General features: G+C 63.8%; 57 protein-coding genes and 1 tRNA gene (2 of these 58 cut by a window edge). 39 read left to right on the top strand and 19 right to left on the bottom strand.

Going from position 1 to position 56,079, the window contains the following annotated elements:
- Positions 1–701 carry the 3' portion of a glycerol kinase GlpK gene (gene glpK / locus LB538_RS20315; protein ID WP_224528913.1) on the top strand. The gene continues 793 nt to the left of window position 1, outside the view, so the window shows 701 of its 1,494 coding nt (coding positions 794–1,494); its start codon lies beyond the left edge, outside the window; it ends in the stop codon at positions 699–701.
- Between the two features lie 73 nt (positions 702–774).
- On the opposite strand, the gene LB538_RS20310 is transcribed toward glpK, so the two are convergent.
- Entirely contained in the window at positions 775–1,230 is a 456-nt protein-coding gene (locus tag LB538_RS20310; RefSeq protein ID WP_224528910.1) for a BA14K family protein, read from the bottom strand.
- Between the two features lie 292 nt (positions 1,231–1,522).
- Here LB538_RS20310 and LB538_RS20305 point away from each other — a divergent pair.
- From LB538_RS20305 to LB538_RS20295, 3 genes are all read left to right on the top strand, one after another.
- Positions 1,523–1,598 (top strand) — tRNA-Lys (locus tag LB538_RS20305).
- A gap of 161 nt (positions 1,599–1,759) precedes the next feature.
- Entirely contained in the window at positions 1,760–1,966 is a 207-nt protein-coding gene (locus LB538_RS20300; RefSeq protein ID WP_224528907.1) for a hypothetical protein, read from the top strand.
- A gap of 98 nt (positions 1,967–2,064) precedes the next feature.
- Positions 2,065–3,210, top strand: coding sequence for a hypothetical protein (locus tag LB538_RS20295; RefSeq protein WP_224528904.1), 1,146 nt, complete (start codon positions 2,065–2,067; stop codon positions 3,208–3,210).
- Between the two features lie 32 nt (positions 3,211–3,242).
- Here the strand turns inward: LB538_RS20295 and dprA are convergent, their stop codons facing one another.
- The 4 genes from dprA to LB538_RS20275 form a co-directional block, all read right to left on the bottom strand.
- Positions 3,243–4,370: a DNA-processing protein DprA gene (dprA, locus tag LB538_RS20290; RefSeq protein ID WP_224528899.1), complete on the bottom strand. Its 1,128-nt coding sequence runs from the start codon at positions 4,368–4,370 to the stop codon at positions 3,243–3,245.
- Entirely contained in the window at positions 4,367–4,948 is a 582-nt protein-coding gene (plsY, locus tag LB538_RS20285) for a glycerol-3-phosphate 1-O-acyltransferase PlsY (protein ID WP_140841235.1), read from the bottom strand. The genes dprA and plsY overlap by 4 nt, the downstream gene beginning before the upstream one ends.
- Positions 4,949–5,134: 186 nt before the next feature.
- Positions 5,135–6,421, bottom strand: coding sequence for a dihydroorotase (locus LB538_RS20280; protein WP_224528895.1), 1,287 nt, complete (start codon positions 6,419–6,421; stop codon positions 5,135–5,137).
- Entirely contained in the window at positions 6,418–7,383 is a 966-nt protein-coding gene (locus tag LB538_RS20275; protein ID WP_140696184.1) for an aspartate carbamoyltransferase catalytic subunit, read from the bottom strand. Before LB538_RS20275 ends, LB538_RS20280 begins: the two co-directional genes overlap by 4 nt.
- Before the next feature lie 200 nt (positions 7,384–7,583).
- On the opposite strand from LB538_RS20275, the gene LB538_RS20270 reads away from it, so the two are divergent.
- From LB538_RS20270 to LB538_RS20260, 3 genes are all read left to right on the top strand, one after another.
- A complete protein-coding gene (locus LB538_RS20270; RefSeq protein WP_140545768.1) occupies positions 7,584–9,212 on the top strand; it encodes a DNA alkylation response protein in 1,629 nt (542 codons plus the stop codon).
- 326 nt (positions 9,213–9,538) lie between these two features.
- Positions 9,539–10,093 carry a hypothetical protein gene (locus tag LB538_RS20265; RefSeq protein ID WP_224528986.1) on the top strand — a complete coding sequence of 185 codons (555 nt, stop codon included), beginning with the start codon at positions 9,539–9,541 and terminating at the stop codon, positions 10,091–10,093.
- Positions 10,093–10,434 carry a DUF6105 family protein gene (locus tag LB538_RS20260; protein ID WP_224528892.1) on the top strand — a complete coding sequence of 114 codons (342 nt, stop codon included), beginning with the start codon at positions 10,093–10,095 and terminating at the stop codon, positions 10,432–10,434. Before LB538_RS20265 ends, LB538_RS20260 begins: the two co-directional genes overlap by 1 nt.
- Here LB538_RS20260 and ruvX read toward each other — a convergent pair.
- Positions 10,376–10,858: a Holliday junction resolvase RuvX gene (gene ruvX / locus LB538_RS20255; RefSeq protein WP_224528889.1), complete on the bottom strand. Its 483-nt coding sequence runs from the start codon at positions 10,856–10,858 to the stop codon at positions 10,376–10,378. The genes LB538_RS20260 and ruvX overlap by 59 nt on opposite strands.
- A 116-nt stretch (positions 10,859–10,974) precedes the next feature.
- Between ruvX and LB538_RS20250 the strand changes: the two genes are divergently transcribed.
- The 5 genes from LB538_RS20250 to LB538_RS20230 all read left to right on the top strand — a co-directional run bounded on the left by LB538_RS20250 (position 10,975) and on the right by LB538_RS20230 (position 15,041).
- The gene (locus tag LB538_RS20250) at positions 10,975–11,682 is read left to right on the top strand and encodes a metal-dependent hydrolase (protein ID WP_224528848.1); all 708 of its coding nucleotides are present in this window, start codon (positions 10,975–10,977) and stop codon (positions 11,680–11,682) included.
- A gap of 216 nt (positions 11,683–11,898) precedes the next feature.
- Positions 11,899–12,186 carry an Asp-tRNA(Asn)/Glu-tRNA(Gln) amidotransferase subunit GatC gene (gene gatC, locus LB538_RS20245; RefSeq protein WP_095765337.1) on the top strand — a complete coding sequence of 96 codons (288 nt, stop codon included), beginning with the start codon at positions 11,899–11,901 and terminating at the stop codon, positions 12,184–12,186.
- Positions 12,187–12,189: 3 nt separating this feature from the next.
- A complete protein-coding gene (locus tag LB538_RS20240; protein ID WP_224528845.1) occupies positions 12,190–12,648 on the top strand; it encodes a GNAT family N-acetyltransferase in 459 nt (152 codons plus the stop codon).
- Positions 12,648–14,213 carry an amidase gene (locus tag LB538_RS20235; protein ID WP_224528842.1) on the top strand — a complete coding sequence of 522 codons (1,566 nt, stop codon included), beginning with the start codon at positions 12,648–12,650 and terminating at the stop codon, positions 14,211–14,213. Before LB538_RS20240 ends, LB538_RS20235 begins: the two co-directional genes overlap by 1 nt.
- Positions 14,214–14,243: 30 nt before the next feature.
- Positions 14,244–15,041 carry a YdcF family protein gene (locus LB538_RS20230; RefSeq protein ID WP_224528839.1) on the top strand — a complete coding sequence of 266 codons (798 nt, stop codon included), beginning with the start codon at positions 14,244–14,246 and terminating at the stop codon, positions 15,039–15,041.
- Here LB538_RS20230 and LB538_RS20225 read toward each other — a convergent pair.
- Complete coding sequence (locus LB538_RS20225; RefSeq protein ID WP_140841255.1) at positions 15,014–15,733, bottom strand: DUF599 domain-containing protein; 720 nt, start codon at positions 15,731–15,733, stop codon at positions 15,014–15,016. The genes LB538_RS20230 and LB538_RS20225 overlap by 28 nt on opposite strands.
- Before the next feature lie 168 nt (positions 15,734–15,901).
- Between LB538_RS20225 and LB538_RS20220 the strand changes: the two genes are divergently transcribed.
- The 3 genes from LB538_RS20220 to LB538_RS20210 all read left to right on the top strand — a co-directional run bounded on the left by LB538_RS20220 (position 15,902) and on the right by LB538_RS20210 (position 18,649).
- Positions 15,902–17,305 carry an L-serine ammonia-lyase gene (locus LB538_RS20220; protein WP_224528813.1) on the top strand — a complete coding sequence of 468 codons (1,404 nt, stop codon included), beginning with the start codon at positions 15,902–15,904 and terminating at the stop codon, positions 17,303–17,305.
- An 84-nt stretch (positions 17,306–17,389) separates the two neighbouring features.
- Positions 17,390–17,827 (top strand): DUF1489 family protein, encoded by a 438-nt coding sequence (locus tag LB538_RS20215; RefSeq protein WP_095765343.1) that lies wholly within the window; start codon positions 17,390–17,392, stop codon positions 17,825–17,827.
- Positions 17,828–17,950: 123 nt separating this feature from the next.
- Entirely contained in the window at positions 17,951–18,649 is a 699-nt protein-coding gene (locus LB538_RS20210) for a molecular chaperone DnaJ (RefSeq protein ID WP_095765344.1), read from the top strand.
- 43 nt (positions 18,650–18,692) lie between these two features.
- Here the strand turns inward: LB538_RS20210 and LB538_RS20205 are convergent, their stop codons facing one another.
- Entirely contained in the window at positions 18,693–20,117 is a 1,425-nt protein-coding gene (locus LB538_RS20205; RefSeq protein ID WP_224528810.1) for an SPOR domain-containing protein, read from the bottom strand.
- A 288-nt stretch (positions 20,118–20,405) separates the two neighbouring features.
- Here LB538_RS20205 and LB538_RS20200 point away from each other — a divergent pair, with 288 nt between their 5' ends.
- The 3 genes from LB538_RS20200 to clpA all read left to right on the top strand — a co-directional run bounded on the left by LB538_RS20200 (position 20,406) and on the right by clpA (position 23,811).
- Complete coding sequence (locus LB538_RS20200; protein WP_095765346.1) at positions 20,406–20,735, top strand: phasin family protein; 330 nt, start codon at positions 20,406–20,408, stop codon at positions 20,733–20,735.
- 277 nt (positions 20,736–21,012) lie between these two features.
- Positions 21,013–21,339 (top strand): ATP-dependent Clp protease adapter ClpS, encoded by a 327-nt coding sequence (gene clpS / locus LB538_RS20195; RefSeq protein ID WP_036258315.1) that lies wholly within the window; start codon positions 21,013–21,015, stop codon positions 21,337–21,339.
- A gap of 6 nt (positions 21,340–21,345) precedes the next feature.
- Positions 21,346–23,811 carry an ATP-dependent Clp protease ATP-binding subunit ClpA gene (gene clpA / locus LB538_RS20190; RefSeq protein ID WP_140841263.1) on the top strand — a complete coding sequence of 822 codons (2,466 nt, stop codon included), beginning with the start codon at positions 21,346–21,348 and terminating at the stop codon, positions 23,809–23,811.
- Positions 23,812–23,901: 90 nt separating this feature from the next.
- Here the strand turns inward: clpA and LB538_RS20185 are convergent, their stop codons facing one another.
- From LB538_RS20185 to LB538_RS20170, 4 genes are all read right to left on the bottom strand, one after another.
- A complete protein-coding gene (locus LB538_RS20185; protein ID WP_095765348.1) occupies positions 23,902–24,330 on the bottom strand; it encodes an HIT family protein in 429 nt (142 codons plus the stop codon).
- A 172-nt stretch (positions 24,331–24,502) separates the two neighbouring features.
- Positions 24,503–25,717, bottom strand: a complete 1,215-nt coding sequence (locus tag LB538_RS20180; RefSeq protein ID WP_224528808.1) for a GNAT family N-acetyltransferase — start codon at positions 25,715–25,717, stop codon at positions 24,503–24,505.
- Positions 25,718–25,772: 55 nt separating this feature from the next.
- The gene (locus LB538_RS20175) at positions 25,773–26,501 is read right to left on the bottom strand and encodes a glycerophosphodiester phosphodiesterase (protein ID WP_224528806.1); all 729 of its coding nucleotides are present in this window, start codon (positions 26,499–26,501) and stop codon (positions 25,773–25,775) included.
- Between the two features lie 8 nt (positions 26,502–26,509).
- Complete coding sequence (locus LB538_RS20170) at positions 26,510–26,974, bottom strand: RidA family protein (RefSeq protein WP_224528804.1); 465 nt, start codon at positions 26,972–26,974, stop codon at positions 26,510–26,512.
- Positions 26,975–27,113: 139 nt separating this feature from the next.
- On the opposite strand from LB538_RS20170, the gene LB538_RS20165 reads away from it, so the two are divergent.
- From LB538_RS20165 to tsf, 5 genes are all read left to right on the top strand, one after another.
- Positions 27,114–27,944, top strand: a complete 831-nt coding sequence (locus LB538_RS20165; RefSeq protein WP_224528784.1) for a cell envelope integrity EipB family protein — start codon at positions 27,114–27,116, stop codon at positions 27,942–27,944.
- Positions 27,945–28,026: 82 nt separating this feature from the next.
- Entirely contained in the window at positions 28,027–28,305 is a 279-nt protein-coding gene (locus LB538_RS20160; RefSeq protein ID WP_140841277.1) for a DUF4031 domain-containing protein, read from the top strand.
- Positions 28,302–28,913, top strand: a complete 612-nt coding sequence (locus LB538_RS20155; protein ID WP_224528766.1) for a LysE family translocator — start codon at positions 28,302–28,304, stop codon at positions 28,911–28,913. Before LB538_RS20160 ends, LB538_RS20155 begins: the two co-directional genes overlap by 4 nt.
- A gap of 175 nt (positions 28,914–29,088) precedes the next feature.
- Positions 29,089–29,868 carry a 30S ribosomal protein S2 gene (gene rpsB, locus LB538_RS20150; protein WP_095765354.1) on the top strand — a complete coding sequence of 260 codons (780 nt, stop codon included), beginning with the start codon at positions 29,089–29,091 and terminating at the stop codon, positions 29,866–29,868.
- Positions 29,869–29,989: 121 nt separating this feature from the next.
- A complete protein-coding gene (tsf, locus tag LB538_RS20145) occupies positions 29,990–30,910 on the top strand; it encodes a translation elongation factor Ts (protein ID WP_224528763.1) in 921 nt (306 codons plus the stop codon).
- 53 nt (positions 30,911–30,963) lie between these two features.
- Here tsf and LB538_RS20140 read toward each other — a convergent pair whose 3' ends face one another.
- Positions 30,964–31,890, bottom strand: coding sequence for a LysR family transcriptional regulator (locus tag LB538_RS20140; RefSeq protein WP_224528760.1), 927 nt, complete (start codon positions 31,888–31,890; stop codon positions 30,964–30,966).
- A gap of 114 nt (positions 31,891–32,004) precedes the next feature.
- Here LB538_RS20140 and LB538_RS20135 point away from each other — a divergent pair, with 114 nt between their 5' ends.
- From LB538_RS20135 to lpxB, 13 genes are all read left to right on the top strand, one after another.
- Positions 32,005–32,532: a nuclear transport factor 2 family protein gene (locus tag LB538_RS20135; RefSeq protein WP_224528757.1), complete on the top strand. Its 528-nt coding sequence runs from the start codon at positions 32,005–32,007 to the stop codon at positions 32,530–32,532.
- Positions 32,533–32,570: 38 nt separating this feature from the next.
- Positions 32,571–33,680, top strand: a complete 1,110-nt coding sequence (locus LB538_RS20130) for an aldo/keto reductase (RefSeq protein WP_224528754.1) — start codon at positions 32,571–32,573, stop codon at positions 33,678–33,680.
- Positions 33,681–33,848: 168 nt separating this feature from the next.
- Positions 33,849–34,571, top strand: a complete 723-nt coding sequence (gene pyrH, locus LB538_RS20125) for a UMP kinase (RefSeq protein ID WP_095765617.1) — start codon at positions 33,849–33,851, stop codon at positions 34,569–34,571.
- Positions 34,572–34,655: 84 nt separating this feature from the next.
- Positions 34,656–35,210, top strand: coding sequence for a ribosome recycling factor (gene frr, locus LB538_RS20120; RefSeq protein WP_095765618.1), 555 nt, complete (start codon positions 34,656–34,658; stop codon positions 35,208–35,210).
- 31 nt (positions 35,211–35,241) lie between these two features.
- Positions 35,242–35,961 carry an isoprenyl transferase gene (locus LB538_RS20115; RefSeq protein WP_140545922.1) on the top strand — a complete coding sequence of 240 codons (720 nt, stop codon included), beginning with the start codon at positions 35,242–35,244 and terminating at the stop codon, positions 35,959–35,961.
- A gap of 12 nt (positions 35,962–35,973) precedes the next feature.
- On the top strand, positions 35,974–36,789 hold the full coding sequence (locus LB538_RS20110; RefSeq protein WP_224528740.1) for a phosphatidate cytidylyltransferase: 816 nt from the start codon (positions 35,974–35,976) through the stop codon (positions 36,787–36,789).
- Between the two features lie 104 nt (positions 36,790–36,893).
- Positions 36,894–38,036 (top strand): RIP metalloprotease RseP, encoded by a 1,143-nt coding sequence (gene rseP, locus LB538_RS20105; RefSeq protein WP_224528736.1) that lies wholly within the window; start codon positions 36,894–36,896, stop codon positions 38,034–38,036.
- Between the two features lie 218 nt (positions 38,037–38,254).
- Positions 38,255–40,618, top strand: a complete 2,364-nt coding sequence (bamA, locus tag LB538_RS20100) for an outer membrane protein assembly factor BamA (protein ID WP_224528734.1) — start codon at positions 38,255–38,257, stop codon at positions 40,616–40,618.
- 78 nt (positions 40,619–40,696) lie between these two features.
- Positions 40,697–41,752, top strand: a complete 1,056-nt coding sequence (lpxD, locus tag LB538_RS20095) for a UDP-3-O-(3-hydroxymyristoyl)glucosamine N-acyltransferase (RefSeq protein ID WP_224528731.1) — start codon at positions 40,697–40,699, stop codon at positions 41,750–41,752.
- On the top strand, positions 41,745–42,206 hold the full coding sequence (gene fabZ / locus LB538_RS20090; protein ID WP_095765364.1) for a 3-hydroxyacyl-ACP dehydratase FabZ: 462 nt from the start codon (positions 41,745–41,747) through the stop codon (positions 42,204–42,206). The genes lpxD and fabZ overlap by 8 nt, the downstream gene beginning before the upstream one ends.
- Before the next feature lie 15 nt (positions 42,207–42,221).
- Positions 42,222–43,058, top strand: a complete 837-nt coding sequence (lpxA, locus tag LB538_RS20085; protein ID WP_224528728.1) for an acyl-ACP--UDP-N-acetylglucosamine O-acyltransferase — start codon at positions 42,222–42,224, stop codon at positions 43,056–43,058.
- Positions 43,045–43,962, top strand: coding sequence for an LpxI family protein (locus LB538_RS20080; RefSeq protein WP_224528725.1), 918 nt, complete (start codon positions 43,045–43,047; stop codon positions 43,960–43,962). The genes lpxA and LB538_RS20080 overlap by 14 nt, the downstream gene beginning before the upstream one ends.
- Positions 43,952–45,133: a lipid-A-disaccharide synthase gene (gene lpxB / locus LB538_RS20075; RefSeq protein ID WP_224528716.1), complete on the top strand. Its 1,182-nt coding sequence runs from the start codon at positions 43,952–43,954 to the stop codon at positions 45,131–45,133. Before LB538_RS20080 ends, lpxB begins: the two co-directional genes overlap by 11 nt.
- A 74-nt stretch (positions 45,134–45,207) precedes the next feature.
- On the opposite strand, the gene gltA is transcribed toward lpxB, so the two are convergent.
- Positions 45,208–46,536, bottom strand: a complete 1,329-nt coding sequence (gene gltA / locus LB538_RS20070; protein ID WP_224528714.1) for a citrate synthase — start codon at positions 46,534–46,536, stop codon at positions 45,208–45,210.
- A gap of 178 nt (positions 46,537–46,714) precedes the next feature.
- Positions 46,715–48,139 (bottom strand): glutamate--tRNA ligase, encoded by a 1,425-nt coding sequence (gene gltX, locus LB538_RS20065; protein WP_224528713.1) that lies wholly within the window; start codon positions 48,137–48,139, stop codon positions 46,715–46,717.
- 102 nt (positions 48,140–48,241) lie between these two features.
- Between gltX and LB538_RS20060 the strand changes: the two genes are divergently transcribed.
- Complete coding sequence (locus LB538_RS20060) at positions 48,242–50,707, top strand: ComEC/Rec2 family competence protein (protein WP_224528710.1); 2,466 nt, start codon at positions 48,242–48,244, stop codon at positions 50,705–50,707.
- A 35-nt stretch (positions 50,708–50,742) separates the two neighbouring features.
- On the opposite strand, the gene lexA is transcribed toward LB538_RS20060, so the two are convergent.
- Positions 50,743–51,477, bottom strand: a complete 735-nt coding sequence (lexA, locus tag LB538_RS20055; RefSeq protein ID WP_140721410.1) for a transcriptional repressor LexA — start codon at positions 51,475–51,477, stop codon at positions 50,743–50,745.
- Between the two features lie 433 nt (positions 51,478–51,910).
- Between lexA and kynU the strand changes: the two genes are divergently transcribed.
- Positions 51,911–53,158, top strand: coding sequence for a kynureninase (gene kynU / locus LB538_RS20050; RefSeq protein ID WP_224528706.1), 1,248 nt, complete (start codon positions 51,911–51,913; stop codon positions 53,156–53,158).
- A gap of 47 nt (positions 53,159–53,205) precedes the next feature.
- The gene (locus tag LB538_RS20045) at positions 53,206–54,036 is read left to right on the top strand and encodes an alpha/beta hydrolase (RefSeq protein WP_224528696.1); all 831 of its coding nucleotides are present in this window, start codon (positions 53,206–53,208) and stop codon (positions 54,034–54,036) included.
- Positions 54,037–54,084: 48 nt separating this feature from the next.
- On the opposite strand, the gene glp is transcribed toward LB538_RS20045, so the two are convergent.
- The 3 genes in view from glp to trpC are tightly spaced (at most 2 nt apart) and all read right to left on the bottom strand, a layout consistent with a single transcriptional unit that may run on beyond the window.
- Positions 54,085–55,290, bottom strand: a complete 1,206-nt coding sequence (gene glp, locus LB538_RS20040; protein WP_224528692.1) for a gephyrin-like molybdotransferase Glp — start codon at positions 55,288–55,290, stop codon at positions 54,085–54,087.
- Positions 55,290–55,769 (bottom strand): cyclic pyranopterin monophosphate synthase MoaC, encoded by a 480-nt coding sequence (moaC, locus tag LB538_RS20035; RefSeq protein ID WP_095765374.1) that lies wholly within the window; start codon positions 55,767–55,769, stop codon positions 55,290–55,292. The genes glp and moaC overlap by 1 nt, the downstream gene beginning before the upstream one ends.
- A 2-nt stretch (positions 55,770–55,771) precedes the next feature.
- Positions 55,772–56,079 carry the 3' end of an indole-3-glycerol phosphate synthase TrpC gene (gene trpC / locus LB538_RS20030; RefSeq protein WP_224528685.1) on the bottom strand. Its footprint extends 505 nt past the window's final position, so 308 of the gene's 813 nt are visible here — the last part of the coding sequence; its start codon lies beyond the right edge, outside the window — the gene reads right to left on this strand; its stop codon occupies positions 55,772–55,774.

Genomic DNA, 56,079 nt, shown 5'->3' with positions numbered 1-56,079 from the left:
CCGGCTGCTTCGCGCTGCTCAACACCGGCGCCGATCTGGTGCGTTCGAAGAACCGGCTTTTGACCACCATCGCCTATCGGCTCAACGGCAAGACAACCTACGCGCTGGAAGGCTCGATCTTCATCGCGGGCGCAGCCGTGCAGTGGCTGCGCGACGGCATCAAGGTGATCGGCAAGGCCGAGCAGAGCGGAGTATTGGCTGCGGCCGCTGACCCTGCGCAGCAGGTCTATCTGGTGCCGGCCTTCGTCGGCCTCGGCGCACCGCATTGGGACGCGGATGCGCGCGGCGCGATCTTCGGGTTGACGCGCAATTCGGGCCCGGCCGAGTTCGCGCGCGCGGCACTCGAATCGGTCGCCTTCCAGACGCGCGACCTGCTCGACGCCATGCGCAAGGACTGGAAAGGCGCTTCGGCCAAGACGGTGCTTCGCGTCGACGGCGGCATGGTGGCATCCGACTGGACCATGCAGCGGCTCGCCGACATTCTCGACGCACCGGTCGACCGTCCGACGATACTGGAGACGACGGCGCTGGGCGCGGCCTGGCTTGCCGGGTCAAAGGCCGGCGTGTGGCCGAAAGCGAAAGAATTCGCCAAGAGCTGGGCGCTGGAGCGGTGCTTCGAGCCGCAGATGGACGCCACAACGCGCGGTGCCAAACTGGTCGGATGGCGCGACGCGGTGCGCAGGACGCTGAGCTCCCGCTAACGTTGGAACGAGAGAGCCCGTGCCTATCGAGGCACGGGCTCAGTCAACGACCCTGGGTACTGACTGGAGGCCGTCAGTAGGGCGAAACGCACTGCTGACGCGGGCCGTTGTTAGGCTGGAAGGTGTTGTCCGAGGCGCGATAGGAGCGGTAGCGGTCGTAGCACCACTGCACGTGCGAGTTGCCGCGATAGACGCGGTTGTTCTCGCTGTTGACGATCGCGCCGGTGATCAGCGCGCCGGTGGCGAAAGCTGCCAGCGGAAACCAATAGTCGCCATGCCGGCGATAGCCGCGGCGATACTCGCGATAGCCGCGATGGCCGTTCCAGTAGACGGCGTCACCACGACGCGAGAAATCCCGGTTGAAGCTGCGGTGCCTTCTCCAGTCCCGATACTGCACGGTCTGAAGATCTGACGACAGGCCCTGGGGTTGCGGTACATAAGCTGGCTGAGCGTTGACCGGCAACATCTCCGCCGCGAGGAACGACGCCGAGAGAGCGGTTGCCAACAGGCCGGATGCGATCTTGTTCATTGATCTTCTCCTCGATGGTTGATGGGGACGTCCTGTTTTGCGAAACGGGCCCGAATTGCAATGGTTCCCGTTCCAGCATCAGCCCATTGTGTCAGCCCATTGTTATTGTAGGGCTTTCTGAAGCAGCCCCAGGCCGGGCCATTGGCGCAGGCATCGAAAGCCGTTCACCCGCGGCGTCCCTTCGAATCCGTTCAAGAAATCCGCCTTGGAAGCCCGTCTTTTTCCGGTTGACCGGCCGCGGCACTCTCCCTATGTTCCGCGCAATTTCGAGGGCGGCGTTCCGAGCCCACGGGAGCGCGTAGCTCAGCCGGTAGAGCAACTGACTTTTAATCAGTAGGTCATGGGTTCGAATCCCATCGCGCTCACCAAAATTTTTAACACCCAAATAGATGCGAGATCCGACCCACGGGCGCTTCCATGTCCGGGGCGATCGAAGCAGCACATTTGTCTGCGTCTCCGGCAATCGGAACAAAAGCTTGCGCGCGGCTGTTTCCCTGTTGAAGGGACCGCAATCTGGGATGCGGATACAGTGGACGTACTGAACTTGGAACTGGCCAGGGCCAGGCTGCGCGTCAAGCGCGCAGAAACTTCGCTCAATCATGCAAAAGAAATGCTGGATGAAGAATGTGGCGTCGGGATCAATCTCGCGCTGTGCGACCGCATAAGGTCGGAGAAGAAGCGAGTGGCGGAGGCCAGAAAGCGGCTGATGAAGATCGCTTCGAACGCCTCAGCGTAACGGGGTGACTTGCCCGAAGGCAAGAGAGATCCTGCCGCGTTGCCTTGTCCCTGGATGGGGTCGTGGTTAAACTCGGCGCCTCCGAGGGAGGCTCCAGGATGGCACTTGACCTTTCGGTAGATTCACAGGCGCCCAAGGCGGCGACGCCGCCGGGCAGATATCTTTTCGGCCCGGTCGCCGATTTCCTGATGCTCGGCGGCAGCGCGTTTCTGATCCTGCCACTGCTGTTCCTGGTGCCGCGCGAGTATGAAGGCTCATTGGCCGCGACGATGGTCGTCGTGGCCTATTTGGTGAACTATCCGCACTTCGCCCACTCCTACCAGATTTTCTACCGCAATTTCGGCCGCAAGGCGCGTGGCGAGGGCTACGACAGAAGCCTGCAGCTCCGCTACATTTTCGCCGGCGTCATCGTGCCAGTGGTCATGGCCCTGTTCTTTGCCTATGGCGCGGCGACGTCGAACACGCGGCTGCTCGGCTTCGCGGCCAACGCGATGTTCTTCTTCGTCGGCTGGCACTACGTCAAGCAAGGCTACGGCATGCTGATGGTCGACGCCGTCCTGAAGCGCAAATTCTTCGACGACCGGGACAAGAAGGTGCTGCTCGTCAACAGCTATGCGGTGTGGATCCTGGCCTGGCTGCAGACGAATACGGCCGTGACGCAGGGGCAATATTACGGCCTTCAATATTACACCTTCGCGGCGCCGTCATGGATCACCGACATTGCCGTGCTGGCGGCCGTCGGATCGACGGCGGCCACGCTTTTCATGCTGGTCAACCGCTGGCGAAGGAATGCCGGCGGACTGCCTTACAACGGCATCGTGGCCTATGTCGCCTCGCTCTATCTCTGGATCCTGATCGCCAGGATTAACCCGCTCTGGCTGCTCGTGGTGCCGGCGCTGCACTCGCTGCAATATCTGGCCGTGGTGTGGCGCTATCAAACCAATGTCGAGCGTGACGTCTCGGATGCCGCGCGGGATCCGGAGCCGAAGATATTATCCGTGCTCGGGCCCCGCTACAGGCTGCGGGTGCTGGGATTCATCATTGGGGGCGGCGCGCTTGGCTATCTCGGCTTCTGGCTGATCCCCTTCGTGCTGACCGCCCTGGTTCCCTACGACAAGCAGGTGCTCGGTTCGTCGCTGTTCTTCTTCATCGTGCTGATCTTCATCAACGTGCACCACTATTTCCTCGACAATGTGATGTGGCGCCGCGGCAATCCCGAAGTGTCGAAATATTTGTTCCGGTAGGAGGATCCAAACCCGGAACTGAAGGCCGCAGGTCACGCGATCAGCGACACATTCCCGCCGGCGTGACGCTCAAGTCGTCCCGCAAGGTCGAGTTCAAGCAGCACCATCGATATCTGCGCTGCACTCATGCCGGTGTGGCGGATAATGTCGTCCACCGCGATCGGCGTAGGCCCGAGCGCTTCCAGCACATCGGCGCGGTCGTTTTCGCCTGGCGGCGGCATGGCTGATATGTCGGGCGCCTCGGCAAGTGGGGCGGTTCTTGGAAGCCGGGCGCCGGCAAGCGGCGCCAGCGCGCTAAGGATATCGGCGGCTTCAGTGACCAGCGTGACGCCGTCCTTGAGCAGCGCGTTGCAGCCGGCAGCGCGCGGATCGAGCGGCGAGCCCGGCACGGCGAAGACCAGCCGGCCCATTTCGTTGGCAAGGCGCGCGCTGATCAGTGAGCCGGAGCGCTGCGCCGCCTCAACCACCACCAGTCCAAGCGCCATCCCTGCGACCAGGCGGTTGCGGCGTGGGAAATCCTGGGAGCGCGGCTGCCACCCGAAGGGCATCTCGGAAACAATGGCGCCGCCGCGATCGGCGATCTCATCGCAAAGGCCGGCATTCTCGGGCGGGTAGGGGACATCGAGCCCGCCGGCCAGCACGCCGACTGTGCCGGTCGAAACGCTGCCTTTGTGCGCGGCCGTGTCGATGCCGCGCGCCAGGCCGGAAACGATGGCGTAGCCGTCTCGGCCGAGATCGGCCGCCAGCATGCGCGCCATCTTGATGCCGGCCAGCGAGGCATTGCGAGCGCCGACAATCGCCACCGCCGGCAAGCGGAAGACCGCGCCTTCGCCTTTTACCGCCAGCAACGGCGGCGGGTTGTCGAGAGTCTTCAGCAGGGGCGGATAATCGGCCTCGCCGACGCCGACGAAGCGGGCGCCGGCGCGCCGCGCGGCCTCCAGCTCGGCTTCGGCCTCGGCGATGGAGGGGATGCGGACGATGCGATTGGCGCCGCCGGAGATCATCAATTCGGGCAGCATTTCAAGCGCGGCTTCGGCCGAGCCGAAGCGGTTGATCAGCTCGCGAAACGAGGCCGGGCCGACATTGGGCGTGCGGATCAGGCGAAGCCAGGCAAGCCGCTGCCGATCGCTGAGACGCGGGCCGGCAGCCAGGGCGCTCATCCCTTCGCCCCGATCTTGCCCTCGGTGCCGGCGAGCAGCCGCGAGATGTTTGCTCGATGCTTGACGATGACGATCAGGCTCATCAGCGCGAACAGGCCCGCGATCTGCGGCGTGCTTGTGACATAGAGCGCGATCGGCACGACCACCGCGGCCGCCAATGCCGCCAACGAGGAATAGCGGAACAGGAAGGCCATTGCGAGCCAGACGACGGCGAAGACAAGCATGCCTTGCCAGGCAAGGCCAAGCAGCACGCCGAGATAGGTGGCGACACCCTTGCCGCCCTTGAAGCCGAGCCAGACCGGGAAGAGGTGGCCGAGAAAGGCACCGAAACCGGCCAACAGTCCGAAGTCCGGCGAAAAATGCCTGGCGATCAGCACCGCGGCAGTGCCTTTCAGCGCATCGAGCAGCAGTGTTGCGGCAGCAAGGCCCTTGTTACCCGTCCTCAGCACATTGGTCGCGCCGATGTTGCCGGAGCCGATCTGGCGGACATCGCCGAGCCCGGCCGCACGGGTGATCAGAAGCCCGAACGGGATCGAGCCGAGCAGATAGCCGAAGACGAGCGCGATCACGTAACCCATTGTTTCCCCCATATTTCCTGCCGCCCGGTTGATCGCCCTATGATTGATGCACTGTGCGCGATGCAACCATAGTTTGCAAGTGCTGGCCCTGCTTGGGCGTGAATTTATCATAATGGTAGAGTCGGGAGGGTTCGCCAAGCAAGTCTATGCCGGGCAGGCTGAGCAGGGCTTAAGCGATGCGGTGGCTTATGCGGAAAACACCGTGCGGCCCGCCACCACCGTTTGCAGGACCGTGCCCTGCAGGCGTGCGCCCTCGAAACAGGTGTTCTTGGAGCGTGAGCGCAGACCGCTCTCGCTGACGATCCACGACTCGTCCAGATCGACGACCGCGAGATCGGCCGGCGCCCCCGGCTTCAGCGTGCCGCCCGGCAGGCCGAACAGTCTGGCCGGCGCCGTGGACAGCGTCTCGATCAGCCTCAACAGCGGCACGTCGCCATTGTGGTAAAGCCGAAGCGCCGCGCCCAGCAGCGTCTCCAGTCCGATGGCGCCGGCGGCGGCGTCGGCGAAGGGCAGGCGCTTGGTGTCGACGTCCTGCGGGTCATGCGAGGAGACGATGATGTCGATCGTGCCGTCCTTGATCGCCTCGATCATCGCCAGCCGGTCGTCCTCGGCGCGCAAGGGCGGCGTCAGCCGGAAGAAGGTGCGGTATTCGCCGACGTCGTTCTCGTTGAGCGACAGATTGTGGATCGCGACGCCGGCCGTGACGTTGGCGCCATCGGTCTTTGCCCGATTCACCGCGCCGGCCGCCATCGCCGACGAGATTTTTGCCGCGTGATAAGCGCCGCCGGTCAGCCGGGCCAGCGCCAGGTCGCGTTCCAGCGGGATCAGCTCCGCCTCGCGCGGAATGCCGGACAGGCCGAGCCAGCTCGCATAGAGCCCTTCGTTCATCACGCCGGACGAGGCGAGATTGGCATCTTGCGTTTCGTGCGCGATGACGCCGCCGAAATCGCGGGCATAGGTCAGCGCCCGGCGCATCACCAGCGCATTGGCGATCGTGTGGCGGCCGTCGGTGTAGGCGACGGCGCCGGCCTCGCGCAGCAGGCCGAACTCGGTCATCTCGCGGCCTTCGAGGCCCTTGGTGATCGCTGCCGACGGGAAGATGTTGACGCTAGCGGTGTCGCGTGCCGTGCGCAGCACGAATTCGACCAGCGCGACATTGTCGATCACCGGATCGGTGTCCGGCATCATGACGATGGAGGTGACGCCGCCCGCCGCCGCGGCGACGCTTGCCGAAGCGATGGTCTCGCGATGCTCGCCGCCTGGCTCGCCGATGAAGACGCGCGCGTCGACAAGGCCTGGAATGATCGTCTTGCCGGCGCAGTCGACGACGGTGGCGCCTTCCGGCACGCCCTGGTTCAACGCGGCTTTCCCGGCAGCGACGATTCTGCGGCCGTCGACGATGACGCTGCCGATCTCGTCCACGCCGCGCGAGGGGTCGACAATGTGCGCCTTGCTGAAGATGGTCACGCTCATGCGCCGCGCCCCTCATGGTTGCGGCGCGGATCAAGCAGCGCTTCCATCACCGCCATGCGCACGGCGACCCCCATCTCCACCTGTTCCTGGATGACGCTTTGCGGTCCGTCGGCGATCTCGGAGGCGATCTCGACGCCGCGGTTCATCGGGCCGGGATGCATGACCAGCGCATCGTCCTTGGCAGCTTTCAGCTTCTCGGCATCAAGGCCGAAATAGCGGAAATATTCGCGGATCGACGGCACGAAAGCGCCTTCCATGCGCTCGCGCTGCAGGCGCAGCATCATGACCACGTCGGCGTCCTTAAGGCCTTCGGCCATCGAGCGCGACACGATCACGCCCATCCTGTCGATGCCAGACGGCAGCAATGTCGAGGGCGCGACGACGCGCACCTGCGCGCCAAGCGCGTTCAGAAGCATGATGTTGGAGCGGGCGACGCGCGAATGCAGGATGTCGCCGCAGATCGCCACGATCAGCTTCGACAGCGGCCCCTTGGCGCGGCGGATGGTCAGCGCGTCGAGCAGCGCCTGCGTCGGGTGCTCGTGCGCGCCGTCGCCGGCATTGACCACCGAGCAGCCGACCTTCTGGGCGAGCAGGGCAGCCGCGCCCGCCGATTGGTGGCGGATGATCAGGATGTCGGGGCGCATGGCGTTGAGGGTCATGGCCGTATCGATCAGCGTCTCGCCCTTCTTCACCGAGGAGCTCGCCACCGACATGTTCATGACGTCGGCTCCGAGACGCTTGCCGGCGAGCTCGAAGGACGACTGCGTGCGAGTCGATGCCTCGTAGAACAGGTTGATTTGGGTGCGGCCGCGCAGCGTCGAGGTCTTCTTTTCCGATTGCCGCGAGATCGCCACGGCCTGGTCCGCCCGATCGAGCAGCAGCTCGATATCGGCGGGGGAAAGATCGCGGATGCCCAGAAGATGGCGGTGGGGGAAGAGCGGCAGGGACGAAGCGTCGGTCATCTCAAGGCGCTGCTATAGGGTGCGGTCCGGCCTGCCGCAAGCGCCAGCTTTGGATTGCGGGCGTTCTCCCCGGTATTTTCGTCGCACGCCTTCCATGGCTTGGGCTATAAGGCCCAGTGGCTTCGGATTCGCGACCGCGGGCTTGGAAATGGTAAGAACCTCTCGGCCAACTGAAGGATTGGGCAACTGAAGGATTGGGCGTGACCGACGAGGTGATCAACCAGCCGCCGCCATTGGCAGGCGGCAATGCATGGCGGGGCGATCCGTTGCTCATCCAGCTAGCCGAGCGTTTTTCCGACCCCGTGCGCAAGGATCTTGACGGGCTTGGCCGGTTCGTGATGACGCAGGAAGCGCAGGAGCTTGCCCGCCTCGCCAACACCGACACGCCGAAATTGCGCACCCATGATCGCCAGGGCCGTCGCCTCGATCTTGTCGAATATCATCCGGCCTATCATGCCTTGATGCGCCGCGCGATCGCCGGCGGCCTGCATTCTTCGGTATGGGAAAACGGCGATGCCGAGATCGGCCGCCGCCATCAGGTGAGGGCGGCACGCTTCTACCTGACCGCTGAGCTCGAGACGGGGCATCTTTGCCCCATTACCATGACCAGCGCTTCGCTGGCGGCCTTGATGGCAAGCCCGAAGCTTTTCCGCGAATGGGCGCCGCGCGTGACGACGCGCAAATACGACCAGGCGCAGAAGCCTCCGGTGCAGAAGACCGGGCTGACGCTCGGCATGGGCATGACCGAGAAGCAGGGCGGCACCGATGTGCGCGCCAACACCACCAGGGCGGAGCGCACCGGTAGTGGTTTTTACCGGTTGACCGGTCACAAATGGTTCATGTCGGCGCCGATGTCGGATGCCTTCCTGGTGCTCGGACAGGTTCCGGAGGGGCTGTCCTGTTTCCTCGTGCCGCGCATCCTGGGCGACGGTTCCGGCAACGGCTTCCGCTTCCAGCGGCTGAAGGACAAGCTCGGCAACCGCTCGAACGCCTCGTCGGAGGTGGAGTTTGTCAACGCGATCGGCGAGATGGTCGGTGACCCGGGCGCAGGCGTGAAGACGATCATGGACATGGTGACGCTGACCAGGCTCGACTGCGCGGTCGCTTCGTCGGCGCTGATGCGGGCGGGCCTCGCTGAGGCTGTTCATCACACGCGTCATCGCCAGGTGTTCGGCTCCAACCTGATCGACCAGCCGCTGATGCAGCGGGTTCTGGCCGACATGGCGCTCGACGTCGCCGCGGCCACGGCGCTGTCGTTCCGGCTGGCGCGCTCTTTCGACGAGGCGGCAAGCGACCGCGGCGAGGCGGCCTTTGCCCGTGCCATGACGCCTGTCGTCAAATACTGGGTCTGCAAGATCGCGCCGCAGCTGCTTTACGAGGCGATGGAATGCCTTGGCGGCAACGGCTATGTCGAGGAAGCGCCGCTTGCCCGCTACTACCGGGAGGCGCCGGTCAATGCGATCTGGGAGGGCTCTGGCAATGTCATGGCGCTCGACGTGCTGCGCGTGCTCGGCCGCGCGCCCGGTCTGTTCGAGGAGGTGCTGACCGGCATCGACCGCGATCTCGGCACCGGCGGGCGCGGCACCATCGGCGTGCTGAAGGCCGCCATGCAGGTCGCCGCGACCGACCAGGGCTCGGCGCGCCTGCTCACCGAACAGCTGGCGCTTTCGGCCGCCGCGGCGGAGCTGCGCAGGCTGGGGGCAGGGCGGATCGCCGACGCTTTCGTCGAAACGCGGCTCGGCGGCCAGTGGCGCACCACCTACGGCATGCTCGATTCGCGCCACGACGCGCGCATGATCATCGACACGCTCTATCCACCGGTGACCTGATCCGCCTCTAAATCTCTAAATCAAGAGATTGAGCATCACGTCATCCGAAAACCGCTTCACGCTTTTTCGGCATCATACCATAGAGCGCATCGCGCCGAAACGGATTCGGGCGACGCGCTTTAAGTCATTGTTGTGATGCATGTCGCCCAGAGCCGCTGCGCACTTTTGGGCGACATGCATTAAAGGCAGATTGCTGATCTGTGGACAGCTGTTAACCTTAACAAATGGTTTCCGTTGCAGCGAGCCGATGCAAAGCCCACTCTCCACTTTGCTGGAGTAGGGAAGGGTTAACCATGACCTCCCCGAACTCCGCCAACGGGAAACGTATGCGGCACGTGTTGAGCTCAGTTCTGGCCTTGCATTGGGCGGTGGTTTTCGCCCTGCTTGCCTATATCTGCATGGACGGCAGCCGCGGCATAGCGACGGCGCTTGGCGTGCTTGGCCTCTCAGTCCAGGCCAACGGGCTTCCCGGGCTTGAAAATGTTGCCGTGCTGGCGCCGCTTTCGATCGCGTTGTTGATCGTCGCGGTGTTGTTCTGTTGGGCCTTCGTCGAAACGCTGCTGAACGCGGCGGCAAGGCCGGACGCGGGCGAGAGCGTGGCCCGGATCGCCTTCATCTCGGCATCTTTCCTGCTTTCGCTGATCCTCATCGGCGGCGTGGTTCAAGGCATTAACGGCCTGTTCATGATCGTCGCCATCCAGATGACGGCGCTGCTTGCCTCTTACATCGCCGTGCTGGCTGAACGCCGCTCCACCTTTGCAGCAATGCACTTGCCCGAGGGTGATATCCGCGCCGCCTCGCGCATGGCGATAGGAGCCGCGCACAGCTCGCTTCTTTCCCGCATATCCGGCCGCCCTGAAAACCCTGGAGGCAGGCGCTGATGCGCACGATATTCACGCTCTGGGCTGCTCCGATGGCAATTTTTTGGGGATGGTTCTTCCTGTCGGCCAACGACATGAATTTCGGCTATGCGATGCTGAGCCGACAGGTGCACGATTTCGCTTTCCAGCTCTACGGCCAGATGCTCGGCGTCGATCCGGCGATCATTCCGGGCATGGTGGCGCGGACCTGCGTTTTCGACTTTTTCCTGCTCATGGGGCTTTGGGCCTTCCGCCGCCGGCGCAACATCGCCGAATGGATCAGGCAGCGCCGGCACGGCGGTATCAGCCCCGATCGGCTCGGCCAAGCGACTGAAGCCGGTCCAACGCTCCCTGCAGAATAAAGGCGGCGGCCGCCGAATCGATCTTGCCGGCGCGCTTCTTGCGCGAGAAATCCATCTCGATCAGCGTCCGTTCGGCCGCAACCGTCGATAGCCGCTCGTCCCACAGCACGAAGGGCAGGTCGGAAAGCGGCGCCATGTTGCGGACGAAGGCGCGGGATTTTTGTGCTCGGGGCCCTTCCGAGCCGTCCATGTTGACCGGGAGGCCGAGTACGACGGCGCCGACATTGTCCTTCTGGAGCTGAGCGAGAAGCTGGGCGGCATCCAGCGAAAATTTCTTGCGCAGGATGACCGGGCGCGGATGGGCGAAGGAAAGCCCGCGATCGGAAACCGCCACGCCGATCGTCTTGTCGCCGAGATCGAGCCCGGCGAGCGTCTTGCCGCCGGCAAGCCGCGCCGGCAATTCCTCGATTGAAATAATGCCCAACGACTTCCTCTGATATCCAGGCGTCACATCCTTTTGACGTGTAGGAGGAGGGCGCCACTTTCAATTTGCGACTAGCGTTCTATCTTCCGGCAACGGAGAAATCGAGGAAAGCGCTCATGAAACTTACCTGGTACGGGCATTCGGCATTTCGCGTCGAGACCAAGGACGCCACCATTCTCATCGACCCCTATCTGGTCGGCAATCCATCGTGGACGGGCGGCTGGGAAGGGCCGGCGGAAGGCGTGACCCATGTTCTCCTGACTCATGGCCACAACGACCATGTCAGCGGCGCGGTCGAAGTGCTGAAGAAAAGCGGCGCCATGCTGGTCGCCAATTTCGAGATCTGCATGTACCTCGTCGGCCAGGGCGTCAGCGGCGACAAGATCAATCCGGGCAATATTGGCGGCACCGTCGATTGCGGCCCTTTCACCACGACCTTCGTCCAGGCGCTGCACTCGTCCTCCTTCGGCGGCGAAGGCGGCACGAACACCTATCTCGGCAATCCGGGCGGGCTTGTCCTGCATTTTCCCGAGGACAAGACGCTCTACCATATGGGCGACACCGATATCTTCTCCGACATGGGGCTGATCAACGAATTGCACGAACCGAAGATCGGCATCGTCCCGATCGGCGACCGCTTCACCATGGGCGGCGCCGTGGCGGCCCTTGCCTGCCGCCGCTTCTTCGGCTTCGATACGGTCGTTCCCTGCCATTTCGGCACCTTCTCGATGATCGACCAGACCGCCGACAAGTTCGTCGCCGGCATGGAAGGCTCGGGCGTAAAGGTGGCGCTGCCGGACATCGGCAAGGCGATCACGATCTAGATTTCTCTGCGTCGCAAGAGCTCTGCTCCCGAGCCAGGAAAAGATACACTGCAGACAGGCCGGCAAACCGTGGCAGCCACTATCACTGCGAGGGCGTGGCATTGCCGCGTAAGCGCCCGGGGAACGACCGCGTGGCGATCGAACCGGCATGATCCGTGTTGCACGCTGAGCGCCGCGCCGCTATAGCCCGAACTGGTTTTCCCGAGGCGATAGAACATGTCCGTTGATCTTCAGACCGTGAAGCGCGTCGCGCACCTTGCCCGCATAGCGGTGAGCGAGGAGGACGCCGAGCGCATGACCGGCGAACTGAACGCCATTCTCGGCTTCGTCGAGCAGTTGAACGAGGTCGATGTTTCGGGCGTCGAGCCGATGACCTCGGTCACGCCGATGGAGATGAAGAAGCGCCAGGATGCCGTCACCGACGGCAACAAGGCCGCCGACATCGTCGCCAACGCGCCGGCGACGGACGAGAACTTCTTCCTCGTTCCGAAGGTGGTGGAGTAGAGCGTGGCTGTCGAGATCGCCGTCGAGACGCCTTTGCAGGACGACGTGCGCGCGCTGGTCGCCGAACTCAACGCCGCGCTGCTCGAACTGACGCCGCCCGAGCACTGCTATCATCTCACCGTCGAGCAGATGGCCGACGAGGATACGACGGTGTTCATCGCTCGCGACAACGGCCTTGCTGTCGGCTGCGGCGCGCTCAAGCGCCATGACGATGCGGTCGGCGAGGTCAAGCGTATGTACACGCGGCCTTCGCATCGCGGCCGCAAGATCGGCGCCGAGATCGTCGCACGTGTCGAGGCGCTTGCCCGGCAGGAAGGGCTGAGGCGCTTGGTCCTTGAAACCGGCGATCGGCACCCCGCCGCCTGGACCGTCTATGAGCGCGCCGGATTCTCGCGTTGCGGACCGGTGCTGGATTATCCCGACTCCGAGTGGTCGGTGTTTTACGAAAAGAGCCTTGCCTGATGAGCGATCTCACACATCTCACCATTTCCGAGGCCCGCGCCAAGCTGCGCGGCAAGGAGATCACCGCGGCCGAGATCACCGAGGCCTATCTCGCGGCGATCGAGCGCGCCAATCCCGTGCTCAATGCCTATGTGACTGTGACCGCCGACAAGGCGCGCGACATGGCCAAGGCTTCCGATGCCAAGTTGGCCACGGGCGAGGGCGGCGCGCTGGAAGGCATTCCGCTCGGCATCAAGGACCTGTTCGCCACCGAAGGCATCCACACCCAGGCCTGCAGTCACGTGCTGGACGGCTTCAAGCCGCGCTACGAGTCGACCGTGACCAGCAATCTGTGGGCCGACGGCGCCGTCATGCTCGGCAAGCTCAACATGGATGAGTTCGCCATGGGCTCGTCCAACGAGACCTCCTATTACGGCCCGGTGATCAATCCGTGGCGACGCTCGCGTGTCGATAGGGTCGTCATGCCGACGACGCATCAGGGCGATGGCGGCTTTGTGTCCGCCGGCGGCACGAAGACGGCGCGGACCTTGGACAACGCCCAGCTGGTACCGGGCGGCTCGTCGGGTGGGTCGGCTTCGTCGGTGGCCGCCTTCCTTTGCGCCGGCGCCACCGCCACCGATACCGGCGGCTCGATCCGCCAGCCAGCCGCCTTGACCGGCACGGTCGGCATCAAGCCGACTTACGGGCGCTGCTCGCGCTGGGGCATCGTCGCCTTCGCTTCCTCGCTCGACCAGGCCGGGCCGATCGCGCGCGATGTGCGCGACGCCGCGATCCTGCTGAAGTCGATGGCCTCCGTCGACCCGAAGGACACGACCTCGGTCGACCGTCCGGTGCCGGACTATGAGGCGGCGATCGGCAAGCCAATCAAGGGCATGAAGGTCGGCATTCCGAAGGAGTATCGTGTCGACGGCATGCCGGAAGACATCGAGGCGCTCTGGCAGAAAGGCATTGCCTGGCTGAAGGACGCCGGCGCCGAGATCGTCGACATCTCCCTGCCGCATACCAAATATGCCTTGCCCGCCTACTATATCGTGGCGCCCGCCGAAGCTTCGTCGAACCTCGCCCGCTATGACGGCGTGCGCTACGGCCTGCGCGTGCCCGGCAAGGATATCGTCGACATGTATGAGAAGACCCGCGCCGCCGGTTTCGGCCGCGAGGTCAAGCGGCGCATCATGATCGGCACCTATGTGCTGTCGGCGGGCTATTACGACGCCTACTATCTGCAGGCGCAGAAGGTGCGCACGCTGATCAAGCGCGACTTCGAGAACGTCTTTGCCGCCGGCGTCGATGTGATCCTGACGCCAGCGACGCCGTCGGCCGCCTTCGGCATCGCCGACGAGGACATGGCCTCCGATCCGGTCAAGATGTATCTCAATGACATCTTCACCGTGACGGTGAACATGGCCGGCCTTCCCGGCATTTCGGTGCCGGCCGGCCTCGACGGCAAGGGCCTGCCGCTCGGCCTGCAGCTGATCGGCCGCCCGTTCGACGAGGAAACGCTGTTCCAGACGGCCAACGTCATCGAGCAGGCCGCGGGCAGGTTCCAGCCGGAGAAGTGGTGGTAGCGTCGCCCCTCATCTGACAAGGGGCGATGCATGTTCTACTATCTTTCCAAGATTCTCTGGTTCTTCATCCAACCGATCAACCTGGCGATCTTCCTGTTGCTTGCCGGCCTGCTGGCAGCGCTGTTTGGGCGCCGGCGGCTGGCGGCCGCAGGCAGTGTGCTCGGCATCGCGATCCTGGTCCTTTCGGCCTGGACGTCGGTCGGCGCGATGATGCTCAATCCGCTCGAAGAACGCTTCCCCAAGCCGCCATTGCCCGAGAAGGTCGACGGCATCGTCGTGCTTGGCGGCGGCTTCGAGGGCGCCATCAATCTGGCGCGCGGCGGTTACGAGCTGAACAGCAGCGGCGACCGCATGGTGGAGACAGCGATCCTTGCGAGGCGCTTTCCGCAAGCGAAGGTCGTCGTATCGGGCGGCAACGGCTCGCTTTTTCTCGACGGCGAGGGCGACGCCGACACGGCGCCGCGGCTGCTCAGCGCCTTAGGCGTTTCCGCCGATCGCCTGATCCTAGAGGATAAATCCCGCAACACTTACGAGAATGCGGTGTTCTCGCGAAAACTGGTCGAGCCGAAGCCGGGCGAGACGTGGCTGTTGGTAACCTCGGCTTTCCACATGCCGCGCGCCAAGGCGCTGTTCGACAAGGCGGGTTTTACGACCGTTCCGTGGCCGGTCGACTATCGCACCTCGGGCAGGGAAGGCGTCGGCTTCTACCGCGACAATCCGGTCGATTCGGTGCAGGCGACTACCATCGCAGTGCGCGAATGGATCGGGCTTTTCGCCTACAGGCTGTCCGGCAAGATCGATCAGTTCTTTCCCGGGCCGGGCGGCTGACCGAGCACGGCTTGCCGGGCCGCCGAGAAGAACTGGCGCCGCACTAGCACCGCCAGAAGCACCAGCGTCGATATCACGAAGACGACCGGGTCGACGAACCAGCCGAGATAGCCGATCGAGAAGAAGACGGCGCGCAGTCCGGAGTTGAAGTGCTTGCCGGCAAGCACATTCATGCGCGTCGCCCGCCACACCGCCGTTTCGCTGACCGGGTTGCGCGAAGCCGGGCCATGCGGGGTCGGCACCGCGCCGATCAGGATCGAGCAATAGTTGAACAGGCGGTAGGCCCAGCCGAATTTGAAGAAGGCGAAGGCCAGGACAAGCACCAGGCCGAACACCTTGGTCTGGAAGGCTTCGCGCGACGAGGCCGCGCCGAAGGGCAGGTCGGCCAGAACCTCAAGCACGCGGTCAGAGGCGCCGAGCAGGGCAAAGCAGCCGCCGAGCGCGATCAGAGAAGAAGAAGCGAAGAAGGCGGTGCCTTGCTGCAGGCCGCCCATGATGGCGGTGTCAACGATGCGGATTTCACGCTCGGCCATATTGCGCATCCAGGCCTCGCGCTGGGCATTCATCGCCGTGGTCAGCGACATGCGACGGACCAGCTTGCCGTCCGAGGCGAGCGTGTGCGCAACCCAGACGACCAGGAAGAAAGCCAGCGCCGCCAGATCGGCCGCCGAAAGATGAAGTGAATCGCCCATCCATTGCTTTTAACACAAGGGGTGCCGGCACTTCGACAGGCGGCAAGCGATGTCGCTGGCGGACCAAACAAGGTCGGCAGCCGCCGCGCCGCGCCATGCAAAACAGCGGAAACATCCCGGGAATTCCTATATGTAAGCCTTGAGCGGTCCTCAGGAGACGACGCCCCAGTGTTCCTTTCGGTTTTCGACCTGTTCAAGATCGGCATCGGCCCATCGAGCTCGCACACGATGGGGCCGATGACGGCCGCGCGCCGCTTCCTCGACGAGATCCTGGCCGGCGACTGGCCCCGGCCCGCCGGCGTCAAGGTTGACCGCATCGGCGCCAGCCTGCACGGCTCGCTTGCCTATACCGGCATCGGCCACGGCTCGGACCGCGCCGTCATCCTGGGCCTGGCAGGCCAGACGCCGCAGACGGTCGATCCGGACGAGGCCGACGCCATCGTCGCCCGTATCGGCGCGGAAAAGCGAGTTTCGCCGCCCGGGCATCCGACATATCGCTTCGATCCCGCCAAGGACCTCGTGCTCGACCGCAAGACGCCGCTGGCCGGCCACGCCAACGGCATGGCCTTCTATGCCTATGATGCTTCCGACCGGCTGCTGCTCAAACGCATCTATTATTCGATCGGCGGCGGTTTCGTCGTCTCCGAGGAAGAGCTGCAGCGCATGAAGGCAAAGGGCTCGGTGACGACCGAAGGCAAGAACGTGCCGTACCCCTTCAAGAACGCCGCCGAAATGCTGGCTATGGCGGCCAAGAGCGGGCTTTCGATCGCCGAGATGAAGCGCGCCAACGAGGAAAAGCATATGTCGCGCGAGGAGCTCGACGAAGGTCTCGACGCGATCTGGGGCGCGATGAAGGGCTGCATCGATCGCGGCTTGTCGCAGGACGGCATAATGCCGGGCGGGTTGAAGGTGCGCCGCCGCGCGCGGCAGCTGCACGACAAATTGCAGGAACAGTGGCAGCAGAACAGGCCAAATCCGTTGCTCGCCAATGATTGGCTGTCGATCTACGCCATGGCAGTCAACGAGGAGAACGCCGCGGGCGGTCGCGTGGTTACGGCGCCGACCAATGGCGCTGCCGGCACGCTGCCGGCAGTGCTGCGCTACTGGCTGCATTTCCATCCCGAAGCCGACCAGCCGAGCATCCGCGACTTCCTGCTGACGGCCGCCGCCGTCGGCGGCATCATCAAGTCCAACGCCTCGATCTCGGGCGCCGAGGTCGGTTGCCAGGGCGAGGTGGGTTCCGCTTCGGCGATGGCCGCCGCCGGGCTTTGCGCCGTCATGGGCGGCACGCCCGAGCAGGTGGAGAACGCCGCCGAGATCGCGCTCGAGCATCATCTCGGTATGACATGCGATCCTGTCGGAGGCCTGGTGCAGGTGCCCTGCATCGAGCGCAACGCGCTTGGCGCGGTGAAGGCAGTGACGGCGGCCTCCTTGGCCATCAAGGGCGACGGCACGCATTTCGTGCCGCTCGACGCCGCGATCGAGACCATGCGCCAGACCGGCCTCGACATGAACGAGAAATACAAGGAAACCAGCCTCGGCGGTCTCGCGGTCAATGTGGTGGAGTGCTGAGGTCTTATCGAGACCCCAGGCTGGCCCTGTGGAGAAGTCGCTCAAGGCGTTGACGCGTCAACCCTCGCGGCTAAATCTTGGGGCATGTCACTCAATCTCATCAAACTGTGCGTCGGTTGCGACAGCGTCGAGGACCTCGAAGAGTGGATCGCCTTCCGCCTCGACGAGCGGCGCCGTGCGGGCGAGCCGGCCGAGCACTGGCACACCACCCGCATGGTGCCGACGCGCGGCGATGAGATCACCGACGGCGGCTCGCTCTATTGGGTGATCAAGGGCAGCGTGCAGTGCCGGCAACTGATCACCGAGATCCGGCCCTTCGTCGACGGCGAGGGCATCGGCCGTTGTCATCTGGTGCTCGATCCTGAGGTGGTGCGCACCGACTGGCAGCCGCGCCGCGCCTTCCAGGGCTGGCGTTATCTGAAGCCCGCCGACGCACCGGCCGATCTCGGCAAGGGCAGGGCGGCACTCGCCGAAATGCCGCCGAAGCTCAGGCTCGAACTCGCCGAACTCGGCCTGCTGTAGCGCCGCGCCGGCCGGCAAACCCACCGCTGGCCCTTCGGCTCGTCCGATGTGGGACTTGCAAGCGCCGGACCTTGGTCCCATCCTATTTGTTATGCTCGGTCATCCGTATGGCGGTGCTAATCAATGGGTGTGATCCTCGCCTTGGCAGCGGTGCTTGTGGTGCTTTTCGGCGCCGCCATGCTCTTTGTGCGCGCTGATCCCGCAAGGATGGCCGATAGTCTGAGATCGCTTGGACCGGCTTTTCTGGGACTGGTCGGGGCGCCCATGCTGATCTTCGGCCGCAGCCTTATCGGCGGACTGCTTTTGCTCGCGGCGCTGGCCTGGGTCGGCTGGATACGCACGAGGCGGCCTCCGGCGCGCGCCGCCGCTTCCAAACATTCGACGGTGCGCACTGCCGCGCTCGAAATGGACCTCGACCACGACAGCGGCAAGCTCGAGGGGCTCGTCCTGGCCGGGCGTTATGAAGGCAAGATGCTGGGCGCAATGGGGCTGACGGACCTGCGCCAGCTTCATGGCGAGCTCAGCCCGGATATGGAGAGCCGCCAGCTCCTAGAGACGTATCTTGACGGCCGTTTTCCCGTCTGGCGCAAGGACGCGCAGCCGCACGGTGGCGAAGGGCTGGGTGTTGCGCCAGGTGCGGGCTCCATGACTAAGGAGGAGGCCTACAAGGTCCTTGGTCTTGAAGCGGGGGCTGCCGCGGCGGATATCCGCAAGGCGCACCGCCGCCTGATGCAGCGCCTGAACGCCGATGTCGGCGGCACGTCTGTCCTGGCGGCGCGGATCAATGAAGCCAAGGACGTCCTGCTCTCCAATCACGATTAGTCTCCTTCGACGCGGGTACTTTCCCGGAGATTTCAACAGCCGCCTATTGCTCGACGGCGTAGCACGAGATTTTCTTGCGCTTCAGGGCGTCGCAGGCCTTCCAGGCGGCGTCCTTCGAGCCGAAGCCGCCGAAACGGGCGCGGTAGTAGGTGGTGCCGTCCTTGTCGAAAGCGACCGTGAAGCCCGATGCGTCCGCCAGGACCCTCGGCGCCTGCTTGCTCGTCCTTTCGAGCAGCGCCTGGGCTCCGGTTTTCGTCGGCGACGATGCAACCTGAACGACCCAGCCGGAGGGCACCGACGATGTCTTGACCGGATCGATCGCCGGTGCTGCGGGCGCTGGGTCGGCATAAGCGGTGACGACCTGGGCCGAGGCTTCCTCGGTTTTGGCGGGCGGCGCCATCGCGGCCACGGCAACCGTCTTCACCTTCTTGATCTGGATCACCGGTTTCGTCTCTTCGGCGACCTGCTGGTTGTCATCCTGGGCGTCATCGTCGGCTGAGGCGACGACAGCGTCATCCGTAACCGGCTTGGCGTCCGGAGTCGGCGCGTCATGCTTGGGCAAAAAGACCTTGGCCAAGGTCTTGATCGGATTGTCGTTGCCCTTGGCGATGAGATCGCCGCCGCCGCGCGTCGAGGCGCGCGGCAGATAGGTGTTGATCAGCGCGGCCATCTGGTTGTCGCGGCTGCGGCCGGAAGCGCCACCCATCACCACCGCGACGAGGCGGCGGTCGCCATCGGCAACGGAGGAGACGAGGTTGTAGCCTGACGCGCGGGTGTACCCGGTCTTGATGCCGTCGACGCCCTTGATGCGGCCGAGCAGACGGTTATGGCCGTTGATGCGCTGACGGCCATATAGAAACGAGCGCTGCGAGAAATAACCGTAATATTGCGGATAATGCTCGCGGAGCGCGATGCCCAGCATCGCCATGTCGCGAGCCGTGGTGAACTGGCCGGGGTCGGGTAGGCCGTTGGCGTTGCGGAAGACGGTGCCGTTCATGCCTAGCTGGCGCGCCTTGGCCGTCATCATGCGGGCGAAATTGTCTTCGCTGCCGCCAAGCATCTCGCCAAGCGCGGTCGCCGAGTCGTTGGCTGATTTCGTCACGATCGACAGGATCGCGGTCTCGACCGGAACCGAGCCGCCGGCGCGCACTCCGAGCTTGGTCGGCGCCTCGGCGGCGGCATGAGCGGAAAACGGAACCGGGGTGTTCTTGCTGATCCTGCCCTTCGCCAGCGCTTCGAAGGTGAGGTAGAGCGTCATCATCTTGGTAAGCGAGGCGGGATAGCGCCGGCCATTGGCGTCAGCGGAGTAGAGCACCTTGCCGGTCTTGGCGTCCACGACGATGGCCGAGGCTCTTGCTGCCATTGCTGACGCTACGTCGGCGACGACAACCGTCATCGCGAGCGCGGCGATCATAATTGCCCTGAGGGAGAAAGATTTGGAGACTAGCCCCGACAACGCCTGACGCACCGTTACTTACCCTGAATTTTCGTTGCCCCGGAGGCGGCAAAGGGAGTGCCGGCCTCACTTCCAGCCAAGCTATCGCGCCCAGCGTTACCAATCCGTTTATGGTAACCGCCGCGTTCACCATTTTTCGGCAAATCGAGCTTCTCTTTAATCGAATTTTACCGGCTGCCGGCGCTGGACCCCCTGCATATCAAGGGATTCTTGACTTTTGTGCATCGCACAATATATTGAGGTGCATTGCACAAGGGCGCCCGGGGCAAAAAGGGCGTTTCAACCAAAGGGAAGTATGAAATGACCCAGACCTATGAGGACTTCACGAAATACGGCAAGGAATTTGCCGACACCGGGCTGAAGAGCTTCGCCTCGCTCACCAAGGGCGCGCAGGCGATCGCCACCGAAGCCGGCGAATACACCAAGAAGAGCTTCGAAGCCGGCACCGCCGCCTTCGAGAAGCTGTTCGCGGCCAAGTCGATCGAGAAGGCCGTCGAGATCCAGACCGATTACGCCAAGCAGAGCTATGAGAGCTTCGTGGCCGAGGCCAGCAAGATCGGCAATCTCTATGCCGAGCTCGCCAAGGAAGCGTACAAGCCCTTCGAATCGGTGGTCGCCAAGGCGAAGTAATTTCGCCCGATCACACCGGACACGGCCAGCGGGCCAATCAAAAGGACCCGGTCGCGAAAACGCGGCCGGGTTTTTTCATGCGAGATCGCAACCTGACGCACCTTGCCGCATTCACGATTGAGAAATTCGCTGCGGTTTGCCCACCTAGCCATATTGTCAGCTAAACAGAAGGGCTTAAAATCGTCCATCGAGAACCTACATGTTGAACTCGCATGAGGATTCGAAAAGGCTGGACTACGTGACGATCGGTTTGACTGCCACGGCAGGCGTGGTGCGAATGCAAAGTGACGGAGACCGCAACGATCCCGGTCGCGGCACCGCTGTCATCACGCGCACCAAAACCAAGACCAAGAAGCCCAGTCTCTACCGGGTCCTCATTCTGAACGACGACTACACCCCGATGGAGTTCGTCGTTCACGTCCTGGAACGATTTTTCCAAAAGGACCGCGAAGCCGCCACACGCATCATGCTTCATGTTCACAATCATGGAGTGGGCGAGTGCGGCATCTACACATTCGAGGTGGCCGAGACCAAAGTGTCCCAGGTCATGGATTTCGCCCGACAGAATCAGCATCCGCTGCAATGCGTGATGGAGAAGAAGTGAGGTAACATGCCGGCTTTCTCCCAAGGCCTGGAAAAGGCGCTACATCAGGCGCTGACATTCGCCAACGAGCGGCATCATGAGTATGCAACGCTCGAACATTTGCTGCTCGCCCTGATCGACGACACCGAGGCGGCCGCCGTCATGCGCGCCTGCAACGTCGATCTCGACGAGCTCAAGCATACGGTTCTCACCTATATCGACACCGAGCTCGACAACCTCGTCACCGGTTATGACGAGGATTCGAAGCCGACGGCAGGTTTCCAGCGCGTCATCCAGCGCGCCGTGATCCATGTGCAGTCGTCCGGCCGCGAGGAAGTGTCCGGCGCCAACGTGCTCGTCGCCATCTTCGCCGAGCGCGAGAGCCACGCCGCCTATTTCCTGCAGGAACAGCAGATGACCCGCTACGACGCGGTCAATTACATCTCGCATGGAATTGCCAAGCGACCGGGCGCTTCGGAATCGCGCACGCCGCGCGGCGCCGAGGACGAGCAGGGCGGCCAGAACGGCGCCGAGCCGCAGGAAGAGGGCGGCAAGAAGAAGCAGCAGGACGCGCTGACGGCCTACTGCGTCAATCTCAACAACAAGGCGCGCGCCGGCAAGATCGATCCGCTGATCGGCCGCGACAGCGAGATCAACCGCACCATCCAGGTGCTGTGCCGCCGTTCCAAGAACAACCCGCTCTATGTCGGCGATCCGGGGGTCGGCAAGACGGCGATCGCCGAAGGTCTCGCCAAGCGCATCGTCGAAGGCGATGTGCCGGAAGTGCTGCAGGACGCCACCATCTTCGCGCTCGACATGGGCACGCTGTTGGCCGGCACCCGCTATCGCGGCGACTTCGAGGAGCGGCTGAAGCAGGTCGTCAAGGAGCTCGAGGACTATCCGGGCGCGGTGCTGTTCATCGACGAGATCCACACGGTGATCGGGGCCGGCGCCACCTCGGGCGGCGCCATGGATGCATCGAACCTTCTGAAGCCGGCGCTGTCGTCCGGCGCCATCCGCTGCATCGGCTCGACCACCTACAAGGAGTTCCGCCAGTTCTTCGAGAAGGACCGCGCGCTGGTGCGGCGCTTCCAGAAGATCGATGTCAACGAGCCGACCATCGAGGACGCCATCGAGATCATGAAGGGCCTGAAGCCCTATTTCGAGGAGTTCCACAAGGTCCGCTACACGAGCGAAGCGATCAAGGCCTCGGTCGAGCTGTCGGCGCGCTACATCAACGACCGCAAGCTGCCGGACAAGGCGATTGACGTGATCGACGAAACCGGCGCCTCGCAGATGCTGGTGCCGGAAGCCAAGCGCAAGAAGACGATCGGCATCAAGGAGATCGAGGCGACGATCGCCACTATGGCGCGCATCCCGCCGAAGACGGTCTCGGCGGATGATGAGAAGGTGCTGCAGGGGCTCGATATCGAGCTGAAGCGCGTCGTCTACGGCCAGGATACGGCCATCACCGCGCTGACCTCGGCGATCAAGCTGGCGCGCGCCGGCCTGCGCGAACCGGAGAAGCCGATCGGCTCCTACCTGTTCTCAGGCCCGACCGGCGTCGGCAAGACGGAAGTCGCGAAGCAGCTTGCCGCCTCGCTCGGCGTCGAGCTGATCCGTTTCGACATGTCGGAATACATGGAACGCCACACCGTCTCGCGGCTGATCGGCGCGCCTCCCGGCTATGTCGGCTTCGACCAGGGCGGCCTGCTCACCGACGGCGTCGACCAGCACCCGCATTGCGTGCTGCTGCTCGATGAGGTCGAGAAGGCGCATCCGGACCTGTTCAACATCCTGTTGCAGGTGATGGACCACGGCAAGCTGACCGACCACAACGGCAAGCAGATCGACTTCCGCAACGTGATCCTGATCATGACCACCAATGCTGGCGCCTCGGACGCGCAGCGCGCGGCAATCGGCTTCGGCTCGACCAAGCGCGAGGGCGACGACGTCGAGGCGATCAACCGGCTGTTCACGCCGGAGTTCCGCAACCGCCTGGACGCGATCATCCCGTTCGGTTCGCTGCCGGTGCCGGTCATCCATCAGGTGGTGCAGAAGTTCGTCATGCAGCTTGAGGCCCAGCTCTCCGAGCGGGGCGTCACCTTCGACCTGTCGCCGGACGCGATCGCCTGGCTGGCCGACAAGGGCTATGACGAGCGCATGGGCGCGCGTCCGCTCGGCCGCGTCATCCAGGAGCACATCAAGAAGCCCCTGGCCGACGAGGTGCTGTTCGGCAAGCTCAAGAAGGGCGGCACGGTTCGCGTCACTGTCGAGAAGAAGGAAACCGGCGAGTCCGGCCTGAAGCTCGAATCGCTCGCCGACGAGTCGCCCGTGCAGCCGAAGAAGGAAGAGCCGGAAGACGCGCCGAAGCCGAAGAAGGCGGTGGCCAAGAAGCCGGCGCCCAAGAAGGCCGTGGCGCAGAAGCCGGAGCCGAAGGGCAAGGACGGCAACAAACGCAGCCTTGTGCCGCAACTGCCGCGCAAGGGCTGATCGGCCTTCATTTGAAATGCAAAAGAGCCCCGGCAATGGGGCTCTTTTCTTTTGAGCGGTCAGCGCGCAGTCACCGGGTCGAAGGCTGGGTCAGCTTCCCAGCGCCGCGCGGATCTTGCCGGCGTGCTCGGCCAGCACTTCGGGTTTCTCCATCTGGCCGGAATGCGGCTTCAACGGCACGCCTTCGAAGCGTGGCACGACGTGGACATGGAGATGATAGACGGTCTGCCCGGAGGCCGGTTCGTTGAACTGCATGAGGGTGACGCCGTCGGCGTCAAAGGCCTTTTTCACTGCCACGGCCACCTTCTGGACGACCGCGAACAGCGGACCGAGCGTTGCCGGATCGGCGTCGAGCATGTTGCGCGACGGCGCCTTGGGCATCACCAGCGTGTGGCCCATGCCTTGCGGCATCACATCCATGAAGGCGACGACCGCATCGTCCTCGTAGACGCGGTGCGACGGAATCTCGCCGCGCAGGATTTTCGCAAAGATATTGCCGGGATCATAGGCTTCGGCCATGGGGTGACACTCCCAATTGTATTCACCGTCCGGTGTAGCGAAGCCGCCGACGGGCGGCAAGGCGCTCGGGCGAGATCGCTAAAGCGCGTCGTAAGGAATGGATTCGGGCGACGCGCTTTAAGTCTCTGTTTTCATGTTTTCATCGCAGCGGCATGGCGCGCGGTGAGGCCGGCTATTCCCCAAGATCCTTGCGGAAGGGCGTGTGCTCTTCGAGATATTCGCCCATGCGCTCGACCTCGCGGCGCTCGCGCCTGAGGTAGTCGGCGACGGCGTTGCGCAAGCCGGGATGCGAGAAGTAGTGCGCCGAATGCATGGTCACCGGCCGGTAGCCGCGCGCCAGCTTGTGCTCGCCCTGCGCGCCTGCCTCCACCACCTTGAGCTTGCGCTCGATGGCGAAATCGATCGCCTGATGGTAGCAGACCTCGAAATGCAGGAAGGGGTGATCCTCGATGCAGCCCCAGTTGCGTCCGTAGAGCGCGTCGGAACCGACGAAGTTGATGGCGCCGGCAATGTAGCGGCCGTTCCGCTTTGCCATCACCAGGAGGATGTCGTCGGCCATGCGCTCCCCGATCAGCGAGAAGAACTGTCGGTTGAGGTAGGGCCGGCCCCATTTCCTCCCGCCGGTATCCATGTAGAAGGCGAAGAAATCGTCCCAGGCGCTTTCGGTGATGTCCTTGCCGGTCAGCCAGTCGATCGAGATGCCGTCGGCAAGCGCTTCCCGGCGCTCCTTCTTCATTGCCTTGCGCTTGCGCGAGGCAAGCGTGGCGAGGAAGTCGTCATAGGTCGAAAAGCCTTCGTTGAAGAAATGGAACTGCTGGTCGGTGCGATGCAGGAAGCCCGCCGCCTCCAGGCTCGCCACATCCGGCTCGGTTGCGAAAGTGACATGCGCGGACGAGACGCCGAGCTTGTCGGTCACCAGCTTCAGGCCTTCCGCCAGTCCTGCCTTCACCGCACTTTCATTCTCGCCTTTGCCGACCAGCAGGCGAGGGCCGGTGACTGGTGAAAACGGCACCGAGCATTGCAACTTGGGATAATAGCGGCCGCCGGCGCGCTCGAAGGCGTCCGACCAGCCGTGGTCGAAGACATATTCGCCCTGGCTGTGCGATTTGAGGTAACAAGGGACGGCGCCGAGAAGCCTGCCTTGCGCGGTTTCCAGCCGCAAGTGATGACCCTGCCAGCCAGTGCGCCGGACAGCGCAGCCGGAATCTTCCAGCGCACTTAGAAAAGCGAATGAAACCAGAGGGTTGTAGCCGTTTTCTTGGTCGCCGCGTGTGGTTCCGGCAAAGCCGTTCCATTCCTCGCAGGTGAAGGCGCCGATGCCCGCCGCGATGCGGATCGCATAATCCGCGTTCGCTGCCCGTCCATCGTCTTCGTCGCCCTGATCCATGGGGCTTATTTAAGCTTCGCAGGGGCAGCTACAAGTCACGTTTGAGGCACTCGGCTCAGCCAACTCTCACCAGGCCGGGCTCGAAACCCTCGAAAGTCATCTGGTCGGCATATTTGAAGGTGAGGTCGACAGCCGGCTGGTCATGCACGGTCCAGGTGATGACCGGCATCTTCAGCTTTTCGCGCACGAAGCTGACGAAGGGGTTGGGCAGATCGCCGGCAGCGTAGGAGGTGAAGGCGAGATCGTGCGCGAGCATGGCGAAATGCGCCTCGATCAACTGGTTGTCCCTGCCATAGGCGGTCAGCCCGCCGGGGATGCCGGGGGCGTCCTTGGCGAAGTCGCGGATCAGCCAGTGATCGAACGACATGATCGCCACCTTGCCGTTGTAGCGCTTGAGCAACCGGCCGACGCTGGCCACCAGCCCCGCATCGTGGCCGGGAACGCCTTTCAGCTCGACCACCAGCGGCACACGGCCGTCGATCAGGTCGAGCGCCTCCTCGAGCGTCGGCACGTGGTCCTTGGTGCCGCCGATCTTGAGCGTCGCCAGTTCGGCCGCGGTGCGTTGCCAGACGAAGCCATCCTGGCCGGTCAGCCGTTTCAGATCGCCGTCATGGATGATGACCGGGACGCCGTCGGACGAGAGATGCACGTCGCATTCGATGGCATAGCCGCGCTCGGCCGCCGCGGCGAAAGCCGACAGCGTGTTTTCCCAGCGCGTCTTGTTCATGTCGTGGAAGCCGCGATGCGCGACGGGCTGCGCAATCAGCCAGGACAGATCGGTCATGTTGAGCCTCACTCGACTTCGAAGATCGCTTCGATCTCGACCGCGGCGTTGAGCGGCAGCGAGGCGGTGCCGACGGCGGAGCGGGCATGCTTGCCGCGCTCGCCGAGTGCGGCGACCAGGAAGTCGGAGGCGCCGTTGGCGACAAGATGCTGCTCGACGAAATCCGGCGCGGAGGCGACGAAGACGGTGATCTTGACCAGGCGCCGGACCTTTTCGAGATCGCCCAGCGCGGCCTTGGCCTGCGCCAGGAGGTTGATGGCGCAGAATTTCGCGCCTTCCTTGCCTGTAGCGGTGTCGATGTCGCGGCCGAGCAACCCGCTTGCCTGCAGCTTGCCGTCCTTCAGCGGCAACTGGCCGGCGGTGAACAGCGTGTTGCCGGTGCGGCAATAGGGCACGTAGTTGGCGGCGGGAGCGGCGGCGGCCGGGAGGGTGACGCCAAGATCGCTTAGCCGCTTTTCGATTGTTTCGCTCATTGGTTTTCCCTATTGCTGGAAGACGCCGCGTTGGCCGGGCCGAAATTGCTATTTTTGCCTCGCTTCCGCCACGACTTTTTTTAAGCTGGACCATCTTTCCCTGCGGTCTGCCTCGCAGCCGCGACGATCGGAGCAACGCATGCGCGCAACGCGCCTTTTTCTCGCCGCCGCCTGTTTCTCGGCGATGCTCCCGATGGCGCCGGCCCTTGCGGTGCCCGCGCTGCAGGCGCATCGCGCCGTCTACGATCTCACGCTCAACAAGGCCTCCGATCGCTCAGGCATTACCGGCATCACCGGCCGCATGGTCTATGAGTTCAATGGTTCCGCCTGCGAAGGCTATACGGTGAAATTTCGCTTCGTCACCCAGATTGCCACCGCCGACGGCACGAAGCTGACGGACCAGCAGACGACCACGTTCGAGGATGCCGAAGGCAAAACTTTTTCGTTCGTGACGAAATCCTTCACCGACCAGAACCTCGACAAGGAAGTGAAAGGCACCGCGACCCGGGAGCAGAAGGGCCTGAAAGTCGAGATCGACAAGCCTGTGAAGAACAGCCTCGAGCTTGCAGCGACGCAGTTCCCGACCCAGCATCTGGTCGAGCTGATCGGCAAGGCCGAAAAGGGCGAGAATTTCTACCAGACCAATCTGTTCGACGGCTCTGAGGACGCCAACAAGGTGATGACCACCACCGTCATCGTCGGCAAGAAGACCGATGTCCAGAAATCCGACCCGGAGGCGCCGGCGCTGGCCAAGCTCGCGACCGACAAATACTGGCCGGTCGACATCGCCTATTTCGACGATACCGACAACAAAGGCGAAGAGGTGCCGGAATACCGGATCAGCTTCAAGCTGCACGAGAACGGCATCACCCGCGACCTCGTCATGGACTATGGCGAATTCTCGATGACCGGCAAGCTGGTGAACCTGTCGCTGTTCGATCAGACCAAGCCTTGCCCGGCGTCGAAATAGCAATTGCTGACGGCAGCCGGCCCGGATTGCAGGCTTGGCCTCCGAATACCATGCGTGAGGCTCACCGAATGCGGTGGGCCTGATGGCAGTCTATGTCGATGCGGCGATCTGGAAATGGGCCGGCCACCGCTGGTGCCATCTGCTCGCCGATAACACCGACGAACTCCATCGCTTTGCAGCCGAGCTGGGCCTTAAGCGTTCGTCCTATCAGGGGCCACCCAAGACATCGGCGCCGCATTACGATATCACTGGCTTCGAGCGTGATCGCGCGGTCAGGCTTGGGGCGATCGAATGCAGCCGCGAGGACATCGTGGCGATCTTCCGCCGCGTCCGGGTTCCGAATGGGAAGGTAAGACGATGACGATGACGGCGTTCCTGGCTTATTGCGTCGCGATCTCGTTGGCCGCCGCCACGCCTGGACCGGCGATGTTCGCGGTCATCACCAATGGTCTGTCGCGTGGGTTCTCGCGGGCTTTCATAGCCGGCATGGGGGTCGCCGCGGGCGACGCCGTCCTGGTCACCCTGGCGTTGCTCGGGTTGGTGGCGTTGGCCCAGACCTTCGAGTGGATTTTTCTTTTGCTGAAATACGCCGGCGCCGCTTACCTGGTCTTTCTCGGCATCAGGATGTGGCGGGCGGCCGCCCAGAAACCAGACGACTCTCGTCAGACACAGGCGCGGCTGTCGCGGTCCTTCTTTCTCGGCGCGTCCATTGCGCTCGGCAATCCGAAGGCGATTCTGTTCCACGCCTCCATCATGCCGCTGATCCTCAACCTTGACACCATGACCTTCGCCGATGGCCTGCTCGTGGTCCTTGTCGTGGTCAGCGTCAATATCGTCACCATGGGTCTCTATGCCGCGATGACGGGGCGGGCAGCCGGATGGTTCAAGACCCCGAAGCGCATGCGCCTCATAAACAGGCTCGCTGGCGGCGCGATGATCGGTACCGGTGCGCTGATTGCCGCACGTTGATGCGCGAAGTGATACCCAGCTTGCGTTTGTGACGCTTCCCCTCTATATGCGCGCTCATTCCACACACGGACTTTGGTGTCTGCCCGGGAGAAATCCGGCTGAGACCTCCGGTGGCATCAGGACATAAGTCCGAAATGCCTGTGTCCGTGGAGGCCAACCGGAAAGGAACTAAAGAATGGCTCTGCCAGATTTCAGCATGCGCCAGCTTTTGGAAGCTGGTGTTCACTTCGGCCACCAGACCCACCGCTGGAACCCGAAGATGGCGCCCTACATCTACGGCGCCCGCAACAACATCCACATCATCGACCTGTCGCAGACGGTGCCGCTGCTGCACCAGGCCCTGAAGCAGGTGTCCGACACCGTCGCCAAGGGCGGCCGCGTGCTGTTCGTCGGCACCAAGCGCCAGGCGTCCGACATCGTCGCCGACGCGGCGCAGCGTTCGGCCCAGTACTATGTCAATTCGCGTTGGCTGGGCGGCATGCTCACCAACTGGAAGACGATCTCGAACTCGATCCAGCGCCTGCGCAAGCTCGACGAGACGCTCTCCGGCGAGGCCCAGGGCCTCACCAAGAAGGAGCGCCTGAACCTCGACCGCGAGCGCGAGAAGCTCAACAAGGCTCTCGGCGGCATCAAGGACATGGGCTCGACGCCGGACCTGATGTTCGTCATCGACACCAACAAGGAAGCGATCGCCATCCTCGAGGCCAAGCGCCTCGGCATTCCGGTCGTGGCCATCATCGATTCGAACTGCGACCCGGACAAGATCGACTTCCCGATCCCCGGCAATGACGACGCGGCCCGCGCGATCCAGCTCTATTGCGACCTGATCGCCAAGGCCGCCATCGACGGCATCGCCCGTCAGCAGGGCGCGCTCGGCGTCGACATCGGCGCTTCGGCGGAGGCTCCGGTCGAGCCGGCGCTCGACGCTCCGGCCGCAGAAGCTCCGGAAGCTTGATAAGGAAGGCCGGATCCCGGCCTTCATCTTTCCAATAAGTTGGCGCGCTAAAGCGCTTTTGCCGAGCGCATCACCCGAGTCCCGGTTGGTGCGTCGGCGCATTTGAGACAAAGAGGCGACAATGAGCATTTCGGCTGCACAGGTCAAAGAACTCCGCGACTTGACCGGCGCGGGCATGATGGACTGCAAGGCGGCGTTGAACGAGACCAACGGCGACATGGAAGCGGCCGTCGACTGGCTGCGCAAGAAGGGTATCTCCAAGGCCGACAAGAAGGCCGGGCGCACTGCCGCCGAGGGCCTGATCGGCGTCGACGCCGGCGTGCGTGAGGCGGCCATCGTCGAGGTCAATTCCGAGACCGACTTCGTCGCCCGCAACGAGCAGTTCCAGCAACTGGTCCGCAATGTCGCGAAGGTCGCGCTCGCCTATGGCGCAACCGAAGCGGTTGCCGCCGCCAAGTATCCGGGCTCCGACAAGACGGTCACCGAGACCGTCAAGGACGCGGTCGGCACCATCGGCGAGAACATCAATTTCCGCCGTTCGGCCAAGCTCACCGTGCCGCAGGGCGTGGTGGCGACCTATGTCCACAATGCGGTTGCCGATGGGCTGGGCAAGCTCGGCGTGCTGGTTGCGATCGAGACCACCGGCAACGAGCATGCCGCGAACGCCTTTGCCCGCCAGGTTGCCATGCACGTCGCCGCCACCAACCCGGTGGCGCTGACGGCCGAAGAGGTCGACCCGGCGCTGATCGAGCGCGAGAAGGCGATCTTCTCCGACCAGGCGCGCCAGTCGGGCAAGCCGGAAGCCATCATCGAGAAGATGGTCGAGGGCCGGCTGCGCAAGTTCTACGAAGAGGTGGTGCTTTTGAAGCAGGCCTTCGTGCTCAATCCCGACATCACCGTCGAGAAGGCGCTGAAGGATGCCGAGAAGGAGATCGGCGCTCCGGCGAAGATCACCTCCTATCTGCGCTTCGCGCTGGGCGAAGGCATCGAGAAGGAAACGACCGATTTCGCGGCGGAAGTCGCGGCCGCGGTCAAGAAATAGCTCCGATCCGAGAGGAGCGCGCGGCGTTTCCTTAAGGTGACGAGCTCACGAGCTCAGGCGACTCGGCCGGGTGTCCGCATGGACGCCCGGCCGATTTCTTGTGCGGTATCGATAAAGGCCCTGAGCTTCGGCGCCATCGACGCGCGGCGCGGGAAATAAAGGAAAAGGCCAGGCTCCTCGATCGCCGTCTGCGGCAGGATCTGGACGAGGCGCCCGGCGGCAAGGTCGGCGCGCACCAGCGGCTCGAAGACGTAGGCGAGCCCGACGCCGGCCAGCGCCAGATCGACGGCGCCAAGCGAATCCGTGACGACGGTCGTGCCGCGCGTCTCGACAACGACATCCTTGCCGTTGTCGTTCAGGTCCCAGCGGTAAAGCGCGCCTGACCGAACCAGCCGGTAGCCGATGCAGTTGTGATTGGCGAGATCGGCCACGTCGCGCGGACGCCCGCGCTTTGCGACATAGGCGGGAGAAGCAACAATCACGGCTTTGAACGGTGGCGTCATCCTGACGGTGACCATGTCCTGCGCGATCATTTCACCCAGCCGGATGCCGGCGTCAAACCCTTCCCCGACGATATCGATAAGTCCCTGATCGGCAACGATCTCGACCGTCACGTCGGGATAGCGTTCCCCCATCGCCGCGACCACCGGCGTCACCGCCAGGGGGATCGCTATGTTGGAGGCGTTGATCCTGAGCAGGCCGGCGGGCCTTCCCTTCACGCCTCGAATGCGGTCCATCCGCTCGGCGATGTCTTGCAGGGCAGGGCCCGCAGTCTCCACCAGCGCTTTGCCTGCCTCGGTCAGCGAGACGCTGCGCGTCGTGCGCGCAAAGAGCGGCTGGCCGATGCGCTCCTCCACCAGCCGCACCGCATGGCTGACGGCAGACGGGCTCATGCCCAGCTCAGCCGCGGCAAGCGCGAAGCCGCCGCGTCGGGCCACGGCGACAATGACCGGAAGGTGTGTGAGCAGATCGCGATCCATTCATGAATGATATCGCACAGTCTTTGCGAACAATGCAATCTTATCGATGCCCCTGAGCCGGCTCATATTGGCTTCAACACATCGGCGGCGGGCTGATGGCCAAGGAGAGACCAAATGAACGCGTTGAGACATGTAACTTTTGCCGCAGGAATGGTGCTGGCGCCGGTCGATGCCGGCGGTGCCGAACCGGCCGGCTGGCAGGCCCTTGCCGACGAGCGTGCCGTCATCCGCATCGCCGACGCCATCGACCGCGCGGTGGATGCGCAGGACTGGAAGCTGGCGCGCAGCTATTTCGCCGAGCGTGTCACCGCCGATTTCAGCAGCCTGTCCGGCCAGCCCGCGGCCAACATCGCGTCCGACGACCTGATCGGCGCCTGGGCGGGCAACCTCAAGGGCAGCAAGACCAGCCTGCATCTGCGCACCAACCATGAGGTCGTGCTCGAAGCCGATGCCGCGACTGTCCGCTCCAATGGCTATGCCTGGAACCGGATGGAAGGCAATGGCGATCCGCTCTGGGAAGTCTGGGGCATCTACGAGCACCACCTGACGCGCTCGGCTTCCGGCTGGAAGGTCGACGGCTTCACCTTCCGCATGACGCATGAGCGCGGGAATCCCTGGGTCAAGGCCACCCCCGGCCAGTGACCGGCAGGAAATCAGTTCAGAATCGGGAGACCACCACCATGACCATGACCTATTACACGCTTGGCAACAGCGGCCTGCGCGTCAGCCGGCTGGCGCTCGGTACCATGACCTTCGGCACCGAATGGGGCTGGGGCGCGGACAGGGACACAGCCCGCGCGATATTCGACGCCTATGCCGAAGCGGGCGGCAATTTCTTCGACACGGCCGACCTCTATACTGGCGGTACCGCCGAGACCTGGCTCGGCGAGTTCGTCGCCGAGCGCGGCCTGCGCGATAAGGCGGTGATCGCCACAAAATTCACCATGAATTCCGAGGCCGGCAATCCGAATGCCGGCGGCAACGGCCGCAAGAACATTATGCGGGCCGTGGACGCCTCGCTGAAACGGCTCGGCACTGACTATATCGACCTTTATCTTCTGCATGTCTGGGACAGGATTACCCCGGCTGAGGAGGTGCTGCGCACGCTGGACGACCTCGTTCGCGCCGGCAAGGTGCGCCATATCGGCCTCTCCGACGTGCCGGCCTGGTATGCCGGCCGCGCCCAGGCGATCGCCGAACTGCGCGGCTACGAGCCGGTCTCGGCGCTGCAGCTCGAATATTCGCTCGCCGAGCGCGCCATCGAACATGAATATGTGCCTTTCGGCACCCGTCATGGCGCCGGCATCATGGTGTGGAGCCCGCTGGCCAGCGGGCTGCTCAGCGGCAAATACAAGCCGACGCAAGCCGGAAGGGCCGGGCGGCTCGACGGTTTCCGCAACACCACGCATCCCGGCTTCCAGAAGTTCAGCGACCGCAACTGGGCGATCGTGGCGGAACTCGAGAAGGTGGCGGCCGAGCTCGGCCGCAGCATGGCCCAGGTTGCGCTCAACTGGGTGGCGACGCAGCCAGGCATCGCTTCCGTCATCCTTGGAGCGACGAAGCTCACTCAGCTGCAGGACAATCTCGGCGCGCTCGATTTTTCGATTCCCGCCGAGCTTCGGGCGCGGCTGGAAAAGGTCAGCGCCATGCCGGCGCCGTTCCCGCATTCCTATTTCGGCTCCGAGATCCAGGTCCGGGTGACCGGCGGCGCCGTGACCGGCGACAAGCCGGCCGGTTATTCGCCCGCGGTCATGATCGAAGGCGAGGCGGTCAGCGTCTCCAGCCGTTGATCAAAGAGGCGGCAACTGACCGAAAAAGCCTGGAATTTTGCACGAGGGCGCGGCGTGACATCGCCGCGCCCTTCGTGTATCGGGTCAACCCGTCATGACAGCATCGCCGGATGAAGCGGGGGCGGTTTTGCCTCCAAAATTGTCGCGCCGAGATATTCGAGGAATGAGATGACGGTGAAGCCCCTCTATCGACGTGTCGTGCTGAAGGCTTCCGGCGAAGCGTTGATGGGCGAGCAGCATTTCGGCATCGATGTCTCCGTTGTCGACCGCATCGCCGCCGACATTGCCGAGGCGCGCGCGCTGGGCGTCGAAGTGGGTGTCGTCATCGGCGGCGGCAACATTTTTCGGGGCGTGGCTGTGGCCTCGAAAGGCGGCGACCGGGTCACCGGCGATCACATGGGCATGCTCGCCACCGTCATCAACTCGCTGGCGCTGCGCACCTCGCTCAACAAGATCGGCGTCGATGCCGTTGTGCTTTCGGCGATCGCAATGCCGGAACTTTGCGAGAGCTTTTCCCAACGCCAGGCGACAGCCTATATGAACCAGGGCAAGGTGGTCATTTTCGCCGGCGGCACCGGCAATCCGTTCTTCACCACCGATTCGGCCGCGGCCCTGCGCGCCGCCGAGATCGGCGCCGATGCGCTGTTCAAAGGCACGCAAGTCGACGGGGTCTATTCGGCCGACCCCAAGAAGGACCCGAACGCGGTCCGTTTCGACCGCATCAGCCACGCCGAAGTCATCAAACGCGGGCTTGCGATCATGGACACAGCCGCGATTGCACTTGCGCGTGAAAACAACATTCCGATAATCGTCTATTCGATCCACGAAAAAGGTGGTTTCGGCGATATTCTAAGGGGCGGCGGCCATTGCACGGTCGTCGCGGACAAATAAGCGAGGCCGGCATCCGTTGAACGGTACCGCGGACGGCACGACGGCATAAGCAGTGAACCCGGCGAACGGGTCGAGGAGATGATCATGAGTGGCGAGTTCGAAGACCTGAAGCGACGCATGGACGGGGCGATCGCCGCCTTCAAGCACGACCTGGCGTCGCTGCGCACCGGCCGAGCCTCCAGCAACCTGCTCGACGCCGTCCAGGTCCAGGCCTACGGCACGACGATGCCGATCAACCAGGTGGCCAACGTGACGGTGCCGGAGCCGCGCATGATTTCGGTCTCGGTCTGGGACAAGTCGATGGTCAGCGCGGTCGACCGCGCTATCCGCGAAGCCAATCTGGGCTTCAATCCGATCGTCGACGGCACCAATCTCAGGATCCCGCTGCCGGAACTCAACGAGCAGCGCCGCAAGGAACTGGTCAAGATCTCGCATGGCTATGCCGAGAACGCACGCGTCGCGGTGCGCCATGTCCGCCGCGACGGCATGGATTTCCTCAAGAAGGCTGAGAAGGACGGCACCATCAGCGAGGACGATCAGCGCAAGCGGTCCGACCAGGTCCAGAAGCTGACCGACGAGATGATCAGCACCATCGATCACCTGCTTTCCGATAAGGAAGCTGAAATCATGCAGGTTTAGGGTCGGGACTTTCCGGCTCGAAAGCGAGACTATGGCAACGCCCGCGCATGTCGCGATCATCATGGATGGAAACGGACGCTGGGCCAAGGCGCGCGGCTTGCCGCGCCTTGCGGGACACCGCGCCGGCGTTGAGGCCCTGCGCAAGACGGTCCGCGCCGCACCCGAGCTCGGCATCTCCTATCTGACGGTCTACGCATTTTCATCGGAGAACTGGTCGCGGCCGAAATCCGAGGTCAGCGACCTCATGGGGCTTTTGAAGCTGTTCATCCGCCGCGATCTTGCCGAACTGCATCAGAACGGTGTGCGGGTGAGGGTGATCGGCGACAAAGAGGGGCTGCAGCCCGATATCCGGGGGCTGCTGCAGGAGGCCGAATCGCTGACCGCCGGCAATGAGGCGCTGACACTGGTCATCGCCTTCAATTACGGCGGCCGCGACGAGATCGTGCGCACAGCGCGCAAGCTGGCGGAGGCCGTCGCGCGCGGCGACATGGCGAGCGAGGCGATCACGGCCGAAAGTTTTGCCGCATCGCTCGACACAAAGGGCATTCCCGATCCCGAGCTGGTGATCAGGACCAGCGGCGAGCTCAGGCTGTCGAACTTCCTTCTCTGGCAGGCTGCCTATAGCGAGCTCGTTTTCCTGCCTTGCTATTGGCCGGACTTCAGCCGCGAGCACCTGGCCGACGCCTTGCGCGACTTTGCCGGCCGCGAACGACGCTTTGGCGGGCTCGCCGCCCGCGATGTCGCGCTTTAGGCGCCGCCACGCATGAGCAACCTCCAGCAGCGCGTCATCTCGGCAATCGTGATGGCGGCTCTGACGCTTGGGCTCACCTGGCTCGGCGGATTGCCGTTCCGGCTGTTCTGCGCCGCAATAGCGGCGCTGATCTTCTATGAATGGACGCGCATGGCGCGCGCCGGGAACGGCGCGGCGCTCGGCTTCCTGCCCGAAGCACTGATTCTGATCTTCGTCGGCGCCCTGATCGCCGGCCTGCCGGCCTTGTGGCTGCTGCTCCTCGTCGCGATCCTGGTGGCGGTCGCGGCCATTGTCGCTCGGACCAAGGGGGCCGCGCCGTGGGAAGCCTCGGGGGTGGCCTACGCAGCACTATCCGGCTTTTCGCTCGCCTATCTCCGTGACGACAATCATTCCGGGCTGATTGCGATTCTCTTCCTGTTCGCCGTGGTCTGGGCAACCGACATAGCTGCCTATTTCGTCGGCCGCGCGGTCGGCGGCCCGAAGCTCGCGCCGTCAATCTCGCCCGGCAAGACGCAGAGCGGCGCGCTGGGCGGCGCCGTCGGCGGCGTTATCGCCGGAGTTTTGCTCTCAATCGCAGCCGGCGCCGGCAATCTCGTTCAGCTTGGCCTGGTGGCGCTTGCTCTGTCGATCGTTTCGCAAGCCGGCGACCTGTTCGAATCATGGGTCAAGCGCCGGCACGGCGCCAAGGATTCGAGCAATCTCATTCCCGGCCATGGCGGGGTCATGGACAGGGTGGACGGGCTTGTCGCGGCCGCGTTCGCACTGTACGTCATGGGCTGGGTCGCGGCGGGCGCCGAGCATCCGGCATTGGGGCTTTTTCTAAACTGAACGACACAGCAGTAAGGCGAAAAATGGCGCGCGCCACCGATTCGCCCGGATTGATGCCACAGTCGCGGTGGAATGTCGTGTGCGGGCGAATTTGAGGGCATGACTTGAACGACATCTTTCACGCGGTTTTCAGCACGCAAGGCTTCGTCCTTGGCACGCTCGTGCCGTTTTTGTTCGTGCTGACCGTCGTCGTGTTCGTCCACGAGATGGGCCACTATCTGATCGGCCGCTGGTGCGGCATCGGCGTGAAGGCTTTTTCCGTCGGCTTCGGCCCCGAGCTCTTCGGCTTTTACGACCGCCGCGGCACGCGCTGGAAGCTTTGCGCCATTCCGCTTGGCGGCTACGTCAAATTCGTCGGCGACATGAATGCGACGTCGAGCCAGCCGAGCACGGAGGAGATCGAATCGCTGACGGATGCCGAGCGCGAGGTCGCCTTCCACACGCAACCGATCTGGAAGCGCGCCGCTACCGTCGTTGCGGGGCCGCTGTTCAATTTCCTGCTGACGATCGCCGTATTCGCGGTGCTGTTTTCCCTCTATGGCCGTCCGGTCCTGGAGCCGATGGTGGCCGAGGTGACCGCCGGCAGCCCGGCGGAAAAAGCCGGAATCCGGCCGGGCGACCGATTCGTCAAAGTCGATGGCAGCAAGGTAGAGACCTTCGCCGACGTGCAGCGGCTGGTTTCAGGCCGGGCTGGCGACGCCATCACCTTCACCATGCTGCGCGACGGCAAGGAAATCGACGTTACGGCCGCGCCGGAGCCCATGGAGCAGCAGGATGCACTGGGCAACAAGGTCAAAGTCGCGGTCATCGGCGTCGTCAACAACGCCGAACTCGGCCAGCCGCGCCTGATCTCCTACACGCCGGCCGGCGCCGTGGTGGCGGCGGTCGAGGAAACCGGGCACGTGATCGAGCGCACCGGCCAGTTCCTGCAACGCTTTGCGCTTGGACGCGAGGACAAATGCCAGTTGGGCGGTCCGATCAAGATCGCGAAGATGTCGGGCCAGGCAGCCAAGCTCGGCTTCGAGTGGCTGGTGCAGCTTGTTGCATTTCTGTCAGTCGGAATAGGATTTCTCAATCTGCTGCCGATTCCCCCCCTCGACGGCGGCCACCTGTTGTTCTACGGCGTGGAGGCCGTCATCAGGCGGCCCGTTTCGGAGCGAACGATGGAGATGGCCTACCGGACCGGGTTGTTCCTGGTGCTCGGATTCATGGGCTTCGTATTTTGGAACGATCTGTTTGGATGCTGAAATCATGAAGAAATTTGGCTTCAGCTTCGGTCATATTGAGATGCCGTTTACCATGCGTGGGGATATGCGTGACGCGAAAGCCACGCGGTACGGTTAAGTAAATACAAATTAACCGGGAGCCTTGCGTGTAGGGAAAATCCGGTTAATACGGTAAGGGAAAATACCGCACGTCCGGTTTTCTCGCCGTGGGGACTACGAGAAAAAGGTACAAAAGCCCGATGAAGGCAGCATCCAAGTTTCTGAGCGCCGCTTCCGCGGCGGCTTTGTCCGCCGCTCTGGTCGTGCCAGGCGCGCTCGCAGTGCAGTTCGCCGCCACGTCGGTGGCCGAGGCCGCGGTCATTTCGCGTGTCGAGGTCAGCGGCAACCAGCGCGTCGATGCGGAAACCATCCGCAATTACATTTCGATCAAGCCGGGCAAGCCTTTCTCCAGCTCCGATATCGACGACGCCGTCAAGGCGCTGTTCGGCACAGGTCTGTTCTCGGACGTTCAGATCAACCAGGTCGGTTCGAGCCTGGTCGTCAAGGTTTCCGAATACAAGGTCGTCAACCAGGTCCTGTTCCAGGGCAACAAGAAGATCAAGGACAACGCGCTTCAGATGGGTATCCAGCTGAAGCCGCGTGCAACCTTCTCGCAGCAGGCGCTGGACGCCGATGTCGAGGCGATCAAGACGGCTTACAAGCGCATTGGCCGCGACGACGCCGCGGTGACCACGCAGGTCATGGATCTCGGCGACAATCGCGTGAACGTTGTCTTCAACATCAACGAAGGCGGCCGCACCCAGATCGCGGCGATCAACTTCGTCGGCAACCACGCTTATTCCAGCCGCCGCCTGTCGGACGTCATCAACACCAAGCGCTCGTCCTGGCTGTCCTTCGTGCTGCGCGACGACGTCTATGACGAGGACAAGCTGCGCGCCGACCAGGAGCTGCTGCGCCGCTTCTACTACAATCACGGCTATGCCGACTTCCAGGTCGTCTCGGCCGTCGGCGAGCTTGACGACGCCACCAACAAATACACGGTCACCATCACCGTGCAGGAAGGCGATCGCTATACGTTCGGCGACGTCAGCGTGGAAAGCACTATCCCGGAAGTCGATTCGAAGTCGCTGGAATCGGCGGTCGAAACCCACAAGGGCGACGTCTACAATGCCAAGGACGTCGAGGATTCGATCGTCGCGTTGACCGAGAAGGTCGCGGGTTCGGGCTACGCCTTCGCCCAGGTGACGCCGCGCGGCGACCGCAATTTCGAGAACCACACCATTTCGGTTGTCTACACCATCGACCAGGGCACCAAGGCCTATGTCGAGCGCATCGAAATCCGCGGCAACGACCGCACGCGCGACTATGTCATCCGTCGCGAATTCGACGTCAGTGAAGGCGATGCCTTCAACCAGGTTCTCATCCAGCGCGCGAAGAAGCGGCTGGAAGCCCTTGATTATTTCCAGTCTGTCGACATTTCGACCGTCCCCGGCTCGGCGCCGGACCAGGTCGTGCTGGTGGTCACCGTGGTCGAGAAGTCGACCGGCGAATTCTCGATCGGCGCTGGTTATTCGACTGGCGGCGACACGCCCGGCCCGTCGATCGAAGGCTCGATCACCGAGCGTAACTTCCTCGGGCGCGGCCAGTACATCAAGCTGTCGGCCGGCGGCGGCAGGCATTCGCGCGACTATGCCATTTCGTTCACCGAGCCTTACTTCCTCGGCCGGCGTATTGCGGCGGGCTTCGATATTTACAAGTCCACCCGCGAATACGATCACTACGACACAGACACAACCGGCGCGACGATCCGCTTCGGCCTGCCGATCACCGACAACGTTTCGACGCAGCTGGCGTACAATATCTCGCAAGAGAAGTATTCGATTGCTGATAACTGTCTGACAGGCGGCGTGTATGTTCCTGGCAGCCCATGCACGATCTCTCCGGCCATTATTGAGGGTGTCGGCGAGAGCCCTTGGCTAAAGTCATCGGTCAGTTTGGGCTTGGTCTACAACACCATCGATGACATGAAGAACCCGCATGAGGGTCTCTACGTCACTGGTGTAACCGAAGTTGCTGGTCTCGGCGGCGATGCTAAGTGGGTCAAAGTGACCGGGCGTGCAAGCGTGTATCAGACGTTGTCGGAGCAGCTCGACCTTGTCGGCCTCGTTTCTGGCGGCGCAGGCTACATTGCGGGCTATGGCGACAACGGTCTGCGTATCTTCGACCAGTTCCAAAGCAACGATCGCATGATCCGCGGCTTTGAGTATGGCGGCATCGGCCCTGTGGATCCGCTCACGGGCGATCATCTCGGCGGCACGACCTATTTCAATGCGTCGGCCGAAGCGCAGTTCCCGCTGCCTGTCATTCCAGAAAGCTTCGGCTTGCGTGGTGCCGTGTTTGCCGATGCGGCAACGCTTTACGGAACCAAGATTACTTCGGTTGCGCAGGAATCGACGGACATGAAGCTACGCGCCTCGGTCGGTGTCGGCCTGATGTGGGCGTCGCCGTTCGGCCCGATCCGCATCGACTATGCGATCCCGGTCAAGAAAGAGTCGACCGACGACGTGCAGGAATTCAACTTCGGTATCGCGACCCGCTTCTAACTTTGTGGTTGCGATGGTTCCGGGCCGGATGACGGCCCGGAGTGGACCGATCCAACCCAGCTGGATATTACTTCTGGAATGACCGATCCGGTGTTCTTCGCGCCTTCACGCCGGTACACGGCTGGCGAGGTCGCGAATCTGACCGGCGCCAGCCTGTTCGATTCCGATCAGGCCGAAATTGCCATCGAGGCGCTGGCTCCCGCCAACGAGGGTGGCAACGGCGCGCTCGTCTTTGTCGACGGCAAGCGCAATTTCGCCTTGATGCCGTCGCTCAGGGCGGCCGCGGTGCTATGCCCCGCCGATTTCGCTAGCAAGGCGCCGCCGGGCATCGCGGTGCTGATGCATCCGCGCCCGCAACAAGCTTTCGCGATGGTCGGGCGCCTGTTGTTTCCGCAGGCTGCGACTCCGGGGCCATTGACCGGAGAAACCGGCATATCGCCCCATGCGTTTATCGATCCATCCGCGCATATCGAGGACGGGGCGATCGTAGAGGCAGGCGCCGTGATCGGTGCCGGCGTATCCATCGGCAGCGGCACGGTCGTTGCGCCCCACGCCGTTGTCGGCCGTTCCTGCCAGATCGGCCGCGACGGCTTCATCGGCCCCGGCGTCAGCATTCAATATGCGCTTATCGGCAACCGCGTCATCATCCATGGCGGCGCCAGGATCGGCCAGGATGGTTTCGGCTTTGTCGGCGGCGCCAAAGGGCCTGAACGCGTCCCGCAGATCGGCCGCGTCATCATCCAGGACGATGTCGAGATCGGCTCCAATTCGACTGTCGACCGCGGCGCGATGTCCGACACCGTCATCGGCCAGGGCACCAAGATCGACAATCTGGTGCAGATCGCCCACAATGTTCGCATCGGCCGCAATTGCATTATAGCTGGGCTTTCGGGTATTTCCGGTTCCGTCGTCGTCGGCGACAATGTCACCATGGGCGGCGGTGTCGGCCTCGCCGATCATCTGACCATCGGGCCAGGAGCCAAGCTTGCTGCGAGAAGTGGATTCATGAACAACGTGCCGGCAGGCGAGGTCTGGGGAGGTTACCCGGCGCAACCCATGGCGGAAGCCATGCGCGAGATAGCGATGCTGCGCAGGATGGCCAGGACGCGCAAGCAAGGCGACGGAAATGGCTGATACGGTGGCAACTTCACTCGACGCGGTCGACATCATGGGGCTTATGAAGCTCCTGCCGCACCGCTATCCGTTCCTGCTGATCGATCGCATCGTCGACATAGACGGCGACGAGTCCGCAGTCGGCATCAAGAACGTGACCATCAACGAGCCGCATTTCCAGGGCCACTTTCCCCAGCAGCCAGTCATGCCCGGCGTGCTCATCATCGAGGCGATGGCCCAGACCGCAGGCGCGATCTGCATTCGCAGCCTCAACACCGAGAAGCCGTCGCTGGTTTATTTCATGACCATCGACAACGCGAAATTCCGCAAGCCGGTCGTTCCAGGCGATCAGCTCAGGATCCACGTCAAGAAGATCAAAAAACGCGGCAACCTGCTGAAATTCGCCTGCGAGGCGATGGTTGACGGCGCGAAAGCCGCCGAAGCCGAGGTTTCGGCCATGATGGTTACCGGCTGACGGTTCGAAATGCTCATGAAAGTCGCGACATCCATCCATCCTTCCTCGGTCGTCGAAGAAGGAGCCAAGCTCGGCGAAGGCGTCCGTATCGGACCCTTCTGCCATGTCAGCGCCGATTCGATCCTCGGCGACCGCGTCGAACTGGTCAGCCATGTGTCGGTGATGGGCGCCACGTCCATCGGGGCGGGGACAAAGGTCTATCCGATGGCGACGCTCGGCGCGCCGCCGCAAAACACCAAGCACAAGGGCGGTCGCACTACTCTGGTCATCGGAGCGAACTGCACCATTCGTGAAGGCGTCACAATGCATGTCGGCACCGACACCAGCCGTGGCGAGACGACTGTCGGCGACAACGGCAACTTCCTCGCCTATGCCCACATCGCCCATGATTGCGTCGTCGGCAAGAACGCCACCTTCGCCAATGGCGCGACGCTGGGCGGACATTGCGAGATCGGCGACAACGTCTATATCGGCGGCCTGACCGCCGTTCATCAATTCGTGCGCCTCGGCGATAATGTGTTCATCGGCGGCTGCGCGGCGGTCGTTGGCGACGTCATTCCTTATGCCATCGCCGCCGGCAACCGCGCCAAGCTGCGTGGGCTGAACATCATAGGTCTCAAGCGCGCCGGCCTGCCGCGTTCCGAAATCTACCTGCTGCGCAAGGCTTATAGGACGATCTTCGATCGTTCCCGCACCGTCGGCGAGAATGTGGAACTCGCCAAGGCCGAGTTCGCCGGGTCGCCAACGGCCATGAAGATCATCGATTTCATCACAAGTCGCGGCAAACGGCACTTTGCCGTCCCATCGCTCAAGGGCGACGGCGACGACGACAGCGGCGATGACGAGGGCTGAGCCGGCCAAGGCAGGGCTCGTACTCGCGCCGGGCTCCAGGGTCGGCATCATCGCCGGTGGGGGCAGCCTGCCCGTCGAAGTTGCCGATGGTCTGCTCAAGCAAGGTTTTGTGCCCTTCGTGATCATCGCCGAGGGTGAGGTCGACCGCGAGGCGGACTTTTCCGCCTACGAGCGGCAGACGCTGGCACTGGAAGATATCGGCCTGCTGCTTCCCTTGTTGAAGCGCAATGGGATCACGCATCTCGTTCTTGCCGGCGAAATCAAGCGCAGGCCGCGTTTGAGCAAGATTCGACCGACACTTGGCTTGCTGGCCATAATACGTTCCGTGATCAGAGCGCTGAGACGCGGCGACGACGGCTTGCTGAAAGTGTTGACCCGAAGCCTTGAAGATCGGGGCATTGCGGTGGTCGGCGCGCATGAGGTCGTTCCCGAACTGACGGCCGGCGAAGGCACGTTGACGGCGGCTCGTCCAAACCAATCCGACTGGCGCGACATCAAAGCCGGGCGCGCCGCCGCCAAAGCCATTGGCGCGCTCGATATCGGCCAGGCGGCGATTGCGATAGGAGGTCGAGCCATCGCGCTGGAAGGCATCGAGGGCACTGCCGGCCTGCTCGACAGAACGCGGGAATTGCGCAGCCACGGCAGGCTGGCCGGCAAGGCGCGCGGCGTACTGGTCAAATGCGCCAAGCCTGGGCAGGAGCTGCGCGCCGACTTGCCCTCCATCGGCCCGCAGACGATCGAAGCCGCACACGCCGCCGGGCTGGCCGGCATTGCGCTGGAAGCCGGCCACGCCCTAATTCTCGAAGGTCCGGAAACGCTGGCGCGCGCCAATGCTCTCGGCCTGTTCATCATCGGCCTGCCCGCCATGGAGGCGTCCAATGGGGAGCCGGCTAATGGTCGCTGACAAGCCGCTCAAGCTCGCGATCGTCGCCGGCGAGGAATCCGGCGATCTGCTTGGCGCCGACATCGTGCGGGCGCTCGAGCGCACGACGGGCCGCAAGGTGCAGCTCGTCGGCATTGGTGGCCGCCACCTGCAGCAACTGGGGCTGACCCCACTCTTCGATGGCGGCGAGATCGCGCTGATGGGCTTCAGCGCGGTGCTGCGCGACCTGCCGCGGCTGATGCGCCGCATCAGCCAGACGGCGGCGATGATCGCGGCCGAGCGGCCCGATTGCCTGATCACCATCGACAGTCCGGACTTTTCGCTGCGTGTCGCAAAGAAGATCCGCGCAACGGCACCGGCCATTCCGATCGTCCATTATGTCTGCCCGAGCGTATGGGCCTGGCGGCCGGGCAGGGCGGTGGCGATGAAGCCCTATGTCGATCACATCCTCTGTATCCTGCCGTTCGAGGTGAAGGCGCTCGCTCGTCTTGGCGGACCGCCGGGCACTTATGTCGGCCACCGGTTGACGCAGGATCCGGGCGTGCTTGGCGCCGCCAAGGCGCAGAGCCAGCCGCGCGATCTCGCCGACGACCGCGTCAAGACGGTGCTGGTGCTGCCCGGCTCGCGCCGCGGCGAGGTGCGGCGGCTGATCGAGCCCTTCGGCAAGGCGATGTCGGCGCTGCGCCAGCGCGGCCACCGCCTGCGCTTGCTGTTGCCGACGGTGCCGCATGTCGCCGAGCTGGTGAAGGCCTCGGTCGCGAGCTGGGACGACAAGCCGGAAATCATCACCGAGCCGGACCGCAAATGGCAGGCCTTCGGCAAGGCCGACGCGGCGTTGATCGCGTCTGGGACGGTTTCGCTGGAACTGGCGCTCGCGGGCGTTCCGATGGTTTCCTGCTACAAGCTCGACCCGATCGCGCGCCAGCTTCTGCAGCATATGGTGACGACGTGGTCGGCGCTGCTGCCCAATTTGATATCCGATCGCGCGCTGGTGCCGGAATTCTACGATCAGTATGTCCGGCCGGAGAACCTGGCGCGGCAGCTGGAAGCCCTGTTTGCCGACACCGGCATGCGCGCCTGGCAAAAGGCGGGCTTTGCCGAGATTGCCCGGCGCATGGCGACCGATCGGCCCTCGGGCGAGATCGCCGCCGAGGTGGTGATGGGGTGCATAAAGAGAGTGAATAGGGAGTAGCGAATAGCGAATAGGGCTGTGTCGGCTTCGCCCGTTTCCCCTATTCGCTACTTGCTATTTCGCTATTCGCTCAATTACCTTTTCGCAATCGGCACGTAATCGCGTTCCGTAGCGCCGGTGTAGAGCTGGCGCGGCCGGCCGATCTTCTGGTGCGGATCCTCGATCATTTCCTTCCACTGCGCGATCCAGCCGACGGTGCGGGCGACCGCGAACAGCACGGTGAACATCGTGGTGGGGAAGCCCAGCGCCTTCAGCGTGATGCCGGAATAGAAGTCGACATTCGGGTAGAGCTTCTTTTCGATGAAATACTCGTCGGTCAGCGCGATCTTTTCCAGCTCCATCGCGATGTCGAGCAGAGGATCGTCCTTGATGCCGAGCTCGCCCAGCACCTCATGCGCGGTCTTCTGCATGATCTTGGCGCGCGGATCATAGTTCTTGTAGACGCGGTGCCCGAAGCCCATCAGCCGGAACGGGTCGTTCTTGTCCTTGGCGCGGGCGATGAACTCGGGGATGTGATCGACATGGCCGATCTCGCCCAGCATGTTGAGGGCCGCTTCGTTGGCGCCGCCATGCGCCGGACCCCACAGGCAGGCGATGCCGGCGGCGATGCAGGCGAACGGGTTGGCGCCCGACGAGCCGGCCAGGCGCACGGTCGAGGTCGAAGCGTTCTGCTCGTGGTCGGCGTGCAGGATGAAGATGCGGTCCATGGCGCGCGCCAGCACCGGATTGATCTTGTATTCCTCGCACGGCACGGCAAAGCACATGTGCAGGAAGTTGGCCGCGAAGCCGAGATCGTTCTTCGGGTAAATGAAGGGTTGGCCAATATGGTACTTATAGGCCATCGCCGCGATCGTCGGCATCTTGGCGATCAGGCGCATCGAGGCGACCATGCGCTGATAGGGGTCCGAGATGTCGGTCGAGTCGTGATAGAAGGCCGACAGCGCGCCGACCACGCCGCACATCACCGCCATCGGATGCGCGTCGCGGCGGAAGCCGGTGAAGAAGCGCGACATCTGCTCATGCACCATCGTGTGGCGCGTCACGCGATAATCGAAGTCGTCCTTCTGCGCCTTGGTCGGCAACTCGCCGTAGAGCAGCAGATAGCAGACCTCGAGGAAGTCGCCGTGCTCGGCGAGCTGATCGATCGGGAAGCCGCGATGCAGCAGGATGCCGGCATCGCCGTCGATGAAGGTGATCCCCGATTCGCAGCTCGCGGTGGAGGTGAAGCCGGGATCGTAAGTGAAGGCGCCGGTGGTGCTGTAGAGCGAACCGATGTCGATGACGTCCGGCCCGACCGTTCCGCTTCGCACCTTTAGTTCGTGCATCTTGCCGGCGAGCTCAAGCCTGGCGGCCGACTCGCGCTTTTTGCTGCCCGGTTCCGGTTTTGTCGCAGCTTCGCTCATTCTCAACTCCTTTTGTTCCTCATGCCGGCAAGGCAATTCCTGCAAACGACACGTCGAAGTCACCGGAATGCGCGAACTCGCCACCGCATTTTAGGAGGTGCGTGCCAGATTGGGCCAAGCCCAATGTTGCACTGCGAAACATACCTTTCAATGCCAATCTTCTTGGGCCAGCTCGCTCCTAATCGATTTGATCTCCAATGCGCGCCAGGCTTTCCTGACGGCCCAGCACGGCAAGCACGTCGAACACGCCGGGCGAGGTGGTGCGGCCGGTCAGCGCGGCTCTCAGGGGCTGCGCCACGGCGCCCAGCTTGTGCCCGCCGGCCTGCGCGAAGTCGCGGATCGAAGCCTCGGCCGAGGCGGCGTTCCAGTCGCCCTGAACAGAAGACAATGCACCATGCGCGCCGCGCAGAATCGCGCGCGCATCCGCGTTGAGCAAGCCCGCCGCCTTCTCGTCCAACGGCAACGGCCGCTCGACGAACAGGAACGCCGCGCCGTCGACCAGTTCCACAAGCGTCTTTGCCCGCTCCTTGAGGCCGGGCATGGCGGCAAGCAGTTGCGCCTTGCGCCGGTCATCGAGCTTTGCCGCGAGCGCCGGGCCGCCTTCGAGATAGGGCAAGGTGGCGACGAAGATGTCGAACAGCGCCCGGTCGTCCATCTTGCGCATATGGATGCCGTTCAGCGCCTCGAGCTTGGCGAAGTCGAAGCGGGCCGCGCCCTTGTTGACGTCGCCGATGTCGAACCAGGCGATCATGTCCTTAATCGACATCACCTCGTCGTCGCCATGGCTCCAGCCGAGCCTGGCCAGATAGTTGAGCAGAGCCTCGGGCAGGTAGCCCATGGCGCGATATGCCTCGACGCCGAGCGCGCCGTGCCGCTTCGACAGCTTGGCGCCGTCGGCGCCGTGGATCAGCGGGATGTGCGACATCGACGGCACATCCCAGCCCATGGCGTTGTAGATCACTGTCTGGCGCGCGGCATTGGTCAGGTGATCGTCGCCGCGGATGATGTGGGTGACGCCCATGTCGTGATCGTCGACGACGACGGCATGCATGTAGGTTGGGACGCCATCGGAGCGCAGGATGATGAAGTCGTCGAGATCCTTGTTGGGGAAGCGCACCTCGCCCTGCACGCGGTCGTTGACGATCGTCACGCCCTCGGTCGGTGCCTTGATGCGGATCGCGCCCTTGACGCCTGCGGGCGCCTCGGATGGGCCGCGGTCGCGCCAATGGCCGTTGTAACGCGGCGGCAGGCCCTTGGCACGTGCGGCCTCGCGCATCGCCTCCAGCTCCGCCGGCGTCTCATAGCTGTAATAAGCCTTGCCCATGCGCACGAGCTGCTCCGCCACTTCGCGGTGACGCGGCGCGCGCTCGAACTGCGAGACGGCTTCGCCATCCCAGGAGAGGCCAAGCCAGGTCAGCCCGTCGAGAATGGCAGCCGTAGCGGCTTCGGTGGAGCGCTCGCGATCGGTATCCTCGATGCGCAGCAGCATCGTGCCGCCGGTGTGCTTGGCATAGAGCCAGTTGAACAGCGCCGTGCGCGCCCCGCCGATATGCAGGTAGCCTGTAGGCGAGGGGGCAAAACGGGTGACGACCTTGTCGGACATGGAACTCTCGAGGAAGCGCTGAAAAATGCATGTTTCGCGCAGACTTCCACGCGACCGGCGTTCATGTAGCATAGGCGGTCTGGGGCGCAAGGGGCAGACCCGATGGCTGGACGTGGCCGGGGCGCGGAGGAGGGCGGGGGAACGACAGCAGGCGTAAGCGAACGCCTGATGTTTGCTCATGCCGTGCCCGAAGAGGGAACGCCGCTTTCGCTTCCGGCGCCGCGTCCGCCAGCCGGGCTTCTGCCGACTGGGGGCGGCACGTTACCGCCAGCCTCGCCGACAGCCAACGACGGCCGGATCCGCAGACAGCTTGGCCGCGCTTCGCTTCCTGCTCTGCGGCGAAGCATTGGCACGGCGGCCACCACCGAGCTCGACCGCGGCGTCGGCTTTCTGCTGGTGCCGGTGTTCCTGGCAGCCGGCGTGATCTGTTACTTCTCGCTGAGCGCCGAGCCGGACCTCTACAGGCCGCTCGCGGCGGTCGCCCTGATGGCGGTCTGCGCGGCGGTCTCGCGTTCCCGGCACAGAACGCACCTTGTCTTCATGGCGGCGTTTTTCTGCGCCTTGGGCTTTCTCGCGGCCAAGGTGGAGACCTGGCGGATGGCGACCCCGATGCTGGGTTCCGAAATCCAGACACGGCTGACGGGCCGCCTCGTCACCGCCGAGGCGATGGCCAACGGCCGTGTCCGGCTCACCATAGATCTGATATCCACGGAGCGTCCGAAGCTGCGCTACGCGCCGGACCGCATCAGGCTGTCGGCGCGCAGGATCCCGTCCGGCATGTCGGCCGGGTCGATGCTGACCGGCTATGCCAAGCTGCTGCCGCCGACAGGTCCGGTTCGGCCTGACAGCTACGACTTTTCCTTCGACAGCTATTTTGCCGGCATCGGCGCCAGTGGCTTTTTCCTGGGCGATCCGAAACTTGTCGCGCCGACCCCGAGTGCGCCAACGGAGGTGCCGTTTGGCGCACGCGTGGCATCGGCCGTAGAAAACGCACGCGAGGGAATTGCCGACCACATCAGGAGCAGCATCGGCGGTTCCGAGGGCGAGATCGCGGCGGCGCTGATCGTCGGCGTTCGTGCCGGCATTCCGGAAGCCATCAACGAGTCGATGCGGCGGACCGGCATCTACCACATCATTTCGATCTCCGGCCTGCACATGGCGCTGGTCGCCGGCACGATCATGGTCCTGCTACGCGGCGCCTTCGCGCTGTTTCCGGATTTCTCGTCGCGCCGGCCGGTGAAGAAATATGCCGCTGGCATCGCGCTGGCGTCGATCGCCGCCTATCTCGTGATCTCCGGCATCGTGGTGGCGGCCGAGCGAAGCTTCATCATGCTTGGCGTGATGCTGGTCGCCGTGCTTTTCGACCGCGCAGCGCTGACCATGCGCAACCTGGCGATCTCTGCCATCGCTGTCATCCTGGTCTCGCCGCATGAAGTGGTCGGCCCGAGCTTCCAGATGTCCTTCGCTGCCACCGCCGCCCTGGTCGGCGCCTATGCCGGCTTTGCCGACTATCGCGCCGGCAAAACGACCGCGCCGCCGGCAAAGCGTTCGTTTCTCGGGTTCCTATCGCGAAAACTGGCGATTGGAGCGGGTGGCGCCGCCGTGACGTCGCTCATCGCGGGCAGCGCGACATTGTTGTTTGCCATCTGGCACTTCCAGCGGGTGTCGCCGCTCAGCCTGCTGGCCAATCTGGCGGTGATGCCGATCGTCTCATTGGTCGTCATGCCATTCGCCGTGCTGAGCGCGCTGGCCATGCCCTTCGGCTTCGACGGTCCCTTCCTCTTTGTCATGGGCAAAGGCCTGACGGCGATGATCACCATTTCGGCATGGATTTCCGAGCGCTCACCGGTCGACGCCGTGGGGCTGATCTCGATCCAGTCGGTGCTGCTGGCGACGGTCGCGCTGGTCATCGCGACGATGGCTACCACCTGGCTGAGGCTTGCCGCCGTTCCTTTCGCGCTCGCTGCGCTGCTGGCCATTCCGCATGTCCGCACACCGGACGTGCTTATCTCGGAGGATGCGCATCTGGTGGCGATGCCGATCGGCGGCGGCGAGCTTGCCGTCAATCGCGAGCGCTCCAACGAGTTCACCACCGACAACTGGAAACGGGCGCTGAAAGCCGAGGAGATCGTGCCGCCGGAAAGGTTCGCCAGAGATATGCTGGACATTGCCGATCCCGTCGACCTGCCGCCCGGCTCGCCCTTCTATTGCACCGGTGATCTCTGCATCGGCCGGCATCCTTCCGGCGCGATCGTCGCGCTCGCCGAGACCCGCGACGCCGCCCGGCCGGCCTGCGGTTTCGCCGACCTCATCGTCATCAACGACGCCACGGCCTATAACCCATGCCGCGATCCGCGTGTGCTCGTCATTACCAAGCGGCAGCTGGCGCGCGACGGCAGCGCCGCCGTCTTCTTCGATCCGCAATCGGCAACCGCGCGGCCAACCGTCCGCTACGCGGTCGTAGAACCATACCGACCCTGGCACGAGCAGCGGAAATACACGCGCGAGGCGAGGGGACTGGCGCCCTATAAGCAGCCGGAAAAACCAGCCGCCGCACCGGCCCAATAGATTGTCGTTCGGGCGAAGACGGCGAGCCGTTCTGCTCAGTAGCGGCGGATAAGTCCCACGAGCTTGCCCTGAACCTTGACCCGGTCCGGTCCGAAGATCCGGGTCTCATAGGCCGGGTTGGCAGCCTCGAGCGCGATCGAGGCACCCTTGCGGCGGAAACGCTTAAGCGTCGCCTCCTCATCGTCGACCAGCGCCACCACGATCTCGCCCGGGCTTGCGGTGTTGGCATTGCGGATGATGACGGTGTCGCCATCGAAGATGCCGGCCTCGATCATCGAGTCGCCCTTGACCTCCAACGCGTAATGCTCGCCGCCCATGATCATGTCCGGCGGCACCGAGATCGAATGCGTCTGGTGCTGGATGGCGTCAATCGGCACGCCGGCGGCGATGCGGCCCATCACCGGAATGGATACGGCCGCCGCGGCCTCGTCGTCATTGCTTGGCGTCGGAGTGCGCGATGGCGTCGTCGGCTTGACCTGGCGACTGAGATTGCCTTGGCCGCCCTGGATGACGCTTGGCGAAAACTTCTTCGCGGCATTCAGGCCAGGCGCGATCGAGTCGGGCAGGCGCAGCACTTCCAGCGCGCGCGCCCGGTTCGGCAGCCGGCGAATGAAGCCGCGTTCTTCCAGCGCCGTGATCAGCCGGTGGATGCCGGACTTGGAGGCAAGGTCGAGCGCCTCCTTCATCTCATCGAATGATGGAGGAATCCCGCTCTCCTTCAGGCGTTCATGGATGAACATCAGGAGTTCATGTTGTTTGCGCGTCAGCATCGGCGGCCCCCACGGGTTCTGAAACCAGAATCAGAAAAACAAACCCAGAACAAACACTATCTGTTCCAGTTGTGTTCCGCAACCGTTTAAAGTTTAGTGAATTTGTTAAGGCTGCCGAAACAATGTCGCATCCGGTGATGCCCTGGCCGCCCCTTGTAGGACAGCGGCATTGATTCCGCTCGATTTTGGAGCTTCGTTAAGCTGAAACAAGAGCCGACACGATCACGAAGCCGCGGATGGGATCACGTCGGCTCGTTCCGTAAGCGCGCGGCACCGTGAACGAAACGAATCCAAAATGCCAACCTTGGCGAAGTTCCGATCCGCAGTCTTCGCCGTCTATGGACCAGCTAACACAGGACCAAAGGTTCTTGCCCTGTCGCCGAGGGTGGTGAGACAACCCCCTCGGCCAGATCGAAATGGAGGCGGCAGCACAATGAGGGGAATTCCTGATCTCGCCGAAGTCGAGGCGATGGATGCCGCGGATCCGCTGCGCGCCATGCGCGATCGCTTCGTCTTGCCGGAAGACGTCATATACCTCGACGGCAATTCGCTGGGCGCCGCTTCGGTGGACGCCTTCAGCGAGATCGAGACTGCCGCGAGGCAGGAATGGGCGCGGGATCTCATCCGCGCCTGGAACACCGCCGGCTGGTTCGATATGCCCATCGAGCTGGGTGACCAGCTAGGACGGCTGATCGGCGCGAAACCCGGCCAGACGGTCGTTTGCGACACGACTTCGATCAACATCTACAAGGTCCTGCATGCGGCACTTACAATGCGGCCCGAGCGTTCGGTGATCGTTGCCGAGGGCGACAGCTTTCCGACCGACCTCTACATGGCGGAAGGCGTCGCATCGACGCGGCCCGGCACGGTGCTGCGGCTCGAAGGCGCCGATGCCCCGACGATTGAGGAACTGGTCGACGATCGCGTCGCGGTCATTCTGGTCAACCACGTCAACTACAAATCCGGCCGGCTGCGCGACATGGCGGCGCTCACCCGCAAGGCTCAGGAAGCCGGCGCGCTGATCGTGTGGGACCTCTGCCACACGGCGGGTGCGCTGCCGGTGGATCTCGACGGCTCTAATGCCGATTTCGCCATTGGCTGCACCTACAAGTATCTCAATGGCGGGCCGGGCTCGCCAGCCTTCATCTACGCCGCGAACCGCCACCATCGCGACATTCGCCAGCCGCTCAGCGGCTGGTGGGGCCATGCCCGGCCTTTCGCGTTCGAGCAGGGCTACGCCGCGGGCACGGGCATCCGGCGGTTCCTTTGCGGAACGCAACCGGTGCTGTCGATGCGCGCGCTGAAAGGGGCGCTGGATATGTGGAACGATGTCGACATCAGGGCCGTGCGGAGAAAAAGCGTCGCACTGACGGACCTGTTCATCCGGCTTGTCGAAGCCAAATGCGGCGGCTTCGGTCTTGAGCTGGAGAGCCCACGCAACGGCGCCGAGCGCGGCAGCCAGGTGTCGTTCGCCCATCCGCATGGCTATCAGGTGATGCGTGCCTTGATCGAGCGCGGCGTGATCGGCGATTTCCGCGCGCCATCCACCATTCGTTTCGGCTTTACGCCGCTCTATGTCGGCTACCGCGATGTCTGGGATGCGGTCGAGATGCTGGAGGACATCCTGCGGACTGGCATCTGGCAAGACGCACGCTTTGCCGTCAAAACAACCGTCACCTGACTTTGAATCGGCGATGCCGAACAAATGACCTGATCGCGGAGACACCGTTGCTGGGACATCGTATTGTCGATTGGGATGACGCCTATGCAAACGGCGCCAATATCGCGGGCGGCGACCGCTGGCCGGCGGCGTGGGATCGGCCGGCGCGGGCGTTTCGCGAAAGGCTGCTGTCAGAGGGCAGGGCGCGGCTCGATGTTGTCTACGGCGAAGCGCCGCGCAATCGCTTCGACCTGTTTCTCCCGTCTGCGGCGCCAAGGGGGCTCGTCGTGTTCATCCACGGCGGCTATTGGATGGAGTCAGACAAGAGCTCCTGGTCGCATCTGGCTGGAGGCGCGCTCGGCCGCGGCTTTGCCGTCGCCATGCCCTCCTACACGCTGTGCCCGCAGACCAGGATCGGCGGCATAGTCGGCGAGGTCGCTGCAGCGATCGAGAAGACGGCGGCCATGGTCGATGGTCCGCTGATGCTGACCGGGCACTCGGCCGGCGGGCATCTCGCCAGCCGGATGGCGACCACGGCCTCACCGCTATCATCCGATGTGGCGCGGCGCATACGCCAAGTGGTTTCGATTTCAGGCCTGCACGACCTTCGGCCGCTGATGTTCACCGCGCTGAACGAGACCCTGAACATCGACGAGCCGGAAGCGCGGAGCGAAAGCCCGGCATTGTTGCGGCCTCGACAGGGAGCCTGCATCACCTGCTGGGCCGGCGGCGGCGAGCGTGCGGAATTCCTGCGCCAGAGCGCGTTGCTCGCCAACATCTGGACCGGGCTCGGCGCCTCCACCCGTTCAGTGGTCGAGCCGGACCGACATCATTTCAACGTTGTCGATGGCCTCGCCGACCCAGATCATCCCCTGACCCGTACGTTGGTCGACGAATAAGAGTTACGATCGACTTCGTCGACGTGTCAGGATCGACCTCGTCGAAGCCTAGCGCAGCATGAGCACGCTGCATTCAGCGCCGGCTTCCGCCGCCGGCGCAAAGGGCTCGCGCACGATCAGGCCGTTGGCGTCGGCGAGCATCCGCAGCATCGAGGAGTCCTGGATTCCGAAAGGCGTCGCGACCAAGGTGCCGGCGTCCTCGCGCACGACGGCGCGCACATAGTCCTGCCTGAGGTCGTTGGCCCGCATCGCGGTGCCAAGCTGGGCCGTTCGCATATCCTGATGGTGATCGCGGCCACCGAGCCGGGCAAGCAGCGGCTTCAGGAAGAGTTGCGAGCAGACAATGCTTGCCACCGGATTGCCCGGCAGCCCGATGCAGCGGACATTGCCAAGCCGGCCAAACATCAGCGGTTTGCCGGGGCGCATGGCGATTTTCCAGAAATCGAGCTGCATGCCTTCGCCGGTCAGCACGCCATGGACGAGGTCGTGGTCGCCGACCGAGGCGCCGCCGAGCGTGACGATGACATCGGCGTCCGCCTCGACCGCTTTCCGGACCAGCGCGGCAATCGCCTCCTGGCGGTCGGCGGCGATGCCGAGATCGAGCGCGAGCGCGCCGACCGACTGGGCGGCGGCGGCAACGCCGTAGGCATTCGACGAAATGATCTGGTCAGGGCCGAGCGCGCTGCCCGGCGGCAGCAATTCGTCGCCGGTGGCGATGATCGCGACCAGCGGCCGGCGCACGACGCACAAGGCTGGGTGGTTGGCCGAGGCCGCCAGCGAAAGGGCCGCCGCATCGAGAACACGGCCCTTTTCGAGCAGCACGTCGCCCTGGCCGAAGTCGAGCCCGCGGCGGCGCACATTGCGTCCTTCCGCGGTCGGCTCCGTCACTTCGATTCTGCCATTGCCGAGATCGCGGACGTTTTCCTGGATGATGACCGTGTCGGCGCCCTCCGGCAACGGCGCCCCGGTGAAGATGCGCACGGCCTGGCCTTCCCCGACGGTTCCGGAGAAACCGCGCCCGGCAGGCGCCATGCCGATGACCTCGAGCAGCGCCGGCGCCGAGGCGACATCGCAGAAGCGCGCGGCATAGCCGTCCATCGCGGAGGCATCGAAAGGTGGCTGCGTGCGCAGCGCGACCACCGGCTCGGCCAGCACGCGACCCGCCGCGTCAGCCAGCGGAACGCGCTCGCCCGGCAGAGCCGTCACGCCGTCGAGCAGGCGTTCGAGCGCCTCGGTGACCGGGAGCAAGGCCATTATGAACCTGCCTTGTAGTCGCCTGATTTGCCGCCGGTCTTCTCGACCAGCCGGACACCGGAAATCACCATCCCGCGGTCCGCTGCCTTGGCCATGTCGTAGATGGTGAGGCAGGCGACTGAAGCGGCGGTCAGCGCCTCCATCTCCACGCCCGTCTTGCCGGTGACGCGGGCGAGCGCGGTGACCTTGAGACCTGGCAAGGAATGGTCCGGCTCGATCTCGACGCCAACTTTGGTCAGAAGCAGCGGATGGCAGAGCGGGATCAGTTCGTGCGTCTTCTTTGCGGCCATGATGCCGGCGATACGGGCAGTCCCCAATACGTCGCCTTTCTTGGCGTCGCCGGCTAGGATCATCTCCAGCGTTTCCGGCTGCATGGAGACGAACCCTTCAGCGACTGCCGTGCGCGTCGTCTCGGCCTTGTCGCCGACATCGACCATGTTGGCTTCGCCTTTGGCGCCAAGATGGGTAAGGGAGGCCATCCTCAAACGGCCTCGGCACGCGCCTTGCCGGTGAGCAGCAGTTGCGTAGCGGCGGCCACGTCGGCCTGCCGCATCAGGCTCTCGCCGACCAGGAAGGTGCCGATCTTGCTCTTCTCCAGCCGGCGGCAGTCCTGATGCGTGAAGATGCCGCTTTCGCTGACCAGCAGCCGATCCGCCGGCACCATGGCCGCCAGCCGCTCCGAGACGTCGAGGCTGGTTTCAAAGGTTCTGAGATCGCGGTTGTTGATGCCGATCAGCCGCGACGAAAGGCGAAGCGCGCGTTGCATTTCGTTTTCGTCATGCACCTCGA

This window comes from Mesorhizobium sp. Ca11, from assembly GCF_020165275.1.
Classification (GTDB): domain Bacteria; phylum Pseudomonadota; class Alphaproteobacteria; order Rhizobiales; family Rhizobiaceae; genus Mesorhizobium.
The sequence above is the reverse complement of the archived record's forward strand: the minus strand, read 5'-3'. Positions and strand labels throughout refer to the sequence as shown.

Coding starts and splice junctions, on each gene's coding strand:
- gltX (WP_224528713.1), bottom strand. CDS start 48,139: ATGTCCGACAAGGTCGTCACCCGTTTTGCCCCCTCGCCTACAGGCTAC.
- LB538_RS20060 (WP_224528710.1), top strand. CDS start 48,242: ATGGCTGGACGTGGCCGGGGCGCGGAGGAGGGCGGGGGAACGACAGCA.
- LB538_RS20185 (WP_095765348.1), bottom strand. CDS start 24,330: ATGGCCGAAGCCTATGATCCCGGCAATATCTTTGCGAAAATCCTGCGC.
- LB538_RS20165 (WP_224528784.1), top strand. CDS start 27,114: ATGCGCGCAACGCGCCTTTTTCTCGCCGCCGCCTGTTTCTCGGCGATG.
- lpxD (WP_224528731.1), top strand. CDS start 40,697: ATGACCGATCCGGTGTTCTTCGCGCCTTCACGCCGGTACACGGCTGGC.
- fabZ (WP_095765364.1), top strand. CDS start 41,745: ATGGCTGATACGGTGGCAACTTCACTCGACGCGGTCGACATCATGGGG.
- LB538_RS20110 (WP_224528740.1), top strand. CDS start 35,974: ATGAGCAACCTCCAGCAGCGCGTCATCTCGGCAATCGTGATGGCGGCT.
- frr (WP_095765618.1), top strand. CDS start 34,656: ATGAGTGGCGAGTTCGAAGACCTGAAGCGACGCATGGACGGGGCGATC.
- LB538_RS20135 (WP_224528757.1), top strand. CDS start 32,005: ATGAACGCGTTGAGACATGTAACTTTTGCCGCAGGAATGGTGCTGGCG.
- LB538_RS20250 (WP_224528848.1), top strand. CDS start 10,975: ATGAAACTTACCTGGTACGGGCATTCGGCATTTCGCGTCGAGACCAAG.
- clpA (WP_140841263.1), top strand. CDS start 21,346: ATGCCGGCTTTCTCCCAAGGCCTGGAAAAGGCGCTACATCAGGCGCTG.
- gltA (WP_224528714.1), bottom strand. CDS start 46,536: ATGAGCGAAGCTGCGACAAAACCGGAACCGGGCAGCAAAAAGCGCGAG.
- LB538_RS20140 (WP_224528760.1), bottom strand. CDS start 31,890: ATGGATCGCGATCTGCTCACACACCTTCCGGTCATTGTCGCCGTGGCC.
- LB538_RS20200 (WP_095765346.1), top strand. CDS start 20,406: ATGACCCAGACCTATGAGGACTTCACGAAATACGGCAAGGAATTTGCC.
- lpxA (WP_224528728.1), top strand. CDS start 42,222: ATGAAAGTCGCGACATCCATCCATCCTTCCTCGGTCGTCGAAGAAGGA.
- LB538_RS20235 (WP_224528842.1), top strand. CDS start 12,648: ATGAGCGATCTCACACATCTCACCATTTCCGAGGCCCGCGCCAAGCTG.
- clpS (WP_036258315.1), top strand. CDS start 21,013: ATGCAAAGTGACGGAGACCGCAACGATCCCGGTCGCGGCACCGCTGTC.
- LB538_RS20080 (WP_224528725.1), top strand. CDS start 43,045: ATGACGAGGGCTGAGCCGGCCAAGGCAGGGCTCGTACTCGCGCCGGGC.
- LB538_RS20155 (WP_224528766.1), top strand. CDS start 28,302: ATGACGATGACGGCGTTCCTGGCTTATTGCGTCGCGATCTCGTTGGCC.
- LB538_RS20170 (WP_224528804.1), bottom strand. CDS start 26,974: ATGAGCGAAACAATCGAAAAGCGGCTAAGCGATCTTGGCGTCACCCTC.
- LB538_RS20180 (WP_224528808.1), bottom strand. CDS start 25,717: ATGGATCAGGGCGACGAAGACGATGGACGGGCAGCGAACGCGGATTAT.
- gatC (WP_095765337.1), top strand. CDS start 11,899: ATGTCCGTTGATCTTCAGACCGTGAAGCGCGTCGCGCACCTTGCCCGC.
- LB538_RS20275 (WP_140696184.1), bottom strand. CDS start 7,383: ATGACCGACGCTTCGTCCCTGCCGCTCTTCCCCCACCGCCATCTTCTG.
- plsY (WP_140841235.1), bottom strand. CDS start 4,948: ATGGGTTACGTGATCGCGCTCGTCTTCGGCTATCTGCTCGGCTCGATC.
- rpsB (WP_095765354.1), top strand. CDS start 29,089: ATGGCTCTGCCAGATTTCAGCATGCGCCAGCTTTTGGAAGCTGGTGTT.
- LB538_RS20160 (WP_140841277.1), top strand. CDS start 28,027: ATGGCAGTCTATGTCGATGCGGCGATCTGGAAATGGGCCGGCCACCGC.
- bamA (WP_224528734.1), top strand. CDS start 38,255: ATGAAGGCAGCATCCAAGTTTCTGAGCGCCGCTTCCGCGGCGGCTTTG.
- LB538_RS20210 (WP_095765344.1), top strand. CDS start 17,951: ATGGGTGTGATCCTCGCCTTGGCAGCGGTGCTTGTGGTGCTTTTCGGC.
- moaC (WP_095765374.1), bottom strand. CDS start 55,769: ATGGCCTCCCTTACCCATCTTGGCGCCAAAGGCGAAGCCAACATGGTC.
- pyrH (WP_095765617.1), top strand. CDS start 33,849: ATGACGGTGAAGCCCCTCTATCGACGTGTCGTGCTGAAGGCTTCCGGC.
- lpxB (WP_224528716.1), top strand. CDS start 43,952: ATGGTCGCTGACAAGCCGCTCAAGCTCGCGATCGTCGCCGGCGAGGAA.
- LB538_RS20115 (WP_140545922.1), top strand. CDS start 35,242: ATGGCAACGCCCGCGCATGTCGCGATCATCATGGATGGAAACGGACGC.
- LB538_RS20175 (WP_224528806.1), bottom strand. CDS start 26,501: ATGACCGATCTGTCCTGGCTGATTGCGCAGCCCGTCGCGCATCGCGGC.
- tsf (WP_224528763.1), top strand. CDS start 29,990: ATGAGCATTTCGGCTGCACAGGTCAAAGAACTCCGCGACTTGACCGGC.
- LB538_RS20295 (WP_224528904.1), top strand. CDS start 2,065: ATGGCACTTGACCTTTCGGTAGATTCACAGGCGCCCAAGGCGGCGACG.
- dprA (WP_224528899.1), bottom strand. CDS start 4,370: ATGAGCGCCCTGGCTGCCGGCCCGCGTCTCAGCGATCGGCAGCGGCTT.
- LB538_RS20215 (WP_095765343.1), top strand. CDS start 17,390: ATGTCACTCAATCTCATCAAACTGTGCGTCGGTTGCGACAGCGTCGAG.
- LB538_RS20280 (WP_224528895.1), bottom strand. CDS start 6,421: ATGAGCGTGACCATCTTCAGCAAGGCGCACATTGTCGACCCCTCGCGC.
- LB538_RS20225 (WP_140841255.1), bottom strand. CDS start 15,733: ATGGGCGATTCACTTCATCTTTCGGCGGCCGATCTGGCGGCGCTGGCT.
- lexA (WP_140721410.1), bottom strand. CDS start 51,477: ATGCTGACGCGCAAACAACATGAACTCCTGATGTTCATCCATGAACGC.
- kynU (WP_224528706.1), top strand. CDS start 51,911: ATGAGGGGAATTCCTGATCTCGCCGAAGTCGAGGCGATGGATGCCGCG.
- LB538_RS20265 (WP_224528986.1), top strand. CDS start 9,539: ATGCGGCACGTGTTGAGCTCAGTTCTGGCCTTGCATTGGGCGGTGGTT.
- glp (WP_224528692.1), bottom strand. CDS start 55,290: ATGGCCTTGCTCCCGGTCACCGAGGCGCTCGAACGCCTGCTCGACGGC.
- LB538_RS20230 (WP_224528839.1), top strand. CDS start 14,244: ATGTTCTACTATCTTTCCAAGATTCTCTGGTTCTTCATCCAACCGATC.
- LB538_RS20310 (WP_224528910.1), bottom strand. CDS start 1,230: ATGAACAAGATCGCATCCGGCCTGTTGGCAACCGCTCTCTCGGCGTCG.
- LB538_RS20260 (WP_224528892.1), top strand. CDS start 10,093: ATGCGCACGATATTCACGCTCTGGGCTGCTCCGATGGCAATTTTTTGG.
- LB538_RS20130 (WP_224528754.1), top strand. CDS start 32,571: ATGACCATGACCTATTACACGCTTGGCAACAGCGGCCTGCGCGTCAGC.